Here is a 53,754-nt window from a genome sequence, read left to right on the forward strand (position 1 = left end):
CGCAGCCGCAGCCGCAGCCGCAGCCGCAGCCGCAGCCGCAGCCGCAGCCGCAGCCGCAGCCGCAGCCGCAGCCGCAGCCGCAGCCGCAGCCGCAGCCGCAGTGACGGCGGGGCCGGAGTCTCCAGGAGCGGCTCCGGCCCCGCCGCGCGCGGGACGGGGGATCAGCGGGATCAGCGGGCCGACGGCGAAGGCGACGGGGAGGCCTTCGCCGCCGGCTTCGGCATCACCGGAGCCACCCACGGCCCCTTCGGCTGCATGTTCTCCGGCCCGCCGGACGCGGGCTGGCCCGCCGCGTCCAGCGCCTCCTTCGCCAGCGGTCCCCGCAGCGGCGAGAACCGCGGGTTGGTCCGCAGCGCGTCCTGGAAGTGGCGGCGGGCCGCCGCCACGTCGCCCAGGCCCCGCTCGATCTGTCCCCGGTGGTAGGAGAAGTCCGCGCTCCGCAGCCCCAGCTCGGTCGCCTTCTTCGCGTACTCCAGCGCCGCCGCGTCGTCCCCGGTCCGGTGCAGCGCCCACCCCAGGGCGTCCGCCACCTGCAGGTTCTTGTGCCGGCCCCACTCGGCCGTCAGCCGCCGCACCGCCGCCGCCGGATCGCCGTGGTCCGCCTCGTACAGGCCGAGCGTCACCTCGTCCGAGACCCCGTTCGCCACGCCCTTCGAAGCCAGCGAGCCCAGCAGCTCGTACGGCGTGCGCGCCTCCTCCGTCCGGCCGAGCGACTCCAGCAGCTCGCCCAGCTCCAGCGCCAGCCGCGGCACCGGCGCCCGGCCCAGCGCCATCCGGTAGTCCCGCACCGCCTCGCCCGCGCGCCCCAGCGAGGCCAGCGCCCGGGCCCGCCCGCCCAGCGCCTCCGCCTGCCCCGGATCGGTGCGCAGCGCGCCCTCGAACATCCGCAGCGCCTCGCCCGAGTCGCCGCGCTCCCAGGACAGGTCGCCCATCCGGTCCAGTACGTACGCCTTCTCCACCGGCGCCTTCGCCGCGCCCGACGCGTTCGCCATCGCGGCCACCGCGTCCTCGCGCCAGCCGTGGTCCCGGTAGACCTGCGCGGCCCGGGTGAAGGCCGCCAGCCCCGGCCGCAGCTCCAGCAGCTCGTTCATCGCCTTCTCGGCGGCCTTGTAGTCGCCCAGCCCGCCGTAGGCGTCCACGAGCACCGGGTACGCCGTCCAGCGCTTGGGCGACTGCGCCCGCACCAGCTCGCCCCACTTCTTCGCGGTCCCGTAGTCCCGCCGGGCCACCGCCAGGGCGCCCATGCCCGTCATCGCGTCGAAGTTGCCCTTCTCCGCGGGCCGCAGCTCCAGCGAACGCTTCAGGGCCCGCTCCGCCTTGGGACACCACAGCGTGTCGCCGGTGCGCCGCGCCTGCTCCAGGTAGGCCGCCCCCAGCACCGCCCACGAGCCGTCGTCGTCGGCGTGCGCGGCCACCCACTTCTCCCGGTCGGCGATCAGCGCGCTCAGGTCGACCGCCGCCGCGGGCGCGCCCATGCCGACCGCGGAGGCGGCCCGCTCGCTGGGCCCGGGCGGTCGGGCGTCGTCGCCGTTCTCGACCGGCCGGATCACCAGGGCCCCGACGATCAGGACCACGGCGACGACGGCCGGCACGAGCGTCTTGCGGCCGGTGAAGGTCACGGGTGGCGCGGGGCGCGATTCCTCGTCCATGGGGTCACTGTGCGTCAATATGAAGAGCGCGCGGAGGTGTCCGAAGAGGGTCGCGCCCGGGTTCACACCGATGGCGGCGGGTGCCACGCTGGCACCATGGACGATCTCTTGGCACGCCTGCACGCGGGGTTGCCGGCCGCGGCCGTGATCACCGACCCCCAGGTGACCTCCGGGTACGCGAGCGACATGGCGGGCTTCTGCGCGGCCGGCACCCCGGCCGCCGTGGTCCTGCCCCGCACGGTCGAACAGGTCCAGCACGTGATGCGCACCGCGACGGCACTACGGGTCCCGGTCGTCCCGCAGGGCGCCCGCACGGGCCTGTCGGGCGCGGCCAACGCCTCCGACGGCTGCATCGTGCTCTCGCTGACCGCCATGGACCGGATCCTGGAGATCGACGCGGTCGACCGGCTCGCCGTCGTGGAACCGGGCGTGGTCAACGCCGTGCTCTCGCGGGCCGTCGCGGAGCGCGGCCTGTACTACCCGCCCGACCCCTCCAGCTGGGAACAGTGCACGATCGGCGGCAACATCGGCACGGCCTCGGGCGGCCTGTGCTGCGTCAAGTACGGGGTCACCGCCGAGTACGTGCTCGGGCTGGACGTGGTCCTGGCCGACGGGCGGCTGCTGCGCACGGGACGGCGTACCGCCAAGGGCGTCGCCGGTTACGACCTGACCCGGCTCTTCGTCGGCTCCGAGGGCACCCTGGGCGTCGTCGTGCAGGCCGTCCTCGCGCTGCGCCCCGCGCCGCCGCGCCAGCTCGCGCTCGCCGCCGAGTTCCCCTCGGCCGCCGCGGCCTGCGCGGCCGTCTGCGCGATCATGGAGGCCGGACTGACGCCCTCGCTGCTGGAACTGATGGACCGCACGACGGTCCGCGCCGTCAACGCGCTCGGCAGGATGGGCCTGCCCGAGACCACCGAGGCGCTGCTCCTCGCGGCCTTCGACACCCCCGACGCGCCCGCCGACCTCGCGGCCGTCGGCGCGCTGTGCACGGCCGCCGGAGCCGGCGCCGTGGTGCCCGCCGACGACGAGGCCGAGTCCGAACTGCTCCTCCAGGCCCGCAGGATGGCCCTGACCGCGCTCGACACCCTGCGCCCGGCCACGATGATCGACGACGTGTGCGTGCCGCGCTCGCGGCTCGCCGAGATGCTGGACGGCACCGCGGCGATCGCCCGGACGCACGACCTCACCATCGGGGTGTGCGCGCACGCGGGCGACGGCAACACCCACCCCGTGGTCTGCTTCGACCCGGCGGACGCCGACGAGACGGCCCGGGCCCGCCGGTCCTTCGACGAGATCATGGCGCTGGGCCTGGCGCTGGGCGGCACGATCACCGGCGAACACGGGGTCGGCGTGCTGAAGAAGGAGTGGCTGGCCCGCGAACTGGGGCCGGTCGGCATGGAGGTGCAGCGCGCGGTCAAGCAGGCCTTCGACCCGCTGGGCCTGCTGAATCCCGGCAAGCTGTTCTGAGGCGGGGGCGGGGCCCCGCCTCCGTGCGGCGGCCCCGCTCACACGTCGCCGTCCGAGGACTCGTCGGAGGGCCAGGGGTCGCGCAGCCACAGGTCATCGGCCGGGGTCGGCGCGAGCAGCGCCGCCAGCGCGTCGTCCAGGCCCAGGCGTTCGGCCTCGGTCCCGGGCGGCACCATCCGCAGGGTGCGCTCCAGCCAGGCCGACACCGCCGCGGCCGGCGCCTCCAGCAGGGCGTCCCCGTCCGGGGAACTGAGCGCCATGCAGAGCACGCTGCGCCCTTCGATCTTGGTGGGCCAGATCCGGACGTCGCCGTGGCCGCTGGGGCGGAAGACGCCCTCCACGAGCAGCTCGCGGGCGAAGGTCCAGTTGACCGGCGCGCTGGTGCCGGTGTGGAAGGTGATGTGGACCGCGTACGGGTCGCCCGCGCGGTAGGACAGCTTGGCGGGCACGCAGATGCTGCGCTCGGGGGACAGGACCAGTCGCAGTTCCAGCTCGCGCTCGATGACGGGGTAGTGCATGGCAGCCTCACTTCGATTCACTTCGCCTCGCGCGGGGCCGGTGTCCGACCCCGCACCCGGAGAGAGCGCGCCGGCACGCGACTATGACGCGACTTCCGCGAACGTTCCGAAGGATGGCCGAAAACGATCGGCTGACCGAAAGCAGGCGCATGGGACGAGGTTCGCCCGAAGGGCTGCACTCTTCCGTTACCCGCCCTGCGGCACGGCGGTTCTTGGCTATGGTCCACCTCTGCACATGCCTCGCGCCACGAACGGAGTTGGGGACATTGACGGCCTCCCCTGGAGACGGCGGGCACGCGGCCCGCGAGGGGTACTACCCCGACCCGTCCATCCCCGGGTACGTCCGGTACTGGAACGGCGGGTCCTGGGTTCCCGGTACGAGCCGCCCCGCGCCCGCCCGCCCCGCGCCCGCGGAGGAGACCGGCCCGGTCTTCCTCGACGAGACCTCCCTGACCGCCGCCTGTCGCGAACCGGAACCCACCGCGCAGCCGGAGCCGGTACGGGCGCCAGAGCCTGATCCGGTGCGCTGGCAGGCCGACCCGTTGCACCAGGCGGGCTTCGGCGGCCCCCGTGACCAGATGGTTTCCTGGGGCCAGGGGGAGTCCGAGCACGCGCACGCCGTATCCCGTCCGGGTGGTGTCTCGCTCGGCCGGAGCCGCCCCGAGCCGCTCATCGAGGCACAACCGGAATCCCACCCGGAGCCGTTCCCGGCACCGTTCCCGGAGCCGCGCTGGGAGCCGGTGCGCGAACCGGCGGCCGTCCGCGCCTCCGCGTCCGGGGTCCGGATCGGCCGCGCCCCGGCCGCCCCCGCCCAGCCCGCGGCGCCCGCCGCGCCGGTCGGGAGCTTCGACGGGGTCGGCATCCTCTCGGCGAGGTCACCGGCGGCGCCGCCCGCGCCCGCCCAGCCCGCGGCGCCCGCCGCCCCGGTCCCCGACTGGCCGGAACCGCAGGGCAGTCGCCGCGCCCCCGCGGCCGTGGCCGCGCCCGCCCCGGCCGCCGCCCGCACCGCCGTGGCGCCCGCTCCCGACCCGGCCCCGGCTCCGGTTCCGACCCCCGCGCCCGTCCCCGTCCCCGCCGCCGAGGCCGCGGCGCCGGCACAGGCACAGGCACCGGCCGAGGAAGCGGTCCGTGCCCCCCGGCGCACCGATCACGCCGTCTTCGAGCGGATGGCCGAGCGGGCCGCGCGCCCCGCCGGTCCGGCCCGCCGACTGCTCGCGCGGGCCGTGGACTCGGTGGTGCTGGGCGCCGTCGCGGTGGCCGTGGCCCAGCCCCTCCTGCCGGCCGTCACCGCGCACCTGGACGCCAAGGTGGAGGCGGCCCGGGGGAGCGGGCGCACCGTCACGGTGTGGCTGCTCGACGGGACCACCGCCGGCTACCTGGGCGTCGTACTCGGTGCCGTGCTGCTCTTCGGCGTCTTCTGCGAGGTGCTGCCGACCGCGCGGTGGGGTCGCACGCTGGGCAAGAAGCTGTTCGGGGTCAGGGTGCTCTCGGTCGCGACCCGGCGACCGCCGTCCTTCGGTGCTTCGCTGCGCCGTTGGCTGGTGTTCGCGCTGCTGGGCCTGCCCGGCTCGCTGCGGTGCCTGGGCGACCGGGAGCGCCGGCAGGGCTGGCACGACAGGGCGGCGCGGACGTACGTGGTCCGCTGAGGGCCCGTTCGGCCGGGCGGGTCGCCCGAACGGACGCGGTCGCATTGCGCGGGGTGCGCGGCCGGGTTCGACTCGGGCCATGAGCACCGACCAGCCGCCGCCGGGCCCGTCGCCCGAGGACGACCCGTTCCTCAAGAAGCCCCAGCAGCCGACGCCGCCGTCGGGCGGCTCGCCGTACGGCTCACCGCCGCCCGGCGGGCCCACCCCGCCGCCGGGCGGCGGGCCCTACGGCGGGAGCCCGCCCGGTGGCGGCGGATATCCGCCCCCGCCGCCGCCCTACGGCGGCGGCGACCCGTACGGCGGGGGCGGTGGAGGCGGCTACGGCATGCCCGACCCGCTCGCCGGGATGCCCCCGCTCGCGGACTTCGGCAAACGGCTCGCGGCCCGCATCATCGACCTGCTGATCATCAGCGTGCCGCTGTACCTCCTCCAGTGGATCTTCAGCAGCAAGCGCTACGTCGTCGACACCAGCAAGGGCGACGACATCAGCGACGTCGTCGTCAGGTCCTACAGCGGCAGCGGTCTGATCTGGACGCTGATCGGGATCCTCGCCTACGTCGGCTACGACTGGTTCATGACCAAGAAGAACGGTCAGACCATCGGCAAGAGGGCGATGAGCGTGCGCGTCGCCATGCTGAACGACGGCAGCGTCCCGTCGTCCAACGCCGCGCTGTCCCGCGCCGCCGTGCTCTGGCTGCCGACGCTGCTCTGCTGCTTCTGCCTGTGGCCGATCGCGCTCGTCGTCTCGATGCTCATCGACAAGCCGTACAAGCAGGCTTGGCACGACAAGGTCGCCAAGACCGTGGTGGTCAGCTCGGCGACGTAGGTGTCGGCCGTGCCCTAGGGCGTGTTTCGAAAGTGGCGCCGGGCGCCCGAAGGGCGCGGCTCGCGGCGTCTGGTGCCGTGCATCGCAAGGCGGAGGATCGCCCGCCTACTGGACGTAATCGGGCGTTCCGACAACGCCGCGAGGTGCGGTACCAGGCGTCGCGAGCCAGGCGGGACTTTCGAAACACGCCCTAGTGGTGCACGGAGTGTTCGGCGGCGGCCGTCCGGGGTGCAGGTACCCGGGCGGCCGCCGGCGCGTCCACGGCGGTGTCGGGTCCACGGCGCCGCCGCTTCGGCATGGGCACGGTGAGGGCGACGAGCAGGCCGAGGGCGAGGGCCGCGGCTGAGATGACCGCGACGCCGAGGCCCGTGCTCGTCTGCGAGAGCAGCAGCATGGCGATCGTCGACACGACGACGGTGACGGAACCGGAAGTGAGCTGTACGGCGGTCGGTCGCGGCATGGCGGTATCCGTCCTCAAGCAGGGAGGGAACTCTACGACGGGGGATGCCCGAGCCTGACCAACGGTAAGCGTGTCCTAACCCGTTGGCACCGGTCTCCCGGAGCATGGGGGGCGCACGGAGTCATGCCTTGGCCCGAGATGGGGGGCGCGGGCGCGGGCGGGAAGCGCCGTTCGTCCCATATGGCTGCGGAACGTCCGAATAACGGAACTCCCTGACCGCATAGTGCAGTTGTAGGGAACAAGTCAAGGTCTGTCTTTTCTCGCGTTACTCCGGTCAAATGTCGTCACTTGAGACGCGTGCCGCGCGGAACCCCCCGCTCCGATGGAGACGTTCCGAACGTCCTGGCGGCCGCGGGAGGGGAACGACATCAAGTGACCAGCAACTCAGACTCCGCCAGAAGGCGGGCGCTGCGCGCCACGGCAGTCGCCGTGACCATCGCCGCGTGCGCCGCCAGCGGCGCAGCCTTCACCACCGCGACCGCGTCGGGCCCCGTGGCCCCCGCGCCCGTGGCGGCCGCCGTTCAGCAGGACCCGACGGCTCCGGCCAACTCGGTCAACCACAACCTCGACGGTCCGTACAGCAAGCAGCAGGAGCAGGCCCGCAAGGCCGCCCTGGAGCAGGTGCTGTCGGGCAAGACCAACGTCGAGCAGCGTGGCGCGTCGAAGGTCGTCAAGCTCGACGACAAGAAGTACGTCGAGCTGGGCCGCGAGAAGACCGACAAGATCTTCACGATCCTCGTCGACTTCGGCGACCAGGTGGACAGCACCACCATGTTCGACCCGGACGGCCCCGACGGCCCGAAGCCCCCGGTGCAGAAGTACGGCGGCACCCCCGGCCCGGCGCACAACCAGATCGCGCAGCCCGACCGCAAGACGAACAACAGCACCGCCTGGCGCAAGGACTTCAGCCGCGACTACTTCCAGGACCTGTACTTCGGTACCGGCCAGGGCAAGAACTCGCTGAAGACCTACTACGAGAAGACCTCTTCGGGTCGCTACTCGGTCGAGGGCCAGGTCCAGGACTGGGTCAAGATCCCGTACAACGAGGCCCGTTACGGCTCGAACTACTGCGGTCAGACCAACTGCGCCAACGTGTGGGACACCGTCCGCGACGGCGTCACCGCCTGGGCCGACGCCCAGAAGAAGGCGGGCAAGACCGACGCCGAGATCAAGGCGCAGCTGTCCCAGTACGACCAGTGGGACCGCAACGACTTCGACGGCGACGGCAACTTCAACGAGCCCGACGGCTACATCGACCACTTCCAGATCGTCCACGCGGGCGAGGACGAGTCGGCCGGCGGCGGCGTGCAGGGCACCAACGCCCTGTGGGCGCACCGTTGGTACGCCTACGGCACCGACGCGGGCAAGACCGGCCCGGCGAACAACAAGGCCGGCGGCACCCAGATCGGCAACACCGGCATCTGGGTCGGCGACTACACGATGCAGCCCGAGAACGGCGGCCTCGGCGTCTTCGCGCACGAGTACGGCCACGACCTCGGCCTCCCGGACCTGTACGACACCTCCGGCGGCGGCGAGAACTCGGTCGGCTTCTGGTCCCTGATGTCGGCGGGCTCCTGGCTCGGCAACGGCAAGGACTCCATAGGCGACCTCCCGGGCGACATGAACGCCTGGGACAAGTTCCAGCTGGGCTGGCTGAACTACGACAAGGCCAAGGCCGGGACGAAGTCCACCCACAAGCTGGGCGTCGCGGAGTACAACACCAAGGACAAGCAGGCCCTGATCGTCGACCTGCCCGCGAAGCAGGTCAAGACGGAGATCGTCGCTCCCGCCGAAGGCGCCAGCCAGTGGTGGAGCAACATGGGTGACGACCTCAAGAACACCCTCTCGCGCCCGGTCGACCTGACCGGCAAGTCCTCCGCGGCCCTGTCCCTCAAGGGCTGGTGGGACATCGAGAAGGACTACGACTTCCTCTACGCGGAGGCCTCCACCGACGGCGGCGCCAACTGGACCGCCCTCGCCGGCACCGCGAACGGCAAGGCCATCCCGCTCGACGCGGGCGGCAACCCGGCCCTGACGGACGTCTCCGGCGCCTGGCAGGACCTGAAGTACCCGCTCGACGCCTACGCGGGCAAGAAGTTCGACATCCGCTTCCGCTACCAGACGGACGGCGGCGCGGGCGGCAAGGGCTTCACCGCCGACGCCATCACCGTGACCGCGGACGGCCAGGCCCTCTTCACCGACGGCGCCGAGAACGGCGACAACGGCTGGACGGGCAAGGGCTTCTCCCGCATCGGCGCCAGCTTCACCAAGGAGTACGCGCAGTACTACCTGGCGGAGAACCGCCGCTACGTCTCGTACGACTCCACCCTCAAGGTGGGCCCGTACAACTTCGGCTGGGCCGACACCAAGCCGGGCTGGGTCGAGCACTACCCGTACCAGGACGGCCTGCTCATCTGGCAGTGGGACACCTCCCAGAAGGACAACAACACCAGCCAGCACCCGGGCCAGGGTCTGATCCTTCCGATCGACGCCAACGCCAAGCCCATGAAGTGGGCCGACGGCACCCTGCTGCGGAACAAGATCCAGCCGTACGACGCCACCTTCAGCGCGTACTCGACGGATGCCTTCACCCTGCACAAGAACGGCCAGGCGCTCTTCCTGAAGCCGAAGCCCGCCAACCTGGTCTTCGACGACCACAAGGGCACGTACTACTACGACGAGAACCCGACCGGTTCGGTGAAGGTCACTGACACCAACACCAAGATCAAGATCGTGAAGGAGCCCTACGACGGTCTCCAGATGACGGTCGAGGTCGGTCCCTCCACCAAGTAATTCGCATCACCGCAGGTCAGAGCATGATCGGCCGTCGCCCCCTAGCGGGCGGCGGCCGTTCGCGTTTAGATGCCCGTGCGAGTTTCTTATTGACGGGGGAGATGACAAGCATGCCCGGTGGAGGTTTCGTCCGATTGCCCGGCGGCAGCGTGGTGGTCGCGCTCACGCTGCCCAGACCGTCCGGTGAGGGCGGAAATGTCCGCGTGCTGGTGCACGCCGTGAACCGGGCCCGCGCCCTGACCAGGCTGCGGAACCTCGGGATGCGGGCCGTGTACCTGCGCGGGAACGCGCAACCGCCGACACCCGACGAGGTGACGGCGGTCCTGCACCACCCGGACGGCCTGCTGTGGCGCGGCGCCCCCGACCGGGTCGCGGAGCTGTGGCACCCGATCAGGGCCCTGCTGCCGGGCGCCTGAGGTCGACCTGGGCAAAGCCTGGGCAAAACCTGTGGGTCCGCTGTGCGGGGCCCCGCGGGGCTGGACGGAGTGCGGGCGGGGCGTGGGGGGTGTGCGGGGCGTACGGGCCCTGCGGGGCGTTCTACGCGCCGGTCACGTGCGGGGAGCCGGAGAGCTTCACTCCGGCCGTCCTGAGCTCCTCCAGGGCCCGCTCCGTGCTGTGGGGGGCCACTCCCGCCGTGAGGTCGAGCAGCACGCGGGTGTCGAAGCCCGCGCGGACGGCGTCCAGGGCGGTCGCCCGGACGCAGTGGTCCGTGGCGATGCCGACCACGTCGACCTCGGTGACCTCCCGGGCGCGCAGCCAGTCCGCGAGCGTGACGCCGTTCTCGTCGGCGCCCTCGAAACCGCTGTACGCGGCGTCGTAGGCGCCCTTGTCGAAGACGGCCGAGACGGCGCCCGAGGCGACGGCGGGGGCGAAGTTCGGGTGGAACCCGACGCCCTCGGTCCCGGCCACGCAGTGCACCGGCCAGGAGGTCTCGTAGTCCGGCTCGGCCGGGGGGCGGGCGAAGTGCGCGCCGGGGTCGATGTGGTGGTCGCGGGTGGCGACGACGTGCCGGTAGCCGGGGGTGGCCTGGCCGATCAGCTCCGTGATGGAGGCGGCCACGTCGGCGCCCCCGGTGACCGCGAGGCTGCCGCCTTCGCAGAAGTCGTTCTGTACGTCGACGACGATCAGTGCGCGGTGCATGTTCGCGTGTCCTTCGCTCGGTGTGACGTCTGTGCCCCTGCTTCCGGCCGCCCGGCCCTCCGCTGGCCCTCTTCCCCGCTCCCCCCACCCCGAACCCGAGGGCGCGCCCCCGGCCCCCCTTCAGCCTCGCCGGCGGGGCTGGTCCGGTCCGGCGCGCCCGGCCCCACTTCAGCTTCGCCGGTGGGCCGAGCGCCATTTCAGCCCCGCCGGCGTTTGAGGCGCCCCCGGAGGGCGGGACGGCCGGTGGCCGGGGGCCGTGGGGTCGGACCCGTGTCCTGTCCGCGGGTGCGGGGTGCCTCCGGCGGCGCCTCAAACGCCGGCGGGGCTGAAAAGGGGGGCCGGCCAGGCCGGACCGGGCTCAGCAGCGCCGGCCAGGCTGGACCAGCGCCGCCCCCCCCGGGAGGGTCAGGCGTACTCGGTCGGGATCACGGCCTCGCCGCGGGAGAGCTGGGTCGCGGAGAGGGGGAGGGCCGCCAGCGCCGCGCGGTGGCGGTCGCGCGCCGCCTCCAGCGGCTCCCGCGCGACCACCTCGCCGCCCTTGACCAGCTGCACCAGCAGCTGCTCCCCGGCCAGCCCGGACGGCACGGCTCCGGTGCCCACGACCTCCGCCTCGGCCACCCCGTCGGCGTCCCGCCGCCGGGCCGCCCACTTGCGGCCGCCCACCGAGGTCTTGCCGCCGGAGGACTTCTTCGCCACCGGGTGCAAGGCCGCCTTCGGGTCGGCGGAGGTGGCCCGGGCGACCAGCTTGTAGACCATCGAGCACGTCGGGTGCCCGCTGCCGGTGACCAGCTGCGTGCCCACCCCGTACGCGTCCACGGGCGCCGCGGCCAGCGAGGCGATCGCGTACTCGTCCAGGTCGGAGGTGACCACGATGCGGGTGCCGGTGGCCCCCAGCTCGTCCAACTGCTGGCGCACCCGGTGCGCGACGAGCAGCAGGTCACCGGAGTCGATGCGGACCGCGCCGAGCCCGGTCCCCGCCACCTCGACGGCCGTCCGTACCGCCTCGGCGACGTCGTACGTGTCCACCAGGAGCGTGGTCGAGCCGCCCAGCGAGGCCACCTGGGCCTCGAAGGCGGCCCGCTCGCTGTCGTGCACCAGGGTGAAGGCGTGCGCGCTGGTGCCCACCGTGGGGATCCCGTACCGGAAGCCCGCCGCCAGGTCCGAGGTGGAGGCGAAGCCGCCGACGTACGCGGCCCGCGCCGCGGCCACCGCGGCCAGCTCGTGCGTGCGCCGCGCGCCCATCTCGATCAGTGGCCGCCCGCCCGCCGCCGAGGACATCCGGGAGGCGGCCGCGGCGATCGCCGAGTCGTGGTTGAGGATCGAGAGGATCACGGTCTCCAGCAGCACGCACTCGGCGAAACTGCCCTCGACGCGCAGCACCGGGGAGCCGGGGAAGTAGACCTCGCCCTCCGGGTAGCCCCAGATGTCGCCGGAGAAGCGGTACGAGGCCAGCCAGTCCAGCGTCCGCATGTCGACGACGGCCCGCTCGCGCAGGAATTCCAGCACGGCGGCGTCGAAGCGGAAGTTCTCCACCGCGTCCAGCACCCGGCCCGTTCCGGCCAGCACTCCGTAGCGCCGGCCTTCCGGCAGCCGCCGGGTGAAGACCTCGAAGACCGAGCGTCGGTCGGCGGTGCCGTTGGCCAGGGCGGCCTGCAGCATCGTCAGCTCGTAATGGTCCGTGAAGAGCGCTGTCGACGGCACGTCCACCGGCAGGCCCAGGTCCGCAGGGTTCATGGCACGGATGCTAGCGCACATCTCGTCAAAGTGACGAGATGTAGGGCCCGTTTGTGCGACGGGCCCGTCACAGTGGCAGCATGGGACGAGTGAGTGTCGCCCCCATTGAGATCGAACGCACCGAATCCGCCGAGGAGACCTTCGCGGTCCCCGAGCCCGACGTCCCCTGGGTGACGCTGGTGCACAACGACCCCGTCAATCTCATGAGCTACGTCGCGTACGTGTTCCAGGCGTACTTCGGCTACTCCAAGGACAAGGCGAACAAACTGATGCTCGACGTCCACCACAAGGGCCGGGCGGTCGTCTCCAGCGGCAGCCGCGAGGAGATGGAACGCGACGTGCAGGCCATGCACGGCTACGGCCTGTGGGCGACCCTCTCCCAGGACCGCAACTGATGGAGCGCGAGACGGGCACCTTCGTGCCGCTCGACGGCGGCGGCGCGGCCGTCGCCCTCGACGAGATCGAGATCCAGATCCTGCGCTCGCTGGCCGTCCAGCTGCTGGAGCTGATCGGCCCCGGCGCGGCCGAACCGGCCGAGGACGCCGACCCGCTGGCGGTCCTGTTCGCCGCCGACGGCCCCACCGAGCCGCCCTCCGACCCGGCGTTGGCCCGGCTCTTCCCGGACGCCTACGGCGGTCCCGGCGGCGACGGCGGGGCCGACCCGGAGGAAGTCCGGGCCCACTCGGCCGAGTTCCGCCGCTTCACCGAGAACGACCTGCGCACCCGCAAGCGCGAGGACGCGCTGGCCGTCGTGCGCAGCCTCGACGCGCTGACGCTCGACGACGGCCTCGACGACGGCCCGGACGAGGAGGGCGTCGAGGCCGCCGGCGGCGCCGTGTTGGAGCTGACCGGGGAGCTGCCGCTGCGCTGGCTCGGCTCGCTCAACGACCTGCGGCTCACCATCGCGGCGCGGTTGGAGATCACCGAGGACGACGAGAGCGCGGTCCTCTTCCGGCTGCCGGACGACGACCCGCGCAAGCCGATGGTGATGGCGTACCTGTGGCTCGGCGGCCTCCAGGAGACGCTGATCGAGACCCTCTGAGGGGGCTCGCGACACGCTCCCGACATACTCCGTTCGCTCAGCGGACGCTCAAATCCGGATAACGATCAGATCACCACCATGTGGTGGTCTGATCGCGTTCAGGGACTTTGTCCGTATTTTTTCGTGCCATGGGTCACCCTTTCGCGCCTCGATCACCCGTAAGGCCGTGATAAATCTTCACGACTGCCGACGGGACGCCACCCCTGTTCCCCGGCTCGCTCGAACCGGCTGACCGCCGGGTGCAACTCCATCCGTATCCGGGGGGATCGAGGATCCGGTCCGCAGCCACTTCCAGGCGCGGGTCGGCGTGGAGAAAGGCGCACCAAGACATGACCTCTGTGCAGGTCGAGCACGACGACACGAAGCCGGCCGGCGGCGAAGCCGAGGCGGGCGAGGGTTACCACCGCACGCTCGGCGCGCGGCAGATCCAGATGATCGCCATCGGCGGAGCCATCGGCACCGGCCTCTTCCTGGGCGCCGGAAAGGCGATCTCCAAGGCGGGTCCGAGCCTGATCCTGGCCTACGCCATCGCCGGCCTGGTCATCTTCTTCATCATGCGGGCCCTGGGCGAGCTGCTCATGTACCGCCCCGTCTCGGGCTCCTTCTCGGACTACGCCCGAGAGTTCCTGGGCCCCTTCTGGGGGTACGTGACGGGCTGGACCTACTGGCTCTTCTGGGTGGTCACCGGCATCGTCGAGGTCACCGCCGCCGCGAAGTACATGGCGTTCTGGACGGACGGCAGCTTCCCGCAGTGGGGCTTCGCGCTGATCTTCACGCTCATCCTGTACGCCGCCAACCTGATCTCCGTGAAGCTCTTCGGCGAGCTGGAGTTCTGGTTCTCGATGGTCAAGGTCACCGCCATCGTCGGCATGATCCTGATCTGCGCCGGCATCCTGACCATCGGCTTCTCCGACGCGGCCGACACGGCGAGCGTCTCGAACCTGTGGAACGACCGGGGCTTCTTCCCCAACGGCATCGGCGAGACGCTGATGACCCTGCAGATCGTGATGTTCGCCTTCCTCGCGGTCGAGCTCGTCGGCGTCACCGCCGGTGAGTCCAAGGACCCGGAGAAGACCCTCCCCAAGGCCATCAACACCGTGCCGTGGCGGATCGCCGTCTTCTACGTCGGCGCCCTGATCATGATCCTGTCGGTCATCCCGTGGCACCAGTTCAAGGCGGGCGAGAGCCCCTTCGTGCTGGCCTTCGAGAAGATGGGCCTCGGCATCGGCGCGGCCGTCGTCAACTTCGTGGTGCTGACCGCCGCCCTGTCCTCCTGCAACTCGGGCATGTACTCCACCGGCCGCATGCTGCGCGACCTCGCGCAGAACGGCCAGGGCCCGAAGGTCTTCACCAAGCTGACCAAGAGCGGCACCCCGCTCGTCGGCACCACCTTCTCCGCCGCGCTGATGCTGGTGGGCGTCTGGATCAACTACGTCGCCCCGGGCAAGGCCTTCGAGTACGTCGTCTCCTTCGCCACCATCTCCGGCATGTGGGCCTGGATCATGATCCTGGTCTGCCAGATCCGCTACCGCGCCAAGTCCGACCGCGGCGAGCTGCCCGCGTCCCCGTTCCGGGCGCCCGGAGCCCCGTACACGAGCTGGTTCGCGCTCGCCTTCATCGCCATGGTCATCGTGATGATGGGCATCGACAAGGACGCCCGCGTCTCGCTGTACTGCGCCCCGCTGTGGGGTCTGATCCTCGGCGTCTCCTACCTGGTGATGAAGAGCCGCAACCCGAACGCGGACGCCTTCGTCAAGGCCTCGTAAGGCTCCTGTCCAGCATCCGGGCCCTTCCGTACCACTCCTCGGTACGGAAGGGCCCGTCTGTTTATCCTTTCGCTCATGCTGACCCTCACCCAGGACCTGTACGACCGGATCGTCGAGCACGCCCGCAAGGACCACCCGGACGAGGCCTGCGGGATCGTCGCCGGTCCCGCGGGCACCGGCCGCCCCGAGCGGTTCGTCCCGATGCTGAACGCCGCGCGGTCGCCCACGTTCTACGAGTTCGACTCCAAGGACCTGCTGAAGCTCTACCGCGAGCTGGACGACCGGGACGAGGAGCCCGTGATCGTCTACCACTCGCACACCGCGACCGAGGCCTACCCCTCGCGCACGGACGTGACCTACGCGAACGAGCCCGGCGCGCACTACGTCCTGGTCTCCACGGCGGACGCGGACGGCCTCGGGGAGTTCCAGTTCCGGTCGTACCGGATCGTCGACGGAGTGATCACGGAGGAAGAAGTGCAGGTCGTGGCCGGTTACTGAGGGGTTACTGCCCAGTATGTGAGCCGATGGCGTCCACGATGCGGAATCACACTCCAAACGCCGGACCGGGAATCGTTAACATGACCGCATGGTTCCCCACGACGTGAGCATCGAGACGCCCGGCAGGCTGCTGCTCGTGGCGCGGCTGCACGTCGACCTGTGCCGCCTCGCCAGTGCCATCTGTCCTGCCGCTGCCTGACCACGGCAGTGCCCGCAGTGCCCGCAGCGCCGCGCAATGCCCGCGGTCGCCGCGCGCCGCACCGCGACCCCGCTCCGCCCTTACCGCCGCCCTTCCCGCTTCCTTCACGACTGGAGCCAGCCATGGCCATCGAGGTCCGCATCCCGACCATCCTCCGCACCTACACCGACGGCGAGAAGGCCGTCTCCGGTGAGGGCGCCACCCTCGGCGACCTCTTCGCCGACCTGGAGACCCGCCACAAGGGCATCCAGGAGCGCATCATCGACGCGGCCAAGGGCGGCGAGCTGCGCCGCTTCGTGAACGTGTACCTGAACGACGAGGACGTCCGCTTCCTCGCCGGCATCACCACCGAGCTGAAGGACGGCGACAGCGTCACCATCCTCCCGGCCGTGGCCGGCGGATCGAAGTAATGCGCTACGACTCCCCGCTGGCGGCGGCCGGCAACACCCCGCTGGTCCGGCTTCCCCGGCTGTCCCCCTCCGAGGACGTCCGGATCTGGGCCAAGCTGGAGGACCGCAACCCGACCGGCTCGATCAAGGACCGCCCCGCGCTCCACATGGTCGAGCAGGCCGAGAAGTCCGGCCGCCTCTACCCCGGCTGCACGATCCTGGAGCCCACCTCCGGCAATACGGGCATCTCGCTCGCCATGGCGGCGAAGCTCAAGGGCTACCGGATCGTGTGCGTCATGCCGGAGAACACCAGCCAGGAGCGCCGTGACCTCCTGGCCATGTGGGGAGCCGAGATCGTCCCGTCGCCCGCAGCGGGCGGCTCCAACACGGCGGTCCGCGTCGCCAAGGAACTGGCGGCGGAGCACCCGGACTGGGTGATGCTCTACCAGTACGGCAACCCGGACAACGCGGGCGCCCACTACGCCACGACCGGCCCGGAGATCCTCGCCGACCTCCCGTCCATCACCCACTTCGTGGCGGGCCTCGGTACCACCGGCACCCTCATGGGCGTCGGCCGCTACCTGCGCGAACACGTCGAGGGCGTCCGGATCGTCGCCGCCGAACCGCGCTACGACGACCTCGTCTACGGCCTGCGCAACCTGGACGAGGGCTTCGTCCCGGAGCTGTACGACGCCTCCGTGCTGACCACCCGCTTCTCGGTGGGCTCCGCGGACGCGGTCACCCGCACCCGGGAACTGCTCCAGCAGGAGGGCATCTTCGCCGGCGTCTCCACCGGGGCCGCGCTGCACGCGGCGATCGGCGTGGGCCGCAAGGCGGTCGCCGCCGGCGAGTCCGCGGACATCGTCTTCGTCGTCGCCGACGGCGGGTGGAAGTACCTGTCGACGGGCGTCTACACGGCGGCCACGACGGAAGAGGCCATCGAAGTCCTCCAGGGCCAGCTCTGGGCCTAGGCCTCGCCGGGCCCTCAATCGCCGGGCGGGCTGGTTTTGCCCGGGTGGTTTTGCCCGTGCTGGTGCAGGTGCTGCCGATTCAGCCTCGCCCGGGGGTACCTCCCAGCGGTAGCTGGGGGAGTTTGAGGCGCCGCCGGAGGCTGTACCGGCCTCCGGCGGGCCCTCAAACGCCGGGCGGGCTGGTGTGCCGGGGCGGCCCCCGGGTCAGGGGGTCAGGAGGGCGGCCAGGACCGCGGCGTGGCTGGACGACGGGTCCTTGACCGCGGTCAGGAGGGTCAGGGGCCCGGCCGCCGCCAGGCCCCGCAGCCGCTCCAGCGCGGCCACCGCCCCGGCCCCGGCCAGCTCCGCCTCGTACCGCTCGCGGAACTCCTCGAAGTCCCCGCCCCCGCCGTGGAACCACGTGCGCAGCTCCGCCGACGGGGTGAGCTCCTTGGGCCACTCGTCCACCGCGGCCACCGCCTTCGCCAGCCCGCGCGGCCACAGCCGGTCCACCAGCACGCGGACGCCGTCCGCCGCCGGGTCCGGGGGATCGTAGACGCGCCGCAGCCGCACCCCCGGGGTCCCCGTCGACCCCGATCTCGACCGTGTCACCGGCCCTCACCTCCGAGTCCGAGCCCCTTCACCTGGTCCCACACCGCAGGATCCACGGAACCGACCCGCCGACGCAGCTCCCACACCGAGACCTCCCGCGCCCGGTCCGCCTCCACGAACGAGGCCCGGCCGTGCGCCGCCCCGAGCACCCCCGGCGGCAGCGCGATCACTCCCGGCCGGGCGTCCCGGTACTTCCCGGTCACCGGCGCGACCCGCGCACGCGGCCCCCGTACCGCCAGGACCAGGTAGGAGCGGCCGTCCGCCAGGCACCACAACTCGCGCGCCACCGGCTGCGGCGCCGGCCCCGGACCGTGCCCGGCCGCCACGGTCCGCCCCGGCCGCACCGCCGCCTTCCGCCGCCCCGCCACCAGCAGCACGAGGCCCACGGCGACCACCGCCGCCACCCCGGGCCACCAGGACGTGTCCATGCATCGACCGTAACCGCGCCCCCACCCGCCCGCACGGCCCGCACCCGTCCCGTGCGCGGCAACCCGTGTACGGGCCGTCGCTCCACCGGGTGACACCGCAGGTGAGTTGCCCCACAACGGCCCGCCGCGGAGGAGCGACGGGACGATTCGCGCTTTACGCTCGACTCCACGCACGCCCCCGTCGCCCTCCCCGTATCCGTGTAACCTCCACGGACCGTCCACGGAGGTTCTTGTCTCCATGAAGCTCACCGTCGTCGGCTGCTCCGGCTCGTTCCCCTCCGCGGAATCGGCCTGCTCGAGCTACCTCGTCGAGGCCGACGGCTTCCGGCTGCTCCTCGACATGGGCAACGGCGCCCTCGGTGAGCTGCAGCGACACTGCGGTCTGTACGACCTCGACGCCGTCTTCCTCAGCCACCTGCACGCGGACCACTGCATCGACATGTGCGGCTACTTCGTCGCCCGCTACTACCGCCACGAGGGCGGCCGCTGCGGGACCATCCCCGTCTACGGCCCCGAGGGCACCGAGAAGCGCCTGACCACGGCCTACGAGGACGTCCCGGACGAGCGCTCCATGAGCGAGGTCTTCGACTTCCGCACCCTCAAGCCCGGCACCTTCGAGATCGGCCCCTTCCAGGTCCGCACCGAGCGCGTGTCCCACCCCATCGAGTCCTACGGCATCCGGCTCGAACACGGCGGGCGCTCGCTGACGTACTCCGGTGACACCGGGGTCTGCGCCGAGCTGGGCCTGCTCGCCGAGGACGTGGACCTGCTGCTCTGCGAGGCCTCGTTCACGCACGGCAAGGAGGACATCCCCGACCTCCACCTCAACGGCCGCGAGGCCGGGGAGTTCGCCCGCGACGGCCGGGTCGGGCGGCTCGTCCTGACCCACATCCCGCCGTGGACCGACGCAGAGCGCAACCTCGCCGACGCCCGCGCCGTGTACGGGGGCCGGGTGGACCTCGCCCGGGCGGGCGAGGTCTACGAGGTCTGATCCCCAGGGGTACTAACGGGCGCGCCGGCCGGAGAGGGCCATCCGGTTCCAGGTGTGGCGCCGGCCGCGGATGGCCACGGAGTACGCGTACATGACCTCGGGGTCGCACATCCCCGGGAGGTAGGAGTCGCCGAAGTGGTGGGCGTCGAAGCCCGCCTCCTTCGCGTTCAGGGCGAGCTGCGGGACCACGTTCGCGTGGCTGCCCTCCTGGCTCGTCCCGATGGCGCCCATCACGATCGCGCCCGCGTCCTGCACCGCCGCCACCGCCTCGGCCGCCAGCTCCCGCGTCACCCCGGGCAGCGTGCCGGGCAGCGGCATGACGACCCCGTCGGCGCCCGCGTCCACCAGCGCGGTCAGCCGGGCCGTGGTCACCCGCTCCGGGTGCCCGGCGTGGTGCATCTTGCCCGACCACAGGGCCGCGTCGGCGCCCAGTCCGCGGCGCAGCTCCTCGGTCACCCGGGCCATCGCGTCGTACGAGCCGCCCGTACCCGGGTTCGCGGTGATGCACAGCATCGCCGCCCCCATGTCGATCAGTCGCTTGGCGTACTCGGGCTTCGCCCGGCGGATCTCCGGTACGTCGCCGGGCTCCAGGTTCACGCCGATCGGCCGGCCGATCACCTGGGCCAGCTCCGTGAACGACGCGAACTCGCCCAGCCCCGGCAGCCGCAGCCGCTCCCCGTCCCAGGCGCGCTCGATGAGGTTCAGCACGACGATGTCCGCGCCGAAGGCGGCGACCAGCTCGGCGTTGTGCACCCCTCGGCCGTCCGGGTGCGGGGACAGCGCGGCGCGTTCGCCGAAGACCTCGGCGACCATGGTCCGCCCCTCGGCGGCGGCCACGGCCCGGGTCAGGGCCCGCCCGCGCAGGGCGGCGAGTTGTTCGCGGTCAAGGTCGAGAATGCGCTGTTCTGTCATGGTTACCAGGCTAGGCAACGCACAACGGCCGAAGCCCCTGTCTTCCGGAGGGAAGTACAGGGGCTTCGGACCTTGATGTGCGCGCCGGACGCCCCGGGGGGGCGCGGTGCGGCCGGGGCTTACTTCGCCTCGGCCTTCTCCATCTCGGCGATCTCCTCGTCGGACTCGCGGCCCGGCGTCGGAAGGTTGAACTTCGTGATGGCGAAGCGGAAGACGACGTAGTAGATCGCACCGAAGCACAGGCCGATCGGGATGATCATCCACGGGTTCGTGGCGAGCTTCCAGTTCAGCAGGTAGTCGATCAGGCCGGCCGAGAAGCCGAATCCGTCGTGCACGCCGAGGCCCCAGGTGACGGCCATGGAGAGACCGGTCAGCACCGCGTGGACGGCGTACAGGAGCGGGGCGAGGAAGAGGAAGGTGAACTCGATCGGCTCGGTGACGCCCGTGATGAAGGAGGTCAGCGCGAGGGAGACCATCATGCCCATGACGACCTTGCGGCGGCTGGGCTTGGCGCAGTGGGCGATGGCGAGCGCGGCGGCCGGGAGGCCGAACATCATGATCGGGAAGAAGCCCGACATGAACTGACCGGCGGTCGGGTCACCGGCGAAGAAGCGCGGGATCTCACCGGTGACGATGGAACCGTCGGGCTTGGTGAAGGAACCGACCTGCTGCTGGAAGAACGTGTTCAGGAACTGGTGCATGCCGACCGGGATCAGACCGCGGTTGAACACGCCGTAGATGCCGGCGCCGACCGAACCGAGGCCGATCAGCCAGTCACCGAAGCTGGCCAGCGCGTCGCCGACCGGGCCCCAGGCGAGACCGAAGAAGACGCCGAAGGCGGTGCCGATGAAGGCCATGAGGATCGGGACGAGACGGCGGCCGTTGAAGAAGCCGAGCCAGTCCACCAGCTTGGTGCGGTGGTACTTCTCCCAGATGATCGCGGTCACGAGACCGACGATGATGCCGCCGAGCACGCCCGGGTCCTGCGGCTTGCCGGCCGGCAACGCCGCGGTGATCGAACCGTCGATCGGGAACGCGGTCAGTACGTTCTTGTAGACGAGGAAGCCGACGAGCGCGGCGAGGGCGGTCGAACCGTCCGCCTTCTTCGCGTAACCGATGGCGACACCGACACAGAACAGCAGGGCGAGGTTCGCGAAGACACCGTCACCGGCCTTCGCGAAGACCGCGGCGACCTTGCCCCAGTGCAGACCGTCCTTGCCGAAGACGTCGTCCTGGCCGAGGCGCAGGAGGATCGCGGCGGCGGGCAGAACGGCGACGGGCAGCTGGAGGCTGCGACCGACCTTCTGCATGCCCTGCATCAGGCCGGAGCCCCGCTTCTTCGCGGGTGCGGCGGTGGCCGTACTCATCAACTTCCTCCATTGGGCAAGGCGCCGCCCGGGGATGTGGAAGGGGGAGGCGACGTCTCAGAAAGGGGGGACCGGGGTCCGTTGGACCCGCGTGGTCTACACCACTAAGTGGTGTAGACCAGTTGTAGCACGGTGAGGTCTGCGTAAGGAACCCACCAATTCCGTGGCGGCAGACACATCTGGACATGAACGACAAAGGCCCCCGGACCCGAGGGGTCCGAAGGCCTTCGTGCCCGGGACGGAAGGCCATCCGTCCCGTTTGGTGCTCTATGTCGCGCGGCGACTCGCGCGGTGCGCGGCGGTGCGTGGCCGCGCCGCGCTACTTGATGTTGTCCAGCTCCATCTGCGCGATCTCCTCGTCCGACTCCCGGCCCGGTGTCGCGAGATTGAACTTCGTGATGGCGAAGCGGAAGACGACGTAGTAGACCACCGCGAAGCAGAGGCCGATCGGAATGATCATCCACGGCTTGGTGGCGAGGTTCCAGTTCAGCAGGTAGTCGATCAGGCCCGCCGAGAAGCTGAAGCCGTCGTGCACCCCCAGCGCCCAGGTGACCGCCATCGACACGCCCGTCAGCACGGCGTGGATCGCGTACAGCAGCGGCGCGATGAACAGGAAGGAGTACTCCAGCGGCTCGGTGATGCCGGTGACGAAGGACGTCAGGCCCACCGACAGCATCAGCCCGCCCACCTGCTTGCGCCGGGCGGGCTTCGCGCAGTGCGTGATCGCCAGCGCCGCCGCGGGCAGCGCGAACATCATGATGGGGAAGAAGCCGGACAGGAACTGTCCCGCCTTCGGGTCGCCCGCCAGGAACATCGCGATGTCGCCGTGGACCACCTGGCCGTCCGGCTTGGTGAAGCTGCCGAACTGGAACCACACCGGCACGTTCAGGAACTGGTGCAGGCCGATCACCAACAGCGCGCGGTTCGCGACGCCGAAGATCCCGGCGCCCCACGAGCCGAGCCCCACCAGCCAGTCCGAGAAGCTCTCCAGCGCGTCGCCGATCGCCGGCCAGATCCCCAGGCAGATCACGGCGAACGCGATCGCGACGAAGGCCATGATGATCGGGACGAGCCGGCGGCCGTTGAAGAAGCCGAGCCAGTCGACCAGCTTCACCCGGTGGTAGCGCTGCCAGAACCACGCGGCCAGCAGGCCCATGACGATGCCGCCGAAGACCCCCGGGTTCTGGAAGGTGTACTCCGCGAAGGAGTCGCCCTGCCCCAGGCAGCCGCCCCCGATGTCCTTGGTGCCCTCCGGGCACGACTTGGGGAAGGCGTGCAGGACGCCCCGGTAGACGAGGAAGCCGACGACCGCCGCGAGGGCGGTCGATCCGTCGGCCTTCTTGGCCATGCCGATGGCCACGCCGATGCAGAAGAGGAGGGGCAGGCCCAGGTCGGAGTTGAGCAGGGCGCCGCCCGCGCTCGCCATCACCTTGGCGACGTCCGTCCAGCCCAGCCCGGTCTTGCCGAAGACGTCGTCCTGGCCGAGTCGGTTGAGGAGGCCGGCCGCGGGGAGGACGGCGATCGGCAGCTGGAGGCTGCGGCCCATCTTCTGGAGCCCCTGGAAAATGCCGTTCCACCACTTCTGCTGCGGCACTGCTGCGGCGCTGCTCGCGCTCATCGGCGTCCTCCCTGGCCGGCCGTCGGAGCGGCCCGTTTTTGGCAGTTGCGACACTTGCGGCACACTGGTGTAGACCACTTCCGGCGCGGTCGCGTCCAGGCTGATGCTGATCGTTATGATTCGGCATATACCGGACATGTGCCCACGTAAATGGGCCAACCGTGCCAAGCGTGAGCTACCGTGACAGAGCGGATGCTCACGCGGAGTGTGCGTCGCCGAGACTCGTTCTTCGTAGAACTCAGGGAGAAACAGATGGCCACCAAGGCTGAGAAGATCGTCGCCGGGCTCGGCGGTATCGAGAACATCGAAGAGGTCGAGGGCTGCATCACGCGCCTGCGCACCGAGGTCATCGACCCGAGCAAGGTCGACGAGGCCGCGCTGAAGGCCGCCGGCGCCCACGGCGTCGTCAAGATGGGCACCGCGATCCAGGTCGTCATCGGCACCGACGCCGACCCGATCGCCGCCGACATCGAAGACATGATGTGAGCTGAGCCCACCCGGCTCGCACACCCCGGCCGCCCCGGCGGCCGCACACGAAAGACCCCGTCCGGCCGTACCGGGCGGGGTCTTTCGCGCAGCGCCGTGGGGCGGGCGCGCACCGGCTAGGCTCGGAGCCATGTCTCGCATCGACGGCCGTACGCCCGAACAGCTCCGCCCGGTCACCATCGAACGCGGATGGAGCAAGCACGCCGAGGGCTCCGTCCTCATCTCCTACGGCGACACCAAGGTCTTCTGCACCGCCTCCTTCAGCGAAGGCGTCCCGCGCTGGCGCAAGGGCAGCGGCGAAGGCTGGGTCACCTCCGAGTACTCGATGCTGCCCCGCTCGACCAACACCCGCGGCGACCGCGAGTCCGTACGCGGCAAGATCGGCGGCCGCACCCACGAGATCTCCCGCCTCATCGGCCGCTCGCTGCGCGCCGTCATCGACTACAAGGCCCTCGGCGAGAACACCATCGTCCTGGACTGCGACGTCCTCCAGGCCGACGGCGGCACCCGCACCGCGGCCATCACCGGCGCCTACGTCGCCCTCGCCGACGCCATCGCCTGGGGCCAGCAGAAGAAGCTGATCAAGGCCGGCCGCAAGCCGCTCACCGGCACCGTCGCCGCCGTCAGCGTCGGCATCGTCGACGGCGAGCCGCTGCTCGACCTCTGCTACGAGGAAGACGTCCGCGCCGAGACCGACATGAACGTCGTCTGCACCGGCGACGGCCGCTTCGTCGAGGTCCAGGGCACCGCCGAGGGCCAGCCCTTCGACCGCAAGGAACTCAACGCCCTGCTCGACCTCGCCGCGGGCGGCTGCGCCGACCTGGAGGCCATCCAGCGCGGCGCCCTGGAGCTGTAGCGACCGAGCTGTAGCAACCGCGGGGCGCGGTCCCGCGTCATGACGAGTACGGGCGCACGGTGTCAAAGCCGTGCGCCCGTCCACGTATCCGGCCACCGGGGGAGCCCGCATGTCCCAGTACCGTCGCCTGTCCGCCGTCCTGCTGGCGGCCGCGCTCGCCGTGCCCGCCCTGACCTCCTGCGACGCGATCTCCACGGCGATGGACTGCGCGAACACGGCGGTGGCCATCACGGACGGCGCGAACGACCTCCAGCAGGCCGTCTCCCAGGCGGGCAACAGCCCCCAGGACGCCCAGAACGCGCTCAACCAGATCGAGCAGAACCTGAAGAAGGTCGGCGACCAGACCGGCAACGCCGACCTCGGCAAGGCGGTCGACTCCATGACCAAGGCCGTCCAGAACGTCCGCACCTCCATAGAGAGCGGCAACAAGGCCCCGGACATCACCCCGGTCGCCGACGCCGCCAAGGAGATCTCGAAGGTCTGCACCCCCGGCTAGGCCGCCTTCTGATCGCATCCGGGCCGACGGGATAATGAGGACATGACCTCCACGCCCACCACGCCCCCGGCCCGCCCCCGCCTGATCCTGGCCACCCGCAACGCGGGCAAGGTCACCGAACTGCGGGCCATCCTGTCCGACGCCGGCCTGCCGCACGAGCTGGTCGGCGCGGACGCGTACCCGCAGATCCCCGACGTCAAGGAAACCGGCGTCACCTTCGCCGAGAACGCCCTGCTCAAGGCCCACGCCCTGGCGCAGGCCACCGGGCTCCCGGCCGTCGCCGACGACTCCGGGCTCTGCGTGGACGTGCTGAACGGCGCCCCCGGCATCTTCTCGGCCCGCTGGGCCGGCACCCACGGCGACGACCAAGCCAACCTGGACCTCCTGCTGGCCCAGCTCGGCGACATCGGCGACGAGCACCGCGCGGCCCACTTCGCCTGCGCCGCCGCCCTCGCCCTCCCGGACGGCACCGAACGCGTCGTCGAGGGCCGCCTCCTGGGCACCCTGCGCCACACCCCCGCCGGCACCGGCGGCTTCGGCTACGACCCGATCCTCCAGCCGCTGGGCGAGTCCCGCACCTGCGCCGAACTGACGGCGGCGGAGAAGAACGCCATCTCCCACCGAGGCCAGGCCTTCCGCGCGCTCGCGCCGGTGGTCCGGGAACTCCTGGGCTGACGCGATGAGGCGGGCCCCCCGGAAGGGGGGCCCGCCTCATTTACGTGGTACGCCCGATCGGATTCGAACCGACATACATGACCACCTAAAGATCACCGCTCAAGCCTGTTGGCGTACGGGCGCATGCCAGACACACTCTACTGCCGAGTGTGCTGTGGCGGGAGCGGATTCCCGACCTCTAGTGGACGCGCCGACCGCCCCTGCACCAGGTGCTGGTCACCGCGTGGCAGTTCGGGCAGAGCAGTCGCAGGTTCTCGCGACGGTCGTCCTTCCAGTCGCCGTCGATGTGATCGACCTCCAGGGTCATCGGCCGGCCTCGCCATTCCGGGCTTGTGCCGCACTGCGCGCACACGTCAGGAACACCGACCTCGTGCAGGGCTCGTCGGATGAGAACGCTTCTGGTGCGTCGGTCGCGCTCGTGTCGGACGAGGATGTCCGAGGCGGGCCGGGGCGCGATGAATCCCGGCTTGCCGCGTTGATGCGCCTGTCCCAGGAAGTGCGATGTGTCGAGCCCTGCCTCGTGGATCCAGTTCTTCAGAGACGCCCTCCAGGCGAAGGCGTCGGGCCGGCCGAGGTGCCGCAGCGCCTCGGCCAACGACTCCGATGCCGCGACGGCGGCCACCAGGGTCGCCGTGTCCGGCTGTTCGTGGCGTATGTACGTCCGCCGCTTGAAGTGGGAGATGTCGATCCCATAGGCGGCGAACCGGCGCATGAGGTACTGCTTGAGCCGCTGGGGATGTGGCTCGATGCCGTAGTGGGCGATCACCTCGTCGATGTCCTGGCACCGTGTCGCGGCCTCTGCCAGGAGTTCACGGGTGTAGTCGTTGCGCGAGTTCATCGGCGCCCCTTGGCGCGGCCCCGGTACGTGTCCGTGGTGGAGTGGCAGTTGGGGCAGAGCAAGCGCAGATTCTCCGGCCGGTTGTCGCTCCAGTCGCCGTTGATGTGGTCGACCTCCAGCGGCAGGGGACACCCCTGCCACGTGCCGTCGTTCCCGCACTCGTGGCACCGGTTGGGGATGCCCAGCGCCGCGAGCGCGCTCTTGAGCTGTTCGCTCTGCGTGCGGCGTGAATGAGCCTTTTCCTGCTTGACCAGGGTCGTCTCGGCAGTTCGCCGGACCTTGGGCCGTCCTGCTGAGGACGGCAGTTGGAAATGCGACGTATCTATGCCGTACGCCTTCACCCTGCGGCTGATGTGGGTGTGGTGGCCGCCCACCACGTCGAGGCCGAGTCGCCGTAGCACCTCGCACATCGTGGTCGAGGCGGCGACGGCCTCCGAGAGGATCTCCCGGGTCCACTTCACCCCCTCCCGCTCGAAGTGGGTCACCTCCACGCCCAGCTTCCGCATCCGGTCGAACAGGTAGCGTCGCGAGCTGCCCTTCGGGTCCACCCCCAACCGTTTCAGCGCCTCCGTCAGCGTGCGCGACGCGCTTGCCGCCTCCGACAGGCGTTCCTTCGTGTACGGGCTGATCGGCATCCTCGAATCCCTCCGGTTCCGGCCGCGTGTGCGGACCTCGTACGGAGTAACGGGCCGATGGTCGGACGGTTACGGGGGGTTTCGTCCGATGAGCAGAGCGGCCCGCACCCCTGGAAACCGCTGCCGGGGTGCGGGCCGCTCCGCTCGGGGAGGGTGGGTCAGATGCCCAGGTCCTTGATGATCTTGGCTACGTGGCCGGTGGCCTTGACGTTGTAGAAGGCGTGCTCGACCTTGCCCTCCTCGTCCACGACCACCGTGGAGCGGATGACGCCGGTGACGGTCTTGCCGTACAGCTTCTTCTCGCCGTAGGCGCCGTAGGCCGTCAGGACCTCCTTCTCGGGGTCGCCGACCAGGGTGACCTTCAGGTGCTCCTTCTCGCGGAACTTCGCCAGCTTCTCCGACTTGTCGGGGGAGACGCCGATGACGTCGTAGCCGGCCGTGGCCAGCAGGGCGAGGTTGTCGGTGAAGTCGCAGGCCTGCTTCGTGCAGCCCGGGGTGAGGGCCGCCGGGTAGAAGTAGACGATGACCTTGCGGCCCTTGTGGTCGGCGAGCGAGACCTCGTTGCCGTCCGCGTCGGGCAGGGTGAAGGCGGGTGCGGTGTCGCCGGGCTGCAGTCGCTCGCTCATGTCTCAGCAGTCTCCTCGGGAGGGGATCGGTACGGGACGAGACTAAGCTGACAGACTGTTCACGGCGGACTACGCCCCTTACGACCAGGACCACGACGACGGAGGCAGCGCGGTGCCGGAAGCCAGGACCCCCGAGCAGATCGAGGCGGACATCGTCCGCAGGCGCGAGCAGCTCGCCGAGACGCTCGACGAGATCGGCGTGCGCATGCACCCGAAGACGATTGTCGGGGACGCCAAGGCCAAGGTCGCCGGAGCCGTGGACCACACCGCGGGCCGCGCCTTCGTCGCCGTCAACCGGCTCGTCACCGATGTGAAGGGCGGGCTGCGCGACGAGGGCGGGGCCCCGCGCATCGAGCGGATCGTGCCCGTCGCGCTGGTGGCCGTGGCCCTCGTCGGGCTGCTGGCGCTGGGCGCCCGCCGCAAGCGCGCCTGATACGGACGGGTAGGTTCGGGGCGTGAGCGAGAACAGCACCCACGACGACAAGCTGCCCATCCGCATGCTGCACGACCGCGTGCTCGTACGGTCCGACACGCCCGAGGGCGAGCGCCGCTCGGGTGGCGGGATCCTGATCCCGGCGACGGCCGCGGTGGGCAAGCGGCTCGCCTGGGCCGCCGTGGTGGCGGTCGGGCAGAACGTGCGCAGCGTGGAGCCGGGCGACCGGGTGCTGTACGACCCGGAGGACCGGGCCGAGGTCGAGGTGCGCGGGGCGACCTACATCCTGATGCGCGAGCGGGACCTGCACGCCGTGGCCGCGGAGCGGCTGGAAGGCGCTGAGGATTCGACCGGTCTCTACCTCTGAATCCGTCAGGAGCGCGTCGAAGGGCCGGTGACCGAGGTCACCGGCCCTTCGGCCTTTCCTCCCGGGGCCTTTGCTACGGTGGAGGGGATTCCCGACGAGACGCGCCGTACCGGGTCCGACAAGACGACGCACCTGATGTCCGTTCTCGTCCGGAGGTGCCCGTCATGGCATGGATCCTGCTTCTGCTCGCCGGTCTGCTCGAAGTCGGCTGGTCGATCGGCATGAAGTTCACCGAGGGTTTCACCCGGCTGTGGCCCAGTGTGTTCACCGGCGCCGGGATCGTCGCGAGCATGGTGTTGCTGTCCTACGCCGCGAAGACGCTGCCGATCGGTACGGCGTACGGCGTGTGGGTCGGCATCGGCGCGGCCGGGGCGGCGGTGTTGGGAATGGCGGTCCTCGGTGAGCCCGTGACCGCCGCCCGGATCTTCTTCATCTGTCTGCTGCTGGTCGCCGTCGTGGGGCTCAAGGCGACCTCCGGTCACTGACCGGGCGGTCACTGGCCGAACAGGTCCGGGCCCACCGTCGTGCCGCCGCGGTCGCCCTGGGTCGTCGTACCGCCCTGGGTGGCCGCCGTGGTGCCGCCCTGGTCGCCCGCGGTGGTGCCGCCCTGGTCTCCCTGGGTGGTGCCGCCGCGGTTCCCGGAGGTGGTGCCGCCGTTGCTCGGGGTGCCGGTGGTGGTGGTTCCTCCGTTGCTCGGGGTGCCCGTGGTGCCGCCGTTACTGGGGGTGCCGGTGGTGCCTCCGGTGCCGGGGGTTCCGGTGGTGCCGCCGTTGTCGGTGGCCGGGGGGCGGGTGAACGGGGTGTCCGGCGTGACCGGCGGCGGCGGGGGCGGCAGGCCGCCACCGGGCTGGAGGTCCAGGTCGAACTCCTGCGGGTCGCTGCCGGCGAGCGCCGCCTTCGTGTACGCCGCCCAGATCCGGGCCGGGTAGCCGCCGCCGCTGATGCGCGGCTCGCCGAGGGCGCCGTAGAGGGGCTCGGTGGTGCCCTTGTCCGGGTCCTGGCCCATGATCGAGACGACCGTGACCAGGTCCGGGGTGTACGCCGCGAACCAGGCGGCCCGGTCCTGCTCGGCGGTGCCGGTCTTGCCCGCCGCGGGGTGTCCGGCGGCGAGGGCGGCCGTACCCGTTCCGTTGTCGACCACGCTGACCAGCATCGACGTGGTGGTGTCGGCGGCTTCGCGGGTGACGGCTTGGCGCCCGGAGCGGTCCGGGAGGGGGACCGTGTCGTCGCCCTTGGAGATCTTCTCGACGAAGGTGTACGGGGTCTGGCGGCCGTGGTCGGCGAGGGTCGCGTAGGCCTGGGTCATGTCGAGGACGCTGGCCTGCACCGTGCCGAGCGCGATGGCCGGGCCCGCGTCGAAGTTGGGGGTGCTCTCGGGGATGCCGAGGTCGATGGCCGTCTTCTTGACCTTGTCGGTGCCGACGTCGACCGCCATCTGCGCGTACACGGCGTTGACGGAGAGGTCGGTGGCGGTGCGGACGGTGATGTTCCCGAAGGTGGCGTCGTCCTCGTTGGAGGGGGCGAAGGGGATCCGACTGCCGACCACCGGACGCTTGTTGGTCCCGTTGTAGAGGGTGTTCGGGGTGATCGTGCGGCCGTCCTGGGTGCGCGAGTCGTTCTCGACGGCGGAGGTGAAGACGAACGGCTTGAAGGTGGAGGCCACTTGGAAGTCGTGTCGGGTGGCGTTGTTGACGTACTGCTTGGTGTAGTCGATGCCGCCGTAGAGCGCGACGACCTTGCCGGTGGCCGGGTCGATGGAGGCGCCGCCCGCGCGGACGACCCGGTCCGCCTTGTTGGTCTCCGGGTCGAGCTTGCTCAGCATCTGCTTCTGCACGGCGTCGACGAAGGCGTTCTGGCGGCGCTTGTCGATGGTGGTGGTGATGCGGTAGCCGCCTTCGGAGAAGGTCTTGTCGTCGAGGATCTTGCGATCGACGATGTACTCCTTGATCGCCTCGACCAGGTAGCCGCGCTGGCCCGAGAGGCCGGCGGCCGGACGGACCTTGCCGGGCTCGGGGAAGGTGGTGGCGGCCCGTTCGGCCTCGGGCATCCAGCCCTTCTTCACCATGCCGTCGAGCACGTAGTTCCAGCGGGCGAGCGCGCGGGGGCGGCCCTGGGGGTGGGCGACGACGTCGAAGGCGCTGGGGGAGTTGAGCAGGGTGGCCAGGTAGGCGCCCTCGGCGGTGGTCAGCTTGCTGACGTCCTTGCCGTAGTAGGCCTGGGCGGCGGCCTGGATGCCGTAGGCGTTGCGGCCGAAGTAGCTGGTGTTCAGGTAGCCCTCCAGGATGTAGTCCTTGGACTTCTCCCGGCCGAGCTTGATCGCGATGAAGAACTCCTTGGCCTTCCGCTCCACCGTCTGTTCCTGGCCCAGGTAGTAGTTCTTGACGTACTGCTGGGTGATGGTGGAGCCGGACTGGGTGCCCTTGCCGGTCGCCGTGTTCCAGGCGGCGCGCAGCATCGCCTTGGGGTCGACCGCCCGTTCGGAGTAGAAGTCCCGGTCCTCGGCGGCGAGTACGGCCTCCTGGACGCTCCGGGGGATCTCGGAGAGCGAGACGTTGACGCGGTTGACCTCGCCGTCGCGGGCGAGCGGGGAGCCGTCGGAGTACAGGTACACGTTGGACTGGGCGGTGGCCGCGGCGTTGGCGGGCGGGATCTTCACCAGGAGGTAGCCCGCGATCAGGACGCCGCTGATCAGGAGGAGCAGCAGCAGGAACGCGCCGAGCAGCATCCGCCAGGTGGGGAGGGCGCGGCGCCAACCGGTCCGCTTGCGTTTGGGCGGCCGGGGGCCCTTGGGCGGCCGCGAACCCTTGGGCGGGGCGGTGGCCGCCGTTGCCGCTGCCGCTGTGGCTTCCGCGGCGGGGGCGGGCTTCGGCGCGGGCGCGGGCCCGACGGTGGCCGCGGGTGCGGCCTCGGCCTTGGGCGCGGACTCGGGCTCGGGTGCGGGCGCGGACTCGGGCTCGCGTACGGGCGTGGGCTCGGGCTCGGTGGCGGCCTCGGCCTCGGGCTCGGTGGCGGCCGGCTCGGCGGCGGTGGTCTCCGGCTCCGGCTCCGGCTCGGGCGTGGGGGTGGGCGTGGGGGTGGGTACGGCGTCCGGCTCGGCCGGTGGTTCGGCGGGGGTGTCCGGGTCCCGAGGGGTCCAGCCCGGCGGTGGTGACTGGTCGCTCATGTCTCCAGGGCTCCTCGGCGCCATACGAAATATCCGTGTCTGTACCTAATGGTGTCTACCCGATGGCCAATGATTCCGCGCCGGACGGGGGTAATTCCCTCGCGTGGATCGCCCCACCGCACTAAGCTCGCGCGCTTTGGCCGTCGTAGGAACAACGTGCAAACGGAGGAATCGGTGCACCGGACCGCGCACCTCTATGCGGCGATCGCGGCGGGCGGCTTCCGCCGCTACGCCACTTACGGAACGGCGACCGCCGCGGGCGTGTTCACCAACACCGTCTTCGGCTTCATCGTGGCCTACACCTACATCGCGCTGTGGGACCAACGACCGGGCCTCGGCGGCTACGACCAGGCGCAGGCGCTGACCTTCGTCTGGGTCAGCCAGTCGCTGCTCGCCGCGGGCGCGCTCATCGGCGGCGGCTTCCAGGAGGAGATGCAGGAGCGCATCCGAACGGGTGACATCGCCGTCGACCTCTACCGCCCCGCGGACCTCCAGATGTGGTGGTTGGCCGCCGACATGGGGCGGGCCGCCTTCCAGTTGCTGGGGCGCGGGGTGGTCCCGCTGCTCGCCGGGGCGCTCGCCTTCCGGCTCGCGCTGCCCACGGCGCCGGGGCGCTGGCTGCTCTTCCTGGTGTCCGTACTGCTGGGGCTGGTCGTGAGCTTCGCGTTGCGCTACCTGCTGGGGCTGTGCGCCTTCTGGCTGTTGGACGGGTCGGGGATCAACATGATGGCCACCCTCGTCTCGATCTTCTTCTCCGGGATGTTGCTGCCGCTGACCGTCTTCCCCGGCGGGTTCGGCGAGGTGGTCCGGATGCTGCCCTGGAGCGCGATGCTCCAGGTGCCGCTGGACGTGCTGATGGGCAAGCACGCGGGGGTCGCGGGCACGGCGCGGGCGCTCGGCTTCCAGGCCGTGTGGGCGTGCGCGCTGCTGGGCACGGGTCGGCTGGTGCAGTCGGCGGCGACGCGCAAGGTGGTGGTCCAGGGTGGCTGAGTCGGTGCACGTGCTGGGGGAGCGGCTCGGGTTCTGGCGGCAGGCGGGCGCCGGGCTCCGCGGTTACGGCCTGATCGTGGCGATGTGGATCCGCGCGACGATGACCTACCGGAGCTCCTTCCTCATCGCCCTCTTCGGCAACGCGGCCGGGAGCCTGCTGGACTTCGTCGCGATCTCCATCATGTTCCGACACGTCCACGTCCTCGGCGGCTTCACCCTGCCGGAGATCGCCCTGCTGTACGGGTCCAGCTCGGCGTCCTTGGGCCTCGCCGACCTGCTGCTCGGCAATACGGACCGGATCGGGGTCCGGATCCGCGACGGCTCGCTCGACACGATGCTGGTGCGCCCGGTGCCGGTGTTGGCGCAGGTCGCGGCGGACCGGTTCGCGCTGCGGCGGCTCGGCCGGGTGGTGCAGGGGCTGGGGGTGCTGGGCTGGGCGGTGTCGGCGCTGGACGTGGACTGGACGCCGGTCCGGGTGCTGCTGCTGCCGGTGATGGTGCTGGCGGGGGCCGCGATCTTCGGGGCGGTGATGGTGGCGGGGGCGGCGTTCCAGTTCGTCGCCGGTGACGCGGCCGAGGTGCAGAACTCCTTCACCTACGGCGGCAACACGATGCTCCAGTACCCGCCGACGGTCTTCGGCAAGGAGCTGCTGCGCGGGGTGACCTTCGTGGTGCCGCTGGCCTTCGTGAACTGGCTGCCGGCCCTGTACGTGCTGGGGCGGCCCGACCCGCTGGGGCTGCCGGGGTGGCTGGCGTTCGTGAGCCCGCTGGTCGCGGGGCTGGTCCTCGTACCGGCGTCGCTGGCGTGGCGGGCGGGGCTGCGCTCCTACCGGAGCACCGGGAGCTGAGGGGCGTGGATGTGGGTGTGGACGTGGGTGTCGATGCGGACGAGGGAGCGAGGAGCGCAGTGGTGGAACCGCTGATCGAGCTGGTGGACGTACGCAAGGTCTTCGACGTGCGGCGCCGGACCGGCCTGCTGCGTCGGGAGAAGCGGCAGGTCAAGGCCGTGGACGGGATCAGCTTCGGGGTCGCGCGGGGCGAGATGGTCGGCTACATCGGGCCCAACGGGGCCGGGAAGTCCACCACGATCAAGATGCTGACCGGCATCCTGACGCCCACCGGCGGCCGGTTGCGGGTCGCGGGCATCGATCCGGCGCGCGAGCGCACGCGGTTGGCGCACCGGATCGGGGTGGTGTTCGGGCAGCGCACCACGCTGTGGTGGGACCTGCCGCTGAAGGACTCCTACGGGCTGGTGCGCAGGATGTACCGGATCCCGCCGGACCGCTTCCGCCGCAATCTGGAGCGCTGCGTGGAGCAGTTGGACCTCGGTGAGCTGCTCGACGTACCGGTGCGCCAGCTGTCGCTGGGGCAGCGGATGCGCGGGGACATCGCGGCGGCGCTGCTGCACGATCCGGACGTGCTGTACCTGGACGAGCCGACGATCGGGCTCGACGTGGTGAGCAAGGCCAAGGTGCGCGGGTTCCTGCGGGAGCTGAACGGGGAGTCGGGCACCACGGTGCTGCTCACCACCCACGACCTCCAGGACATCGAGCAGTTGTGCGAGCGGGTGATGGTGATCGACCACGGGCGGTTGATGTACGACGGCCCGCTCGACGGACTGCACGCGGCGGGGCCCGCGGGGCGCGGCGAACGGACGCTGGTGGTCGACCTGGAGCGGGACCTGCCGCCGATCGAGGTCGCGGGTGCGCGCGTGGTGAAGGTGGAGGGGCCGCGGCAGTGGCTGGCCTTCCCGGCGGAGGCCTCGGCGGCCCCGCTGGTGGCGGCGGTGGCGGCGGAGTACCCGCTGGTGGACCTGTCGGTGCGGGAGCCGGACATCGAGGACGTGATCGCGCGGATGTACGCGGGGCGGGAGTAGGGGATCGAGGGGGGCGGCGGAGCGGGGGGTCCGTGCCCCCTACGGTTCGGGCGGGCGTCTGCATAGGCTGTGCCGTATGAGTGACGAGCGGCCGGAGAAGCCGTTGCCGGAGCTGCGGGCGTCCGATGCCGACCGGGAGCGGGTGGTGGAGCGCCTGCGCGACGCCGTCGCCGAGGGTCGGCTCGGCATGGACGAGTTCGAGGAGCGGCTGGAAGCGACCTACGCATCGCGCACGTACGGCGAGCTGGAGCCCCTGACCAGCGACCTTCCGGCGCCGGGGCAGGTGGCCGATGGGCCGGTGTCCTTCAGCAAGGCGCCCGCGCCCCGGTCGGGCGCCTCCTCGGGGGAGTCCTGGCCCGCGCGGATCGGCGGCCGGGGCACGTCGTCCTGGGGCGTGGCGATCATGTCCGCCTTCCAGCGCAAGGGTGCGTGGACGGTGCCTCCGCGCTTCTCGGCGGTGGCGTTCTGGGGCGGGGGCGAGATCGATCTGCGCGAGGCCCGTTTCGAGGAGCGCGAGGTGGTGATCACCTGTGTCGCGATCATGGGCGGGATCGAGATCGTCGTACCGCCGGGCGTGCAGGTCGAGGTGAACGGCATCGGGGTGATGGGAGCCTTCGACCACCGGGAGATGGACGTCGCGCCGGAGCCCGGTGCTCCGCGGGTGATCGTGAACGGGTTGGCCTTCTGGGGCGGGGTGGACGTGAAGCAGAAGGCCCGCAAGGTCCCGGGGCTGCGCCGCTCGAAGCGCAAGGAGCTGTAGCGGGGGCGTGCGGGGACGTGCGGGGCGCGGGTCCGGACGGGGCCGCGGCGCGTGAGCGCGGGGACACGCCGGGTGGTGGCGGGAACTCCGCGGCCGCCCCGGGAGTCGGATGCTATGCAGACGTACCGGCGCCCCCGGGGGAAGGCAGGAACCCGTGAACGACACAGGGACGAGCACCGGAGCGCCGCCGACGGCGCCCCGGCCGCCCGTAGCGGCATCCGGTCAGTTCGTCTTCAACGCGGCGGACGAGGAGCGGCAGCGCGGCGTCCGCCGGATGAAGACGACGGCGACCGGCCTGCTGGTCCTGGTCGCGCTGGTCTACGTGCTGGCCAAGTGGGCCCAGCACGCGGGCGGCGCGGGCGGCTGGGCGGGCTACGTGGCGGCCGCGGCCGAGGCGGGCATGGTGGGCGCGCTCGCGGACTGGTTCGCGGTCACCGCGCTCTTCCGGCGCCCGCTCGGCCTGCCCATTCCGCACACCGCGATCATCCCCACGAAGAAGGACCAGCTCGGCGTCTCCCTCGGGGAGTTCGTCGGCGAGAACTTCCTCTCCTCCGACGTCGTCCGTACGCGCCTGCACGCGCTCGGCATCGGCGGCCGGCTCGGTGCCTGGCTGGCCGAGCCCGCGCACGCCGACCGGGTCACCGACGAGCTGGCGACCGCGCTGCGCGGTGCGCTGACGGTGCTGCGCGACTCCGACGTGCAGGCGGTCGTCGGGGAGGCGATCACGCGGCGGGCGGAGAACGCCGAGATCGCGCCGGGCCTCGGCAAGACCCTGGAGCGGATCGTCGCGGACGGCGGGCACCGGCGGGCCGTGGACCTGGTGTGCGTCAAGGCGCACGACTGGCTGGTCACGCACGGCGAGTCGGTGATGGACGCGGTCCAGGGCGGGGCGCCGGGCTGGACCCCGCGGTTCGTGGACCGGAAGATCGGCGACCGGGTCTACAAGGAACTGCTGCGGTTCGTCACGGAGATGCGCGACATGCCGGAGCACCCGGCGCGCGGTGCGGTGGACCGGTTCCTGAGCGATTTCGCGGCCGACCTCCAGTCGGACACGGACACCCGCGCCCGGGTGGAGCGGCTCAAGTCCGAGGTCCTGGCGCGCGGGGAGGTCCAGGACGTCATCGCGTCGGCCTGGTCGGCGGTGCGCACGATGATCCTGTCGGCGGCGCAGGACGAGCAGAGCGAACTGCGCCTGCGCGTGCGGGCGTCCTTGATCTCGCTCGGCTCGCGGCTGGCCACGGACGGCCGCTTGCAGGCGAAGGTGGAGGGGTGGATCGAGGGCGCGGTGGTGTACGTCGTGACGACCTACCGGACGGAGATCACCTCGCTGATCACGGACACGGTGGCGGGCTGGGACGCGGAGCACACCTCGCGCAAGATCGAGGCCCACATCGGCCGCGACCTGCAGTTCATCCGGATCAACGGCACGGTGGTGGGAGCCCTGGCGGGCCTGGCGATCTACACGGTCAGCCGAGCGCTGGGGGCGTAGCGGAACCGGTGGCCCGGCGGCCGGGGGCTGCCGACCGGCGCCGCCCGGTTCAGCCCCGCCGGAGGCTGTACCGACCTTCGGCGGGCCGCCGGCCGGCGTGGCCGGGGCTGCCGACCGGGGGCGCCGGGGTCACCGTCCGGGGTCGGCGCCCCGGGGACCGCCGGGGCTCAGTCGCGGTCGGCCACGGTCCAGGACGCGGCGGCCACGACGGCGGCCACGCTGAGGACCGCGGGCCAGGCGCCGATCTTCTTGGCCAGCGGGTGCGATCCGGCGAAGCCGGCGACGTACAGCGCGCCGAGTCCGGCCGCGGCCGGGGCGCCCGCGCGCCGGTGCCATTCGCGCCCGGCGGCGATCCCGGCCGCGCCGAGCACGATCCCGCCCAGGGGCCGCTTGCGCGTCCACCGCGCGACGGCGTAGCCGCCGACCAGCCCTGCCGCGGCCACCACCGAGGTCGGTACCTGTGCCATGTCCATTCCCTCCGCCGTACGGACGTCCTACGCTTCGAACGATCCTCCGACGAGGTTAGGGGATGTCTGACGGATGTCCGCGGCGTCGCGGTGTCCGGCACGCACTCTCGCCGCACCGACCGGAAACCCGAGTACGTCCAGTACGCGGGCTTCCGGTCGGCACGCCGAGAGCACGCACCGGACACCGCTCCTTCCCCGCGCACATCCGACAGACACCCCCTAACGCGACCGCCGCGCGAAGCGACGGGCACCCACGGCGCCGAGCAACAGCACGGCCCCGCCCACGACGCCGTGCGGGACGCCGGGCGGCAGCATGGCGACCACGCCCAGCACCAGGAAGAACGCCAGCGCACACGCGCCGAGTCCACGCAGGAATCCGTCCACCAACACCCCTACAGCCACCGTCGGTCACGGTCTCCGGACGGGCCGCGCCACCGTGACAACGCCCCACAGCGGCCCTTGACACGGCGACACGGTGGATCTGCCGGGAACTGCCGGGAACCTCCCGATCGAGGCATGCGCCACACCAGGCAACCGCGGGGGCGTAGATTCGCTCTCCGCAGGAGAGAAACCCCCCAACCACCCCAGGAGCGGACAACCGTGATCTGCTACGGACCGGCCGTCCTCGACCTGACGGACGAACTGGTCGACACCTACGCCGACGTCTTCTCGGGACCGCCGTGGAACGAAGGTGAAGAAACCATTCGCCAGTTCGCGTCCCGGCTCCAGTCCGACACCCGCCGCCGCGGCTTCCGCACCGCCTTCGCCCAGACCGCCCACGGCATCGACGGCTTCGCCACCGCCTGGCTGACCCGCGCCCCCTTCCCCGCCGACCGCGGCTACGCGCAGGTCAGCGCCCAGCTCGGGGCCGCCCGCGTCCGCCGGCTGCTGGTCGACGCCCTCGAAGTGGACGAACTCGCCGTGCGCCGCCACGCCCGCGGCCAGGGCACGGGCCGGGCCCTGCTCGCGGAGATCACCGCCGACGCCCCCGAGGGGCGCGCCTGGCTGCTCACCGCCCGCGCCGCCACCGACACCGTCGCGACCTACCGCCGCCTCGGCTGGCACGAGGTCACCCCGCTGCCCGGCACCGAGAACGCGGTGATCGTCTTCCTCTCTCCCGACCACCCGGAAGCGGCGACGGCCTCAGCGGCTGCCTGAGGCCGGGGGCGGGCCGCGCCAGGTCCGGCCCCAGGCGTGCCGGCGCGACCGGCGGGCATATCGCGGGCATGATCACGCACTCCAGCGCCCACGTCCCCGTCTCCGCCCCCGCCACCGCCCGGGCCGTCGCCCCGCTCGCGCGCCGTCAGCTGAACCTCGTGACCGCCCACCAGCTCAGGGCCGCCCGGGTGCCGTCCGCCACGGTCGCCGGCCGCACCCGACCCGGTGGACCCTGGCAGCGGCTGCTGCCCCGCGTCTACCTCCTGCAGACCGGGCCGCCGGACGAGCGCCAACGCGCCCTCTCCGCCGTCCTGTACGCCGCCGGGCCCGCCGGTGGCGATCCCCTCGGCGGCGGTGCGGCGGCGCTCACCGGTGGAGCCGCCCTGGCGCTGATCGGCGTACGCGGTGCCCCGCCGACCCCGCTGGACGTCCTGGTCCGGGCCCCGCGCACGGTCGCGCCCGTTCCCGGGGTCCGGCCGCTGACCACCGCGCGCTGGCCGGCCACGATCACGGTGTCCGGGATCCCGAGCGCCCGCCCGCTGCGGGCCGCCGCCGACTTCGCGGCCCGGGCCGAGGACCCCGACCTGGTCCGCTCGGTCCTGGCGAACGTGGTCCAGGCCGGCTGGTGCCACCCGCAGGACCTGCACGGCGAACTCCGCGCCGCGCGCGCCCTGGCCCGACCCGCGGTGCGGGGCGCGGCGGCCGAGCTGGTGGCCGGGGTCCGCTCCATCGCCGAGGCCCGGGCCCGCGACGCCCTGACGGCCACGGACCTACCGGCCCCGCTGTGGAACGCCCGGCTGTACACGCCGGACGGGGCCTTCCTGGCGAGCCCGGACGCGTACTGGCCGGACGAGGGCGTGGCCCTGGAGATCGACTCGGCGGAGTACCACTACGCCCGGGACTCCTGGCACGCGACCCTGCGGCGCCGGCTCCGACTGGAGGCGCACGGCGTCCTCGTGGTCAGCGCCACCCCGTCGATGGTCCGCGACGCCCCCGCCGAGGTGGTCGCGGCCCTGCGCGCCCTCCTCGGGCTCGCCGCCCACCGCCCCGCCCCGCCCGCGGCCACGGCACGCGGCCACGAGCAGCTGCGGCTGCCCTTCGGCTGAACCGGGCGGGCGCGGGGTCAGAGCAGCGGGCCGCCGTGGCAGGTGGCGTACGGCTTGGTCGAGGCGCACCAGCAGGGGGTGGTGGGGGACGGGGGCCAGGGGGTGGCCTTGCCGCGGGCGGCGAGGGTGGTGGCGTACTCGGCCAGGAGGCTGGGGGAGGCCGGGGAGGTCTTCTCGGAGGCGGCGAACGCCTCGAAGGAGGGGACGCTCGCCGTGACGATGCCGAGGTTCGTGGTGCCCGAAGCGGCCAGGGCGCGCAGGGACGTCTCGATGTCCGTCAGGTGCGCGGCGTGCGAGGGGTACTCGCTGGCCAGGGTCGGGTAGGACGCGAGGAGCTCGGCCAGCTCCTGGAGCGGCCAGTGCAGCAGGGCCACCGGGAAGGGCCGGGAGAGCGCGGCGCGGCGGTCGCCGAGCTCGGCGCGCAGGCGGGCGATCTCGGCGCGCAGCTCGGCCGGGTCGTCGGAGCCCAGGGCCCAGATGCGCTTGGGGTCGTGGAGTTCGTCGAGCGGGATCGGGCCGGTGTGGCGGGTGTCGGCGACCATGTCCCAGTCGTCGTGGGCCAGCCCCAGGAGCCGGCGGACGCGGTGGCGGCCGGTGAGGAGGGCCGTGGTGGAGGTGGTGAGGGGTTCTTCGTCCGTGATGAGCAGCTGGGCGGCCTGGGTGAAGCATTCGTGGGAGGCGTCCAGTTCGTCGTGGGCCTCCAGGGTCTCGGCGATGACCTCCCACGGCGCCGGGTCGTCGGGGGCGGCCGCGCGGATGCCGGAGATCAGGGCGCGGGCCTCTGCCTCGTGCCCGTACTCCCACAGGTTCGCGGCCTGGAGGGCCTTGATCAGGTGGGTGTTGACCGGTGCGGCGGACAGCAGTTGGTCGTAGAGCGCGCTCGCCCGTTCGCGTACGTCGGCCAGTTCGAGGTGGGCCGCGGCTTGGAGGAGCAGCGGCTCCTGGTCCTCGGGGTAGCGGTTCGCCGTGCGGATGAGGCGCTCGGCTTCGGCGATGTGCTCGGCAGGCGTGTCGGGGCGCATGGTTCACACCGTACTGCCGCTGGTCAGTTGGCGGGGCAGGTCTTAAGGTGCGGCCCGTGCGGGATCACATACCTGTGGTGGTGCAGGGCAGCGGTCGGCGGGCACGGCGCGTGGGGATCGCGCGGGTGCTGTGGACCTGTGCCGAACTGACCACCACGGTGGGGCTGGTGGTGTTGTTGCTGGTGGTGCACCAGGTGTGGTGGACGAACCGGGAGGCCGTGGCGGCGGCGCGGGACCAGGTGCGGGCCCTGGAGCGGTCCTGGGACGGTTCCGGCCCGATCGGCTCCGGTTCTGCTGGAGGCGACGCCGGGGACGACGCCGGGGACGCCGGGGGCGATCTCGCCGGGGCGGACGCGGACCCGGGTGCGGGCGCGGACTCGGGGTCCGCCGCGCCGACCGCCGGCCCCGGCACCCCGACCGCCCGCCCCGTGCGCCCGCCCGCCGCGGGGCAGGCGGGGCGGACGGGGTCCGCGGCGGCTCCGGCCGCGTCGCAGGCGTACGCCGTGCTGCGGATCCCGCGGCTGGGGCTGGTCGTGCCCGTCGCGCAGGGGGTGTCCAAGGCCGCGGTGCTCGACAAGGGGTACGCCGGGCACTACCCGGAGACCGCGCAGCCCGGGGCGCGGGGGAACTTCGCGCTCGCGGGGCACCGCAACACGCACGGGGAGCCCTTCCGGTACGTCAACCGCCTGCGGGCCGGGGACGAGATCCAGGTCGAGACGCAGGGCAGGCGGTACACGTACGTCGTGGACAAGGTGCTCCCGGAGACGACCGAGCGGGACTCCGGGGTGATCGCGCCGGTGCCGCGGAGCGTGGTGAAGCCCGACTACGGGTACGCCGAGCCGGGGGCGTACATCACCCTGACGACCTGCACGCCCGAGTACACCTCGAAGTACCGGCTCGTGGTGTGGGGGAAGTTGAAGGGCTGACCGCGGCGACGGGGCCGCCCGCGCGCGGGGCGGTGCGCCGGAGACGATCTACCGTGGAGCGGTGCGTCCGAAACGAGTGAAACGTCCTCAGCTGGTGTGGCTCGCCACGCCCTTCGTGCTCTTCCTCGGGGCGCTCCCCCTGGTCAACCGGGTGGAGCCGCTCCTCTTCGGGCGGGTGCCCTTCCTGCTCGTGTGGTGCGTGGGGGCGACGCTGGTCACCCCGCTCGCCGTCTGGCTGGCCTGGCGGGGTGACCACCGGTGAGCGCGGCGGCGGTGGCCACCTCCGTCTTCGCCGTGTTCATGGTGGGGACCGTCGCGCTCGGCCTGTACGCGGTGCGCGGCCGCGGGGGAGCCGGGGGCGGGGGCGGCGGGCTCGCCGAGTGGTCGGTGGGCGGCCGGTCGCTGGGCACCGTCTTCATCTGGGTGCTGATGGCGGGCGAGGGCTACACCAGCTTCAGCTACCTGGGCGCGGCGGGCTGGGGCTACAACTACGGCGCGCCCGTGATGTACGTCGTCGCCTACATGTCGTGCGGCTACGCGGTCGGGTACGTCGTCGGGCCCCTGCTGTGGGACTACGCGCGCCGGCACGCCCTGGTCGGGATCTCGGACATGGTCGCGCACCGGTACGGCCGCCCGTGGCTCGGCGCGGCGGTCGCGGTGCTGGCGACGGTGTTCCTGCTGCCGTACATCCAGCTCCAGATCACCGGGATGGGGGTGGTGGTCTCCACGGTGACCTACGGGGCGGTCCCGCTGGAGTGGGCCTACTTCGTGGCGTTCGCCGTCACCACCGGCTTCGTGGTGGTCAGCGGGCTGCGCGGGAGCGCGTGGGTGTCGGTGCTCAAGGACGTGCTGGTGATCGCGACGCTGGGCTTCCTCGCGGTGTACGTGCCGGTGCACTACTTCGGCGGGTACGGGGAGCTGTTCGACCGGCTGGTCGCGGAGCGGCCCGATTGGCTCACCCTCCCCGGGCACGGGGGCGGGAGCGGCGGTGCGGGCGGGAGCGGGCTCGGGACGGGGTGGTTCGTGTCCACCTCCGTGCTCAACGCGCTGACCGTGGTGATCTTCCCGACGACCGTGGCGGGCTACCTGGGGGCGCGTGACGCCGACGCGCTCCGGCGCAACGCGATCCTGTTGCCCGCCTACAACGTGCTGCTCTTCGTCCCGATGCTGCTGGGGATGGCCGCGCTGTTCGTGGTGCCGGGGCTGACCGGTGCGGGCTCCAACCTCGCGCTGTTCGAGCTGGTCGTCGACGCGTTGCCCGCGTGGGCGGTGGGGGTGATCGGCGTCGCGGCGGCGCTGTCGTCGATCGTGCCGATGGCGGTGTTCATGCTGGTGATCGGGACGATGTGGGGGCGCAGCGTGTTGTCGCTGGTGCCGCGCTGGAGTGCGGCGGAGCGGCAGAAGCCGGCTTCGCAGGTGGTCGTGGTGGTCGCCGGGACGCTGGCCCTGGTGATGACGTACACCGTGCCGAACACCCTGGTGCGGCTCTCGCTCATCTCCTACGAGGGGATGGCGCAGTTGGTGCCGATGCTGTTGCTGGGGCTGGTGTGGCGGCGGTTGACCCTGACCGCGGCGGTGAGCGGGCTGGTGGTGGGGGTCGTGGCCGTCTGCGTGCTCGTCTTCACGGGCCACGACCCGGTGTGGGGGGTGAACGCGGGGATGGTCGCGCTCGCGCTGAACCTGACGGTCGCCCTGGCGGTGGCGTGGCTCGGGCCGCGGGAGCGCGACGGGCGGCCGGACGCGGAGGTGTTGGCCGCCGACCCGCTTGTCAGCGGGGGAGGTTAGGCTGGTCGGGTAGTGGGTCAAGACATCGGGGCGAGGTGAAGGGGGTGGGTCGTATGGCGCGTGTCCGTGGGCTGTTGAGCGTCGTCCTGCTCACCGGTCTCCTCACACTGCTCCTGGGTTACTCCCTCGGGGAGGGCGGGCTGGGCGCCGCCGTCGCCTTCGCGGCCACGGCCGCCGTCGGCGCCGCGGTGACGGGATGCGCGGCGCTGCTCGCCCGGTGCACCCCACCCGTACCCCGCACCCGCATACGCACCGCGATCCGTGATCGCGAGCAGCGCACGGCCTTCCTGCCGCAGCGCGATCCCGACGCCTCCGGCCGCTCGCGGCCCCGGGCGCCCGGGCGGTCCGTCCTGACGGCCGCGTAGGGGCGTTCCCCGGGTCCATCGCGACCCCCGCGGCGCCCCCGCACGGCTCGTCACGCCGAAATGCACCTGACGCATCTTTCGACGTCCGACGAGACCTTCCGGAGGGACCCCGTGTCCGTTCTCACCCCGCTCATCCATGCCCTCACCCAGGGCGTCGCGCAGCCCGTCGCCGCCCTCGCCCAGCTGCTGGAGCCGGTGGCGGCCCCGGCCGCGACCGCTGCCGCGATCGTCCTGTTCACCGTGCTGGTGCGGCTCGCCCTGCACCCGCTGAGCCGGGCGGCCTTCCGGGGCGCGACCCCGCGGGCCGGCTACCTGCCCGTCCTCGTGCAGCTGCCGGTGTTCTTCCTCATGTACCGGGCGTTCACGTCCGTGGACAGCGGGCTGCTGGGCGAGCGGCTCTTCGCCGCCCCGCTCGGGGCCCGGTGGGCCGACGCGCTGGGGGACGGCGGCCTGTTCGGGGCGCCGGGGCTGGTGTTCCTGGGCCTGTTCGCCGCCATCGCGGCCGTCGCCGCGTGGAGCGCCGTACGGGGGCGGCGGGCCGCGCGCTCGGGCAACGGCCCCGAGCTGCCCGACACGGTGCCCGCGGAGCAGCGGGAGATGCTGCGCAAGATGTCCGGCGTGCTGCCGCTGCTCTCCTTCGGCACGCTGATCACCGCGGCCGTGGTGCCGCTGGCCGCGGGCCTGTACCTGGTGGCCACGACCGCGTGGACGGTGGCGGAGCGGGTCTGGCTCCAGCACCGCAAGGACCGCGCGGGGCGGATCGCGCTCGGAGGCGCGCGTTCCAGTCTGTGAACAGGGTCTTGCGGATCGGTCGGACATCTTGGAGGATCGACCAATCCTCCGATGGCCGCAACCCATCGGCCGGCCCGGGGCGTGCCCACGGGCCGACCACCCACGACCACGGGAGAATGCCCATGAAGCTGCTGCGCGTCGGACCGGTGGGTGCTGAACGCCCCGCGCTGCTCGACCAGGACGGGACCCTGCGGGACCTGTCCGCCCTGATCACGGACGTGGACGGGGCGCTGCTCGCCGACGACTCCGTACTGTCCCGCGTCCGGGAAGCGGCGGAGTCCGGCGACCTTCCGGTGCTGGGCGCCGAGGGCCTGCGCGTCGGCGCGCCCGTCGGCCGGGTCGGCAAGATCGTGGGCATCGGGCTGAACTACCACGGTCACGCGGCGGAGGTCGGCGCCGACACCCCCGCGGAGCCGATCCTCTTCCTCAAGGCCCCGGACACGGTCGTCGGCCCCGACGACACCGTGCTGATCCCGCGCGGCAGCGTGAAGACCGACTGGGAAGCGGAGCTGGGCGTCGTCATCGGCAGCACGGCCCGCTACCTCGGTTCGGCCGCGGAGGGCCTCGCGCACGTCGGCGGCTACCTGCTCGTGAACGACGTGTCGGAGCGCGAGTTCCAGATCGAGCGCGGCGGCACCTGGGACAAGGGCAAGAACTGCGAGACCTTCACCCCGCTCGGCCCCTGGTTGGTCACCGCCGACGAGATCCCGGACCCGCAGGTCCTGGACGTGAGGCTGTGGGTCAACGGCGAGCTCAAGCAGGACGGCAACACCTCCGACCAGATCTTCCCGGTCGGCGAGGTCGTGCGGTACCTGAGCCAGTTCATGACCCTCCACCCGGGCGACGTCATCGTCACCGGCACCCCGGCCGGCGTGGCCATGGGGCAGCCGGAGCCGAAGCCGTTCCTGCGGGCCGGTGACGTCGTGGAGCTGGAGATCGACAAGCTCGGCCGCCAGCGCCAGGAGTTCAAGAGCGCCTGAGGCGCCTGAGGCGCCTCGGCTCCGGACGCGGGAGAGGGGCGGGGCCGCCGTGGTCGGCGGGCCCGCCCCCTCTCGTACCGAGGACGCGTACCGAGGACGCGAAGCGGAGCGTCAGCCGCGGGTCGCCGCGCCGCGCCGCCGCGCCGTCAGCACCAGGCCCGCGCCCGCCGCGAGGGCGAGGGCGCTGCCGCCGACGATCCACGGGGTCTCGGCGCCGCTGCCGGTGGACGCGAGCGGCCCCTTGCCGCCGGCCGGGGCCGCGGTGTTGCCGCCGGACCCGTTGTTCGGGGTGACGACGACCTTGCCGGCCTGGGCATCGTCCTTGGGGCGGGGCTTGTCCTTGCCGCCGGCCGGGTCCCCGCCCGTGCCGTTCCCGTCCTTCTTGTCCTTCTCGCGGGCGGTGAACTGCCCGGTCTTCAGGAATTCGGCACGGTCCTTCGCGCTGCCCTTGAGGGCGGCCTGCGCGGCCTTCTTCAGCTCGGGGCCCGGGTTCTTGCCGAGCATCGTCGAGATCAGGACGGCGTTGTCGTCGTCGCGCAGCTGGTGCTGCGTGGTCGTGACGAACGTGCGGATCTGGGCCGCGGTGCCGTTCGACAGGATCTTCTGGATGCCTTCGGTCAGGCCCGGACCGGCGCCCTGGAGCGCCGTCAGCAGCTCGACGCGGTCGTCCTCCAGCCGGGCCTCGTGCTGCCCGGTCTCCAGGAACGCGGTCAGCGCCGCCTGGGTGTCGACCTTCAGGGCCTTCTTGCCCTCGCGCTGCACGGCCTTGCCGCCGGCGTTGACGAGCTGCGAGACCCGCACCGTGTCGTCGGTGAGCTGCTGCCTGGCCAGCTCGACCGTCAGGAAGTGCCGCAGATCCGCGTCCGTGCCCTTGAGGGCCTTGGCCGCGGCCTCGCGCACGCCGGGCCCGCTCTTCGGGTCGGCCAGGATCTCCTCGATCGCGGCGCGGTCGGCCGCGGCCTGGTCCTTGCCGTCGACGGGCTTGGTGTCCGCGGGCGTCGACACGGTCGAGGCGGCCGACGCGGAGGTCGCCCCCGTCGCTGCCCCGGCGTCGGCGGCGAAGGCCGGAGAGGCGAACAGGACGGCAGGAGCCATCGCGGCCACGGTGACGGCCGTGGCGATCCGGGACAACTTCACTGGCAGTACCCACTCTTCGCAACTGTGATGATCATAGGATTCTCACAGCTTAAGGGGCCCGGCCCGATCGCTTGATCGATTTTCAGACGGAAGTCGCCCCGCGCGGGGAGACGTTCACCGCACGGCCCTCCTCGGACGAGCGCCGGGCCGCCTCCAGGACCTCCAGGCAGTCCGCGGCCTCGTGCGCGGTGACCGGAGCGGGGCCGCCGTCGCGCAGTGCGGCGGCCACCGCCGCGTAGTAGGCCGGGTAGTCGCCCGGCTCCGTCGGTACGGGCCGCCCGCCACCCGTCAGCGGGGACTCGCCGGAGCCGATCCGGCCCCGGCAGTGCTCGGGCTCCTCGCCCCACGGCAGGTCCACGCCCGGGCGCTTGCCCTCGCGCAGGGCGCCCTCCTGCGGGTCCAGGCCGTACTTGACGTAGCCCGCGGCGGAACCGAGCACCCGCATGCGCGGGCCGAGCTGGGCCGTGGTCGCGCTGACGTAGAGGTGGGAGCGGACGCCGTTCGCGTGGGTCAGCGCGATGAAGGTGTCGTCGTCCGCCCGGGCTCCGGGCCTGCGCACGTCCGTCTCCGCGTAGACGCGGACGGCCGGGCCGAACAGCACCAGGGCCTGGTCCACCACGTGGCTGCCCAGGTCGTACAGCAGGCCGCCGATCTCCTCCGGGGCGCCGGACTCGCGCCAGCCGCCCTTGAGCTGGGGGCGCCAGCGCTCGAAGCGGGACTCGAAGCGCTGGACCTCGCCGAGCTCGCCCTCCTCGATCAGGCGGCGCACGGTGAGGAAGTCGTTGTCCCAGCGGCGGTTCTGGAAGACGGACAGGAAGGTCCCGGTCCGGTCGGCCAGCGCGGCGAGTCCGCGGGCCTCCGCGGCGGTCGCGGCGAGCGGCTTGTCGACCACCACGGCCAGGCCCGCCTCCAGCGCGGTGGTCGCGAGCGGGACGTGGGTCCTGTTGGGGGAGGCGATCACCACGAGGTCCAGCTCCGCGGCCCGCTCGAACAGCGCGTCCGGCGACGGTACGACGTGTGCGTCCGGGAATTCCGCTTGCACCTGGGCCCGGCGGTCGGGGTCGGAGGTGACGACCGTGTCGAGGACGAGCCCCTCGGTCGCGGCCACGAGCGGGGCGTGGAAGACGGAGCCGGCGAGTCCGTAGCCGATCAGGCCGACGCGGAGCGGGGCGCCGGCGGGGGTGGCGGGGCCGGAGGGAGAGGTGGGGGAAGTGGGGGAAGTGGGGGAGGTGGTAGCCATGGAGTCCACTTTGGCAACACTGTTGCCTAAGTGCAAGGAGGGTGGACAATGGGCGGGTGATCAGAGGCAACGGTGGTGGTGGGGACGACGCGGTCGGCGGAGCGAATCTGGCCGGGCTGCGCGGGCACAATGCCGCGCTGGTCCTGGGCCTGTTGCGCGCGGCGGGGCTGCGCGGCGAGGCCGGGGCGGGCCGCGGCGAGCTGGCCGCCCGTACGGGACTGACCCCGCAGGCCGTCAGCAAGATCACGGCCCGGCTGGCGGCGGAGGGCCTGGTCGCCGAGGCGGGACGGGGCGCGTCCACCGGGGGCAAGCCGCGCACCCTGCTGCGGCTGGTCCCCGAGGCCCGGTACGCCGTGGGCGCCCACCTGGACCGCGACGAGCTGCGCGTGGTGCGGGTGGATCTGCTGGGGCGGGTGGTGGCCGAGTCGCGCCGCCCCCTGGACTTCGGGGCCGAGCCCGATGCGGTGGCGGCGGCGGTGGCGGAGGCGGTCCTACGGGCCTGCGCCGGCGGGTCGGCCACGGGCGGGTCGGCCACCGGCGGGTCGGCCACCGGCGGGCCGTCGGCCACGGGCGCGCCGTTGGGTGCCGGTGCCGGTGCCGGTGCCGGTGCCGGTGCCGGTGTCGGCGCAGGCGCGCCGTTGGGTGTGGGCGTGGCCGCGCCCGGGCCGTTGGACCACCGGACCGGGGTGCTGGGTCGGGTGACCGGTTTCCCGGGCTGGGAGGGCTATCCGCTGCGGGCGGCGCTGGCCGAGCGCCTCGGGCTGCCGGTGGTGCTGGACAAGGACACCAACGCGGGCGCGGCCGGCACCGGCACCGGGCCGGGGTCCGGCAGCTCCGTGTACCTGCACGTGGGCACCGGACTGGGCGCGGGGCTGCGCCTCGGGGGCGAGGTGTACCGGGGCAGCCGCTCGGGCGCGGGGGAGTTCGGGCACCAGGTGCTGCTGCTGGACGGGCCGCCGTGCCGGTGCGGGGCGCGCGGCTGCGCCGAGGTGCTGTGCCTGGAGGCGGTGGCGCGGGGCGACCTCGACCGGGCCGCGCGGGTGCTGGGGGAGGCGGCGGCGAACCTGGTGGCGCTGCTGGACGTGGACCGGGTGCTGCTGGGCGGGCGCGTGGTGGCGGCCGCGCCGGAGGTGTTCGTCGAGGGGGTCCGTACGGTACTGGCGGCCCGCGCCCTCGGCGGCGGACCGGTGCGGGTGGAGCGGGCTCCGGGCGGAGTGGCCGAGGGTGCGGCGGAACTGGTCCTGGCCCCCCTCTTCGGCGGCGCTTGACCCCCTGCGCCAATCGGGCGTAAACCGGTCCGACCGGGGCGCGGCGACAGCAGGGGGGTGGGGAGGGCGTGGCAGGGTGCGGCCAAGGCGGGGTGATTGTCGCTTCGTCAGATCATCGTCCGGCGAGCCAGCGAAGGCCCACCATGCGACTGCGCAAAGCCCTTGCCCTCTCCGCGGTCCTCGTCGTCGTATCGGGGCCGGTCGCCCTTCCCGCGGCCGCCGCGCCCGCGCCCCCCGGTGGCGGCGGCGCCCGCCCCGCGCCCGCGCTTCCCTCGCGGGCCAAGGCCAGCTGCGGGGACGGCAAGAACGCGGCCTTCCCCATCGGGGCCCGGATCCGCGGCGGACCGAGCGTGTACCGCATTGGCGCCGGACCGCAGACCTGGTACCTGGACCTGACCAACACCACCGCCACCGAGTGCACCGCCATCCACCCCGTGGTCGTCTTCACCGACAAGGCGCGCACCCTGCGCCCCGCCCACCTGCGGATGGAGTTCGAGGCGCGGGGCGCCACCTTCCCCGTCAGCCTGGAGAGCACCGACCGGGACGAGGTCATCGCCGTGTTCGACGGCGGGGAGGCCTTCCCCGGCTTCACCGTCGGTCCCGGCGGCTCGGCCACCGTCAAGGTGCAGCTGGCCTTCGCCGCCACGGCACCCGCCGGCGAGGTGGTCGCCGACGCGGCCCTCGTCCAGCGCAAGGGCGACGACGGCGGCTGGGTCGGCGACACCGGCGGCTACCGGTTCTCGGTCGAGGGCCCGCAGGAGCCGGTCGAGGCGGAGGCCGGGGCCGAGGCGGAGGCCGGGGCCGAGGCGGAGCCCGGAACGCGGTCCGGGGCCGACGCCCTCGCCGAGACCGGCGCCCCCGACACCACCGCCCGCGCCCAGGACCTGGCCACCCGGGGAGCGCTGGGCGCCCTCGCGGCGGGCGGGGGCCTCCTGCTGGCCGCCCGGCGCTTGCGCAGGGAGCCGAGCACCGGGTCGTAGGCCCCGCGCCCAGCCCCCGCACCGCCCCCGTACAGTCCCAGAGTGGAACCGACCCAGCACCGCCCCGGCTCGCCGGTCCGATCCGGCATTCCCGAGCACGGGCGCATTCCCAAGTACTACGCCGTCAAGGCCCGCCTCGCCGAGCTCGTCGAGGAGCTCGGCGAGGGCGGGACGCTGCCCACCGAACGGGACCTCGCCGAGCGCTACGAGGTGTCCCGCGAGACCGTCCGCCAGGCCCTGCGCGAGCTGCTCCTCGAAGGCAGGCTGCGCCGGTCCGGGCGCGGCACGGTCGTCGCCGGGCCGAAGCTGGAGCAGCCGCTGTCCCTGGCCAGTTACACCGAGGGGGTCCGCCGCCAGGGGCGCCGCCCCGGTCGCAACCTCATCGGCCTGGAGCAGTTCCCCTGCCCGCCCGACCTCGCGCCCGGCATCGGCGCCGAGGCCGGCGAGCCCGTCTGGCACCTGGAGCGGGTGCTGCTGGCCGACGACGAGCGGGTGGGGCTGGAGAGCACCTACGTCCGGGTGGCCCGCGCGCCCCGACTGGACAGCGAATTCCCGCCGGATTCCTCTTTCTACGGATACCTCCGGGAGCGGCTCGGCATCGCCTTCGGTGACGCCGACGAGAAGCTGGAGACGGTCCTGGCCACCCCGCGCGAGGCGCTGCTCATCGGGACGCCGCCCGCGCTGCCGATGCTGCTGATCCACCGGTTCTCGCGCGATCAGGACGGGCGGCCCCTGGAGCGGGTGCGTTCGCTCTACCGTGGCGACCGGTTCAGCTTCACGACGCACCTGCGCCCCGAATAGTCGAGGGCGAGCCACCCGATAACCGGACCAAAGGGGCACCCATCGATCACGGAACGGTAACGGGTCTGGTCCAAGCGTCGAGGGCTGTTCACCGATCCGTCGCCTGATGGATCCTCCCGGTCCATGGGTCCCGGACACCGTGGGCCGGGTGAGAGTCATAGTCATCGGAGGCGGCGTGGTCGGCACCATGCACGCCTGGCAAGCAGTCGAACGCGGCCACGAGGTCGTCCAGATCGAGCGCGAGGCTGAGGCGCGCGGTGCCTCACTGCGCAATTTCGGCCAGATCTGGGTCAGCGGGCGGGCCGGCGGTGCGGAGCTGGACACGGCACTGCGGGCCCGCGAGCTCTGGGAGCGGATCGGGGAGCGGGTCCCCGGCCTGGGGTTCCGCGCCATCGGATCCCTCACCCCCGTCCGCAACGCCCGCGAGCACGCGGTCGCCGAAGCCGCCGTGGCCCGCGCGGACGCCGCTGCCCGCGGGTACGCGCTGCTCAGCGCTGCCGAAGCGCGTGCGATCAACCCGGCCCTGCGCGGCGCCTTCGAGGCGGCCCTGTGGTGCGAGCGGGACGCGGCCGTCGAGCCGCGCACCGCGCAGCTCCACCTGCGCGCGGCGCTGCGGGCCTCCGGCCGCTACACCTTCCTCCCCGGACGCGAGGTCCGCGAGGTCACCGGCCCCGGCGCCGTCCGCGACGACCACGGTGACGTCCACCGCGGCGACGTCGTCGTCCTGGCCACCGGAGCCTGGCTCTCCGGCCTGGTCCGCGAGTTGGCCCCGGAGCTGCCCGTGCGCCGGGTCCGGCTCCAGATGATGCAGACCGAGCCGCTCGGCGAGCCGCTGACGACCTCGGTCGCCGACGCCGACAGCTTCCGCTACTACCCGGCGTACCGGAGCGAGGCCCTCGACGAGCTCAACGCCGAGCAGGCGCAGGCGCCCGTGGCCGCCGCGCACAAGATGCAGCTGTTGATGGTCCAGCGGCGCGACGGCGGCCTCACCATCGGCGACACCCACGAGTACGAGCACCCCTTCGCGTTCGACACCCTCGAAGAGCCCTACGACCACCTCACCGGGGTCGTCGAGTCCTTCCTGGGCCGCCCGCTGCCGAAGATCAGGCACCGCTGGGCGGGCGTGTACGCGCAGTGCACCGACACCACCCGGGTCGTCCACCGCGAGCAGGTGCGGGACGGCGTGTGGCTGGTGACGGGACCCGGCGGCCGGGGCATGACCTGCTCGCCCGCCATAGCCGAGACCACCGCGAACGAACTGGGCTGGTAACCGACATGGCTGACAACACCACCACCAACACCACGACCACCAACACCACCACCTTCCGCCACGGCCTCGTCGTCCTCGACATGGCCGGCACCACCGTCGCCGACGGCGGCCTCGTCGAGCGGGCCTTCGAGCGCGCCGCCGAGCACCTCGGCGTCGAGCCCGGCTCCGCCGACCACGCCGAGAAGCTCCAGTACGTCCGCGACACCATGGGCGAGTCGAAGATCTCCGTCTTCCGCCACCTCTTCGGCTCGGAGGAGCTCGCCCGGCGCGCCAACGTCGCCTTCGAGGAGGCCTACGGCGCCCTGGTCGACGGCGGCCTCGTCGCCCCGCTCCCCGGTGCCCGCGAGACCATCGACACCCTCCGCGGTCAAGGTCGCACCGTCGTTCTGACCACCGGCTTCGCCCGCGTCACCCAGGACGCGATCCTCGCCGCCCTCGGCTGGCAGGACCTCGCCGACCTCACCCTGTGCCCGGCCGACGCGGGCGGGCGCGGGCGCCCGTACCCGGACATGGTGCTGGCCGCCTTCCTGCGCACGGGCGCGGTGGCCGACGTGCGCGAGGCGGTCGTCGTCGGCGACACGGCCTACGACATGCTCAGCGGCTGCCGGGCGGGTGCCGGGATCGTGGCCGGCGTGCTGACCGGGGCGCACGACCGCGCGGCCCTCACCGCGCACGGCGCGACCCACGTCCTCGGGTCCATCGCCGAACTCCCCGCCCTGCTCGGCCCCTTCGACCCGGAGCCCGCCGCGTGAGCGGCATCCGCTTCGACGCGGTCTCGGTCGCCTACGCGGGCACCACCGTCCTGGACTCGCTCGACCTGAGCGTCGAGCCCGGCGAGGTCATGGCGCTGCTCGGCCCCTCCGGTTCGGGCAAGACCACGGCGCTGCGGGCGGTCGCGGGTTTCGTACGTCCCCGCTCGGGCCGGGTGTTCATCGGGGACCGGGACGTCACGGCGCTCCCGCCGCACCGGCGCGGGATCGGCATGGTCGTCCAGCAGTACGCGCTCTTCCCGCACATGCGGGTCGAGGACAACGTCGCCTTCGGCCTCAAGGCGCAGAAGGCACCCAAGGCGCAGATCCCGGGGCGGGTCACCGAGGCCCTGGAGATGACGGGCATGGCGGCCTACGCCAAGCGCTACCCGCGCGAGCTGTCCGGCGGCCAGCAGCAGCGCGTGGCCATCGCCCGCGCGCTGGCGATCCGCCCCGGGGTGCTGCTGCTCGACGAGCCGCTCTCGGCGCTCGACGCGCAGCTGCGCTCCGGGATGCTCGCCGAGTTGGCCCGGCTGCACCGCGAACTGCCCGACGTGTCCATCCTGTACGTCACCCACGACCAGGTCGAGGCGCTCACCCTCGCCGACCGGATCGCGGTCATGGACCGGGCGCGGCTCCAGGACTGCGGCACCCCGCAGGAGCTGTACCGCGCCCCGCGCACCGAGTTCACCGCCTCCTTCGTCGGCAACGCCAACCTCCTCCCGGTGACCGTCGCCGACGGCGGTGCGCTCTTCGCCGGGCGGACCCTGGAGCTCGACCCGGGCCGGGCGGCCCCCGGCGCGAGCGCCACCCTGTGCGTGCGCCCGCACCTGCTGGCCCTGGGCGCGGGGCCCAACGCCCTGAGCGGCAGGATCACCGAGGTGCAGTGGCGGGGCTCGACGCACCGGCTGTACGTCGACGTGGACGGGCACCGGATCAAGGCGGACCTGCCGGAGCTGCGCGAGACCCCGGCCCTCGGCGACCACGTCACCCTGCACTTCGAACCCCGCGACGCGG

At 72.4% G+C, this 53,754-nt stretch carries 58 protein-coding genes, 1 tRNA gene and 1 riboswitch (1 of these 60 running past the window's edge); of the genes, 39 read left to right on the forward strand and 20 right to left on the reverse strand.

The window, feature by feature from the left end; all coding sequences use genetic code 11:
* Positions 1-170: 170 nt before the first annotated feature.
* Positions 171-1,649, reverse strand: coding sequence for a tetratricopeptide repeat protein (locus ACIQWR_RS04665; RefSeq protein WP_404005133.1), 1,479 nt, complete (start codon positions 1,647-1,649; stop codon positions 171-173).
* Between the two features lie 96 nt (positions 1,650-1,745).
* On the opposite strand from ACIQWR_RS04665, the gene ACIQWR_RS04670 reads away from it, so the two are divergent.
* Complete coding sequence (locus tag ACIQWR_RS04670) at positions 1,746-3,113, forward strand: FAD-binding oxidoreductase (protein WP_404005134.1); 1,368 nt, start codon at positions 1,746-1,748, stop codon at positions 3,111-3,113.
* 38 nt (positions 3,114-3,151) lie between these two features.
* Here ACIQWR_RS04670 and ACIQWR_RS04675 read toward each other — a convergent pair whose 3' ends face one another.
* Positions 3,152-3,631 carry an SsgA family sporulation/cell division regulator gene (locus ACIQWR_RS04675; protein WP_404005135.1) on the reverse strand — a complete coding sequence of 160 codons (480 nt, stop codon included), beginning with the start codon at positions 3,629-3,631 and terminating at the stop codon, positions 3,152-3,154.
* A 266-nt stretch (positions 3,632-3,897) separates the two neighbouring features.
* On the opposite strand from ACIQWR_RS04675, the gene ACIQWR_RS04680 reads away from it, so the two are divergent.
* Positions 3,898-5,277, forward strand: a complete 1,380-nt coding sequence (locus ACIQWR_RS04680) for an RDD family protein (RefSeq protein ID WP_404005137.1) — start codon at positions 3,898-3,900, stop codon at positions 5,275-5,277.
* Between the two features lie 79 nt (positions 5,278-5,356).
* Positions 5,357-6,103: an RDD family protein gene (locus ACIQWR_RS04685; protein ID WP_404005139.1), complete on the forward strand. Its 747-nt coding sequence runs from the start codon at positions 5,357-5,359 to the stop codon at positions 6,101-6,103.
* Between the two features lie 190 nt (positions 6,104-6,293).
* Here the strand turns inward: ACIQWR_RS04685 and ACIQWR_RS04690 are convergent, their stop codons facing one another.
* Entirely contained in the window at positions 6,294-6,563 is a 270-nt protein-coding gene (locus ACIQWR_RS04690; RefSeq protein ID WP_385772587.1) for a hypothetical protein, read from the reverse strand.
* A 492-nt stretch (positions 6,564-7,055) separates the two neighbouring features.
* Between ACIQWR_RS04690 and ACIQWR_RS04695 the strand changes: the two genes are divergently transcribed.
* A complete protein-coding gene (locus ACIQWR_RS04695) occupies positions 7,056-9,356 on the forward strand; it encodes an immune inhibitor A domain-containing protein (RefSeq protein ID WP_404005755.1) in 2,301 nt (766 codons plus the stop codon).
* 110 nt (positions 9,357-9,466) lie between these two features.
* Positions 9,467-9,772, forward strand: coding sequence for a hypothetical protein (locus tag ACIQWR_RS04700; protein WP_404005140.1), 306 nt, complete (start codon positions 9,467-9,469; stop codon positions 9,770-9,772).
* A 121-nt stretch (positions 9,773-9,893) separates the two neighbouring features.
* On the opposite strand, the gene ACIQWR_RS04705 is transcribed toward ACIQWR_RS04700, so the two are convergent.
* Positions 9,894-10,496: a nicotinamidase gene (locus tag ACIQWR_RS04705; RefSeq protein WP_404005141.1), complete on the reverse strand. Its 603-nt coding sequence runs from the start codon at positions 10,494-10,496 to the stop codon at positions 9,894-9,896.
* 405 nt (positions 10,497-10,901) lie between these two features.
* Entirely contained in the window at positions 10,902-12,230 is a 1,329-nt protein-coding gene (locus ACIQWR_RS04710; RefSeq protein WP_404005142.1) for a nicotinate phosphoribosyltransferase, read from the reverse strand.
* A gap of 80 nt (positions 12,231-12,310) precedes the next feature.
* On the opposite strand from ACIQWR_RS04710, the gene clpS reads away from it, so the two are divergent.
* The 7 genes from clpS (at position 12,311) to ACIQWR_RS04745 (ending at position 17,095) form a co-directional block, all read left to right on the forward strand.
* Positions 12,311-12,625 (forward strand): ATP-dependent Clp protease adapter ClpS, encoded by a 315-nt coding sequence (clpS, locus tag ACIQWR_RS04715; protein ID WP_354384416.1) that lies wholly within the window; start codon positions 12,311-12,313, stop codon positions 12,623-12,625.
* Entirely contained in the window at positions 12,625-13,272 is a 648-nt protein-coding gene (locus ACIQWR_RS04720; RefSeq protein ID WP_404005143.1) for a DUF2017 domain-containing protein, read from the forward strand. Before clpS ends, ACIQWR_RS04720 begins: the two co-directional genes overlap by 1 nt.
* A gap of 329 nt (positions 13,273-13,601) precedes the next feature.
* Positions 13,602-15,038, forward strand: coding sequence for an amino acid permease (locus ACIQWR_RS04725; RefSeq protein WP_399267579.1), 1,437 nt, complete (start codon positions 13,602-13,604; stop codon positions 15,036-15,038).
* A 75-nt stretch (positions 15,039-15,113) separates the two neighbouring features.
* Positions 15,114-15,536, forward strand: a complete 423-nt coding sequence (locus ACIQWR_RS04730; RefSeq protein WP_354384419.1) for a M67 family metallopeptidase — start codon at positions 15,114-15,116, stop codon at positions 15,534-15,536.
* An 88-nt stretch (positions 15,537-15,624) separates the two neighbouring features.
* Complete coding sequence (locus ACIQWR_RS04735; RefSeq protein ID WP_330330664.1) at positions 15,625-15,735, forward strand: putative leader peptide; 111 nt, start codon at positions 15,625-15,627, stop codon at positions 15,733-15,735.
* Between the two features lie 122 nt (positions 15,736-15,857).
* Positions 15,858-16,145 (forward strand): MoaD/ThiS family protein, encoded by a 288-nt coding sequence (locus tag ACIQWR_RS04740; protein ID WP_385772593.1) that lies wholly within the window; start codon positions 15,858-15,860, stop codon positions 16,143-16,145.
* Positions 16,145-17,095 (forward strand): PLP-dependent cysteine synthase family protein, encoded by a 951-nt coding sequence (locus ACIQWR_RS04745; protein WP_404005144.1) that lies wholly within the window; start codon positions 16,145-16,147, stop codon positions 17,093-17,095. Before ACIQWR_RS04740 ends, ACIQWR_RS04745 begins: the two co-directional genes overlap by 1 nt.
* A gap of 204 nt (positions 17,096-17,299) precedes the next feature.
* Here the strand turns inward: ACIQWR_RS04745 and ACIQWR_RS04750 are convergent, their stop codons facing one another.
* Entirely contained in the window at positions 17,300-17,686 is a 387-nt protein-coding gene (locus ACIQWR_RS04750) for a DUF488 domain-containing protein (RefSeq protein ID WP_404005145.1), read from the reverse strand.
* Entirely contained in the window at positions 17,683-18,114 is a 432-nt protein-coding gene (locus ACIQWR_RS04755; protein WP_404005147.1) for a hypothetical protein, read from the reverse strand. Before ACIQWR_RS04755 ends, ACIQWR_RS04750 begins: the two co-directional genes overlap by 4 nt.
* A gap of 238 nt (positions 18,115-18,352) precedes the next feature.
* On the opposite strand from ACIQWR_RS04755, the gene ACIQWR_RS04760 reads away from it, so the two are divergent.
* A complete protein-coding gene (locus tag ACIQWR_RS04760) occupies positions 18,353-19,105 on the forward strand; it encodes an MBL fold metallo-hydrolase (RefSeq protein WP_399267044.1) in 753 nt (250 codons plus the stop codon).
* 12 nt (positions 19,106-19,117) lie between these two features.
* Here ACIQWR_RS04760 and ACIQWR_RS04765 read toward each other — a convergent pair whose 3' ends face one another.
* The 3 genes from ACIQWR_RS04765 to ACIQWR_RS04775 form a co-directional block, all read right to left on the reverse strand.
* The gene (locus ACIQWR_RS04765; protein ID WP_404005148.1) at positions 19,118-20,017 is read right to left on the reverse strand and encodes a hypothetical protein; all 900 of its coding nucleotides are present in this window, start codon (positions 20,015-20,017) and stop codon (positions 19,118-19,120) included.
* 119 nt (positions 20,018-20,136) lie between these two features.
* On the reverse strand, positions 20,137-21,384 hold the full coding sequence (locus ACIQWR_RS04770; protein ID WP_404005150.1) for a PTS transporter subunit EIIC: 1,248 nt from the start codon (positions 21,382-21,384) through the stop codon (positions 20,137-20,139).
* A gap of 319 nt (positions 21,385-21,703) precedes the next feature.
* A complete protein-coding gene (locus tag ACIQWR_RS04775; RefSeq protein ID WP_404005152.1) occupies positions 21,704-23,002 on the reverse strand; it encodes a PTS transporter subunit EIIC in 1,299 nt (432 codons plus the stop codon).
* 192 nt (positions 23,003-23,194) lie between these two features.
* On the opposite strand from ACIQWR_RS04775, the gene ACIQWR_RS04780 reads away from it, so the two are divergent.
* From ACIQWR_RS04780 to rdgB, 4 genes are all read left to right on the forward strand, one after another.
* On the forward strand, positions 23,195-23,488 hold the full coding sequence (locus ACIQWR_RS04780) for a glucose PTS transporter subunit EIIB (protein WP_404005756.1): 294 nt from the start codon (positions 23,195-23,197) through the stop codon (positions 23,486-23,488).
* Between the two features lie 130 nt (positions 23,489-23,618).
* A complete protein-coding gene (rph, locus tag ACIQWR_RS04785; RefSeq protein ID WP_399267039.1) occupies positions 23,619-24,344 on the forward strand; it encodes a ribonuclease PH in 726 nt (241 codons plus the stop codon).
* 109 nt (positions 24,345-24,453) lie between these two features.
* Complete coding sequence (locus ACIQWR_RS04790) at positions 24,454-24,840, forward strand: hypothetical protein (RefSeq protein WP_399267038.1); 387 nt, start codon at positions 24,454-24,456, stop codon at positions 24,838-24,840.
* 42 nt (positions 24,841-24,882) lie between these two features.
* A complete protein-coding gene (gene rdgB / locus ACIQWR_RS04795; protein WP_399267037.1) occupies positions 24,883-25,515 on the forward strand; it encodes an RdgB/HAM1 family non-canonical purine NTP pyrophosphatase in 633 nt (210 codons plus the stop codon).
* A gap of 45 nt (positions 25,516-25,560) precedes the next feature.
* Here the strand turns inward: rdgB and ACIQWR_RS04800 are convergent.
* From ACIQWR_RS04800 to bcp, 4 genes are all read right to left on the reverse strand, one after another.
* Positions 25,561-25,638, reverse strand: a tRNA-Leu gene (locus tag ACIQWR_RS04800).
* Between the two features lie 55 nt (positions 25,639-25,693).
* Positions 25,694-26,353: an HNH endonuclease gene (locus ACIQWR_RS04805; RefSeq protein ID WP_404005155.1), complete on the reverse strand. Its 660-nt coding sequence runs from the start codon at positions 26,351-26,353 to the stop codon at positions 25,694-25,696.
* Positions 26,350-26,988, reverse strand: a complete 639-nt coding sequence (locus tag ACIQWR_RS04810; RefSeq protein WP_404005157.1) for an HNH endonuclease signature motif containing protein — start codon at positions 26,986-26,988, stop codon at positions 26,350-26,352. The genes ACIQWR_RS04805 and ACIQWR_RS04810 overlap by 4 nt, the downstream gene beginning before the upstream one ends.
* A gap of 158 nt (positions 26,989-27,146) precedes the next feature.
* Entirely contained in the window at positions 27,147-27,614 is a 468-nt protein-coding gene (gene bcp / locus ACIQWR_RS04815; protein ID WP_399267034.1) for a thioredoxin-dependent thiol peroxidase, read from the reverse strand.
* A gap of 112 nt (positions 27,615-27,726) precedes the next feature.
* Between bcp and ACIQWR_RS04820 the strand changes: the two genes are divergently transcribed.
* From ACIQWR_RS04820 to ACIQWR_RS04830, 3 genes are all read left to right on the forward strand, one after another.
* Positions 27,727-28,047, forward strand: a complete 321-nt coding sequence (locus ACIQWR_RS04820; RefSeq protein WP_399267033.1) for a DUF3618 domain-containing protein — start codon at positions 27,727-27,729, stop codon at positions 28,045-28,047.
* Between the two features lie 22 nt (positions 28,048-28,069).
* Positions 28,070-28,414 (forward strand): co-chaperone GroES, encoded by a 345-nt coding sequence (locus tag ACIQWR_RS04825; RefSeq protein ID WP_354382545.1) that lies wholly within the window; start codon positions 28,070-28,072, stop codon positions 28,412-28,414.
* A gap of 62 nt (positions 28,415-28,476) precedes the next feature.
* Positions 28,477-28,547, forward strand: a riboswitch (guanidine-III (ykkC-III) riboswitch).
* Positions 28,548-28,578: 31 nt separating this feature from the next.
* Entirely contained in the window at positions 28,579-28,899 is a 321-nt protein-coding gene (locus ACIQWR_RS04830) for a multidrug efflux SMR transporter (RefSeq protein ID WP_328298869.1), read from the forward strand.
* A gap of 8 nt (positions 28,900-28,907) precedes the next feature.
* Here ACIQWR_RS04830 and ACIQWR_RS04835 read toward each other — a convergent pair whose 3' ends face one another.
* Positions 28,908-31,577, reverse strand: coding sequence for a transglycosylase domain-containing protein (locus tag ACIQWR_RS04835; RefSeq protein WP_404005159.1), 2,670 nt, complete (start codon positions 31,575-31,577; stop codon positions 28,908-28,910).
* Between the two features lie 156 nt (positions 31,578-31,733).
* On the opposite strand from ACIQWR_RS04835, the gene ACIQWR_RS04840 reads away from it, so the two are divergent.
* From ACIQWR_RS04840 to ACIQWR_RS04860, 5 genes are all read left to right on the forward strand, one after another.
* Positions 31,734-32,567, forward strand: coding sequence for an ABC transporter permease (locus ACIQWR_RS04840; RefSeq protein ID WP_404005160.1), 834 nt, complete (start codon positions 31,734-31,736; stop codon positions 32,565-32,567).
* An 82-nt stretch (positions 32,568-32,649) separates the two neighbouring features.
* Positions 32,650-33,414, forward strand: coding sequence for an ABC transporter permease (locus ACIQWR_RS04845; RefSeq protein ID WP_404005757.1), 765 nt, complete (start codon positions 32,650-32,652; stop codon positions 33,412-33,414).
* 62 nt (positions 33,415-33,476) lie between these two features.
* A complete protein-coding gene (locus ACIQWR_RS04850) occupies positions 33,477-34,442 on the forward strand; it encodes an ATP-binding cassette domain-containing protein (RefSeq protein ID WP_404005162.1) in 966 nt (321 codons plus the stop codon).
* A 76-nt stretch (positions 34,443-34,518) separates the two neighbouring features.
* Positions 34,519-35,202: a DUF1707 domain-containing protein gene (locus tag ACIQWR_RS04855; RefSeq protein ID WP_404005163.1), complete on the forward strand. Its 684-nt coding sequence runs from the start codon at positions 34,519-34,521 to the stop codon at positions 35,200-35,202.
* Between the two features lie 109 nt (positions 35,203-35,311).
* A complete protein-coding gene (locus ACIQWR_RS04860; RefSeq protein WP_404005165.1) occupies positions 35,312-36,691 on the forward strand; it encodes a DUF445 domain-containing protein in 1,380 nt (459 codons plus the stop codon).
* A gap of 167 nt (positions 36,692-36,858) precedes the next feature.
* Here ACIQWR_RS04860 and ACIQWR_RS04865 read toward each other — a convergent pair whose 3' ends face one another.
* Both ACIQWR_RS04865 and ACIQWR_RS04870 read right to left on the reverse strand, forming a co-directional pair.
* Entirely contained in the window at positions 36,859-37,158 is a 300-nt protein-coding gene (locus ACIQWR_RS04865; protein WP_404005167.1) for a hypothetical protein, read from the reverse strand.
* A gap of 219 nt (positions 37,159-37,377) precedes the next feature.
* Positions 37,378-37,542: a hypothetical protein gene (locus ACIQWR_RS04870; protein ID WP_354382538.1), complete on the reverse strand. Its 165-nt coding sequence runs from the start codon at positions 37,540-37,542 to the stop codon at positions 37,378-37,380.
* Between the two features lie 216 nt (positions 37,543-37,758).
* Here ACIQWR_RS04870 and ACIQWR_RS04875 point away from each other — a divergent pair, with 216 nt between their 5' ends.
* Positions 37,759-38,316 (forward strand): GNAT family N-acetyltransferase, encoded by a 558-nt coding sequence (locus ACIQWR_RS04875; RefSeq protein WP_404005169.1) that lies wholly within the window; start codon positions 37,759-37,761, stop codon positions 38,314-38,316.
* A 68-nt stretch (positions 38,317-38,384) separates the two neighbouring features.
* Positions 38,385-39,422 carry a hypothetical protein gene (locus ACIQWR_RS04880; protein ID WP_404005170.1) on the forward strand — a complete coding sequence of 346 codons (1,038 nt, stop codon included), beginning with the start codon at positions 38,385-38,387 and terminating at the stop codon, positions 39,420-39,422.
* Between the two features lie 17 nt (positions 39,423-39,439).
* Here the strand turns inward: ACIQWR_RS04880 and ACIQWR_RS04885 are convergent, their stop codons facing one another.
* Positions 39,440-40,444 (reverse strand): hypothetical protein, encoded by a 1,005-nt coding sequence (locus ACIQWR_RS04885; RefSeq protein ID WP_404005172.1) that lies wholly within the window; start codon positions 40,442-40,444, stop codon positions 39,440-39,442.
* A gap of 47 nt (positions 40,445-40,491) precedes the next feature.
* Here ACIQWR_RS04885 and ACIQWR_RS04890 point away from each other — a divergent pair, with 47 nt between their 5' ends.
* The 6 genes from ACIQWR_RS04890 to ACIQWR_RS04915 all read left to right on the forward strand — a co-directional run bounded on the left by ACIQWR_RS04890 (position 40,492) and on the right by ACIQWR_RS04915 (position 45,292).
* Positions 40,492-41,370 (forward strand): class E sortase, encoded by an 879-nt coding sequence (locus ACIQWR_RS04890; RefSeq protein ID WP_404005174.1) that lies wholly within the window; start codon positions 40,492-40,494, stop codon positions 41,368-41,370.
* A gap of 76 nt (positions 41,371-41,446) precedes the next feature.
* Complete coding sequence (locus ACIQWR_RS04895) at positions 41,447-41,632, forward strand: DUF3311 domain-containing protein (RefSeq protein WP_354382533.1); 186 nt, start codon at positions 41,447-41,449, stop codon at positions 41,630-41,632.
* 38 nt (positions 41,633-41,670) lie between these two features.
* Positions 41,671-43,155 (forward strand): sodium:solute symporter, encoded by a 1,485-nt coding sequence (locus ACIQWR_RS04900; protein ID WP_404005758.1) that lies wholly within the window; start codon positions 41,671-41,673, stop codon positions 43,153-43,155.
* A 53-nt stretch (positions 43,156-43,208) separates the two neighbouring features.
* Positions 43,209-43,520, forward strand: coding sequence for a DUF6412 domain-containing protein (locus tag ACIQWR_RS04905; RefSeq protein ID WP_399267021.1), 312 nt, complete (start codon positions 43,209-43,211; stop codon positions 43,518-43,520).
* A gap of 111 nt (positions 43,521-43,631) precedes the next feature.
* Positions 43,632-44,312, forward strand: a complete 681-nt coding sequence (locus ACIQWR_RS04910) for a YidC/Oxa1 family membrane protein insertase (RefSeq protein ID WP_404005176.1) — start codon at positions 43,632-43,634, stop codon at positions 44,310-44,312.
* Positions 44,313-44,434: 122 nt separating this feature from the next.
* On the forward strand, positions 44,435-45,292 hold the full coding sequence (locus tag ACIQWR_RS04915; protein WP_404005177.1) for a fumarylacetoacetate hydrolase family protein: 858 nt from the start codon (positions 44,435-44,437) through the stop codon (positions 45,290-45,292).
* A 111-nt stretch (positions 45,293-45,403) separates the two neighbouring features.
* Here ACIQWR_RS04915 and ACIQWR_RS04920 read toward each other — a convergent pair whose 3' ends face one another.
* Together ACIQWR_RS04920 and ACIQWR_RS04925 are read right to left on the reverse strand one after the other, a co-directional pair.
* A complete protein-coding gene (locus ACIQWR_RS04920; protein ID WP_404005178.1) occupies positions 45,404-46,429 on the reverse strand; it encodes an ALF repeat-containing protein in 1,026 nt (341 codons plus the stop codon).
* Between the two features lie 82 nt (positions 46,430-46,511).
* Positions 46,512-47,669, reverse strand: coding sequence for a Gfo/Idh/MocA family oxidoreductase (locus ACIQWR_RS04925; RefSeq protein ID WP_404005179.1), 1,158 nt, complete (start codon positions 47,667-47,669; stop codon positions 46,512-46,514).
* Positions 47,670-47,725: 56 nt separating this feature from the next.
* Between ACIQWR_RS04925 and ACIQWR_RS04930 the strand changes: the two genes are divergently transcribed.
* The 6 genes from ACIQWR_RS04930 to ACIQWR_RS04955 all read left to right on the forward strand — a co-directional run.
* Complete coding sequence (locus ACIQWR_RS04930) at positions 47,726-48,937, forward strand: ROK family protein (RefSeq protein ID WP_404005180.1); 1,212 nt, start codon at positions 47,726-47,728, stop codon at positions 48,935-48,937.
* A 143-nt stretch (positions 48,938-49,080) separates the two neighbouring features.
* Complete coding sequence (locus tag ACIQWR_RS04935) at positions 49,081-49,917, forward strand: hypothetical protein (RefSeq protein ID WP_404005182.1); 837 nt, start codon at positions 49,081-49,083, stop codon at positions 49,915-49,917.
* 42 nt (positions 49,918-49,959) lie between these two features.
* Positions 49,960-50,718, forward strand: a complete 759-nt coding sequence (locus tag ACIQWR_RS04940) for a GntR family transcriptional regulator (protein ID WP_404005183.1) — start codon at positions 49,960-49,962, stop codon at positions 50,716-50,718.
* Positions 50,719-50,866: 148 nt separating this feature from the next.
* Complete coding sequence (locus tag ACIQWR_RS04945) at positions 50,867-51,988, forward strand: TIGR03364 family FAD-dependent oxidoreductase (RefSeq protein ID WP_404005185.1); 1,122 nt, start codon at positions 50,867-50,869, stop codon at positions 51,986-51,988.
* A 5-nt stretch (positions 51,989-51,993) separates the two neighbouring features.
* Entirely contained in the window at positions 51,994-52,740 is a 747-nt protein-coding gene (locus ACIQWR_RS04950; RefSeq protein ID WP_404005186.1) for a phosphonatase-like hydrolase, read from the forward strand.
* Positions 52,737-53,754: the 5' portion of an ABC transporter ATP-binding protein gene (locus ACIQWR_RS04955; RefSeq protein ID WP_404005187.1), read on the forward strand. Its footprint extends 32 nt past the window's final position; 1,018 of the gene's 1,050 nt are visible here — the first part of the coding sequence; its start codon is at positions 52,737-52,739; its stop codon lies off the right edge, out of view. The genes ACIQWR_RS04950 and ACIQWR_RS04955 overlap by 4 nt, the downstream gene beginning before the upstream one ends.

Source organism: Streptomyces sp. NPDC098789 (assembly GCF_044759975.1).
Taxonomy (GTDB): Bacteria; Actinomycetota; Actinomycetes; order Streptomycetales; family Streptomycetaceae; genus Streptomyces.

Excerpts from the sequence above, each read along its gene's own strand:
- ACIQWR_RS04685 (WP_404005139.1), top strand. The coding sequence starts at position 5,357 with ATGAGCACCGACCAGCCGCCGCCGGGCCCGTCGCCCGAGGACGACCCG.
- ACIQWR_RS04765 (WP_404005148.1), bottom strand. The coding sequence starts at position 20,017 with ATGACAGAACAGCGCATTCTCGACCTTGACCGCGAACAACTCGCCGCC.
- ACIQWR_RS04790 (WP_399267038.1), top strand. The coding sequence starts at position 24,454 with ATGTCCCAGTACCGTCGCCTGTCCGCCGTCCTGCTGGCGGCCGCGCTC.
- ACIQWR_RS04845 (WP_404005757.1), top strand. The coding sequence starts at position 32,650 with ATGTGGATCCGCGCGACGATGACCTACCGGAGCTCCTTCCTCATCGCC.
- ACIQWR_RS04725 (WP_399267579.1), top strand. The coding sequence starts at position 13,602 with ATGACCTCTGTGCAGGTCGAGCACGACGACACGAAGCCGGCCGGCGGC.
- ACIQWR_RS04735 (WP_330330664.1), top strand. The coding sequence starts at position 15,625 with ATGGTTCCCCACGACGTGAGCATCGAGACGCCCGGCAGGCTGCTGCTC.
- ACIQWR_RS04905 (WP_399267021.1), top strand. The coding sequence starts at position 43,209 with ATGGCGCGTGTCCGTGGGCTGTTGAGCGTCGTCCTGCTCACCGGTCTC.
- ACIQWR_RS04755 (WP_404005147.1), bottom strand. The coding sequence starts at position 18,114 with ATGGACACGTCCTGGTGGCCCGGGGTGGCGGCGGTGGTCGCCGTGGGC.
- ACIQWR_RS04675 (WP_404005135.1), bottom strand. The coding sequence starts at position 3,631 with ATGCACTACCCCGTCATCGAGCGCGAGCTGGAACTGCGACTGGTCCTG.
- clpS (WP_354384416.1), top strand. The coding sequence starts at position 12,311 with ATGGGACGAGTGAGTGTCGCCCCCATTGAGATCGAACGCACCGAATCC.
- ACIQWR_RS04900 (WP_404005758.1), top strand. The coding sequence starts at position 41,671 with ATGGTGGGGACCGTCGCGCTCGGCCTGTACGCGGTGCGCGGCCGCGGG.
- ACIQWR_RS04665 (WP_404005133.1), bottom strand. The coding sequence starts at position 1,649 with ATGGACGAGGAATCGCGCCCCGCGCCACCCGTGACCTTCACCGGCCGC.
- ACIQWR_RS04810 (WP_404005157.1), bottom strand. The coding sequence starts at position 26,988 with ATGCCGATCAGCCCGTACACGAAGGAACGCCTGTCGGAGGCGGCAAGC.
- ACIQWR_RS04670 (WP_404005134.1), top strand. The coding sequence starts at position 1,746 with ATGGACGATCTCTTGGCACGCCTGCACGCGGGGTTGCCGGCCGCGGCC.
- rdgB (WP_399267037.1), top strand. The coding sequence starts at position 24,883 with ATGACCTCCACGCCCACCACGCCCCCGGCCCGCCCCCGCCTGATCCTG.
- ACIQWR_RS04860 (WP_404005165.1), top strand. The coding sequence starts at position 35,312 with ATGCTATGCAGACGTACCGGCGCCCCCGGGGGAAGGCAGGAACCCGTG.
- ACIQWR_RS04720 (WP_404005143.1), top strand. The coding sequence starts at position 12,625 with ATGGAGCGCGAGACGGGCACCTTCGTGCCGCTCGACGGCGGCGGCGCG.
- ACIQWR_RS04690 (WP_385772587.1), bottom strand. The coding sequence starts at position 6,563 with ATGCCGCGACCGACCGCCGTACAGCTCACTTCCGGTTCCGTCACCGTC.
- ACIQWR_RS04885 (WP_404005172.1), bottom strand. The coding sequence starts at position 40,444 with ATGCGCCCCGACACGCCTGCCGAGCACATCGCCGAAGCCGAGCGCCTC.
- ACIQWR_RS04935 (WP_404005182.1), top strand. The coding sequence starts at position 49,081 with ATGCGACTGCGCAAAGCCCTTGCCCTCTCCGCGGTCCTCGTCGTCGTA.
- rph (WP_399267039.1), top strand. The coding sequence starts at position 23,619 with ATGTCTCGCATCGACGGCCGTACGCCCGAACAGCTCCGCCCGGTCACC.
- ACIQWR_RS04740 (WP_385772593.1), top strand. The coding sequence starts at position 15,858 with ATGGCCATCGAGGTCCGCATCCCGACCATCCTCCGCACCTACACCGAC.
- ACIQWR_RS04950 (WP_404005186.1), top strand. The coding sequence starts at position 51,994 with ATGGCTGACAACACCACCACCAACACCACGACCACCAACACCACCACC.
- ACIQWR_RS04805 (WP_404005155.1), bottom strand. The coding sequence starts at position 26,353 with ATGAACTCGCGCAACGACTACACCCGTGAACTCCTGGCAGAGGCCGCG.
- ACIQWR_RS04925 (WP_404005179.1), bottom strand. The coding sequence starts at position 47,669 with ATGGCTACCACCTCCCCCACTTCCCCCACTTCCCCCACCTCTCCCTCC.
- bcp (WP_399267034.1), bottom strand. The coding sequence starts at position 27,614 with ATGAGCGAGCGACTGCAGCCCGGCGACACCGCACCCGCCTTCACCCTG.
- ACIQWR_RS04705 (WP_404005141.1), bottom strand. The coding sequence starts at position 10,496 with ATGCACCGCGCACTGATCGTCGTCGACGTACAGAACGACTTCTGCGAA.
- ACIQWR_RS04855 (WP_404005163.1), top strand. The coding sequence starts at position 34,519 with ATGAGTGACGAGCGGCCGGAGAAGCCGTTGCCGGAGCTGCGGGCGTCC.
- ACIQWR_RS04710 (WP_404005142.1), bottom strand. The coding sequence starts at position 12,230 with ATGAACCCTGCGGACCTGGGCCTGCCGGTGGACGTGCCGTCGACAGCG.
- ACIQWR_RS04865 (WP_404005167.1), bottom strand. The coding sequence starts at position 37,158 with ATGGCACAGGTACCGACCTCGGTGGTGGCCGCGGCAGGGCTGGTCGGC.
- ACIQWR_RS04700 (WP_404005140.1), top strand. The coding sequence starts at position 9,467 with ATGCCCGGTGGAGGTTTCGTCCGATTGCCCGGCGGCAGCGTGGTGGTC.
- ACIQWR_RS04880 (WP_404005170.1), top strand. The coding sequence starts at position 38,385 with ATGATCACGCACTCCAGCGCCCACGTCCCCGTCTCCGCCCCCGCCACC.
- ACIQWR_RS04835 (WP_404005159.1), bottom strand. The coding sequence starts at position 31,577 with ATGAGCGACCAGTCACCACCGCCGGGCTGGACCCCTCGGGACCCGGAC.
- ACIQWR_RS04770 (WP_404005150.1), bottom strand. The coding sequence starts at position 21,384 with ATGAGTACGGCCACCGCCGCACCCGCGAAGAAGCGGGGCTCCGGCCTG.
- ACIQWR_RS04830 (WP_328298869.1), top strand. The coding sequence starts at position 28,579 with ATGGCATGGATCCTGCTTCTGCTCGCCGGTCTGCTCGAAGTCGGCTGG.
- ACIQWR_RS04915 (WP_404005177.1), top strand. The coding sequence starts at position 44,435 with ATGAAGCTGCTGCGCGTCGGACCGGTGGGTGCTGAACGCCCCGCGCTG.
- ACIQWR_RS04745 (WP_404005144.1), top strand. The coding sequence starts at position 16,145 with ATGCGCTACGACTCCCCGCTGGCGGCGGCCGGCAACACCCCGCTGGTC.
- ACIQWR_RS04730 (WP_354384419.1), top strand. The coding sequence starts at position 15,114 with ATGCTGACCCTCACCCAGGACCTGTACGACCGGATCGTCGAGCACGCC.
- ACIQWR_RS04760 (WP_399267044.1), top strand. The coding sequence starts at position 18,353 with ATGAAGCTCACCGTCGTCGGCTGCTCCGGCTCGTTCCCCTCCGCGGAA.
- ACIQWR_RS04780 (WP_404005756.1), top strand. The coding sequence starts at position 23,195 with ATGCTCACGCGGAGTGTGCGTCGCCGAGACTCGTTCTTCGTAGAACTC.
- ACIQWR_RS04775 (WP_404005152.1), bottom strand. The coding sequence starts at position 23,002 with ATGAGCGCGAGCAGCGCCGCAGCAGTGCCGCAGCAGAAGTGGTGGAAC.